Raw genomic sequence first — 57,671 nt, 5'->3', positions numbered from 1 at the left:
TTCCTTTACCTACTACAATTATACGCGCATTTTCTGTCTTGAAATGTTTATTTGCAACACGCATTACATCATCCTTAGTCACCGCATTTATTTTCTCTAAATAAGTGGTGTAGAAATCTTCTGGTAAGTCATTTAATTTAATGTTTAAAGCATAATTAGCAATTGTTTGCGGACGCTCTAATGCCAATACAAAATCACCTACATACTTAGCTTTTGCATTAGCTAGATCTTCAGAATCTACAGGCTCAGTTTTAATACGGTTGATTTCCTTAAGCGTTTCTACAACTGCGCTATCTGTAACTGCGTTTCTTACCGCAGCACCAGCTGTAAAACGAGAAGCGTTCCATCTGCTGGTTCCAATGCTAGAACGTGCACCATAGGTATAGCCGTGTTCTTCACGTAGATTCATGTTTAAATAACTACCGAAACCACCACCTAAAATCTTGTTGGCAATTAAAACTGAATGGTAATCCTCATCATTCATTTTAAAATCAACATTGTTCGTCAAAGAGATGTTAGATTGTACTGCGTTTGGCATATCCACAAAATTAATTTGTGTGTACTGAGCATTGTCTTTTGGCTCTGGAATAGTAATATCTACACCTGCTGATTTTCCCCATTTTCCAAAATGATTTTTAATTTGTCTTTCTACATTACCGATCTCAACATCACCAACAACAACTAAGTAAGCATTGTTAGGGTTAAAATACTTTTCGTAAAAAGCCAATACATCTCCAAACTCAATATTGTTAACAGTTTCTTCTGTAACAAATTCACCTCTTGGATGATTTGCCCCATAAGATAATGCGCCACCAACTCTACCAGCAACAGCATCTACGCTCTTTTCTTGAGACTTTAAGTTTTCAATAAGCTTCTCTTTCTCTTTTTCAAATTCCTCTTTAGTCAATAATGGATTAATTGCCGCATCAGCCATTAATTCAATGATTCTGTCAGAATATTTAGATAATGAACTTGCAAAAGCTCCTTGAGCACCAAAGCCTAAACTCGCTCCCAAGAAGTCAATTTCTTCATTAAATTCATCTTTAGGAATATTAGTTGTTCCATTACCTAACATGGCAGCGAGGATACTAGAGACACCTGCTTTTTCACCTTCCCTAATCGGTTTGTTATCTATGGTTAAAGAGTAAGATACTCTAGGTAATTTATGGTTTTCTACAACAAGGACCTCAATCCCGTTATCTAACTTAAACTCACCTGGCTTCTCTAATGTTATTTTAGGAGCTGGACCTGGCTCAGGTTGCTTAGATCTGTCTATTTGTGCATTTACACCTACTGCCATTAAAAACAATACAATAAATGCTGATATTTTAGTTTTCATGTTACTATTCATTTTTATTTTATTGATCATCTTTCTTAGGTAAATACTCTAGTATTAAACGCTGATTAGGATTTAAATACTTCTTGGCAACGTCTCTCATTTCTTCTCTGGTGATGGAACGATAGATATCAATTTCGTTATTGATTAAATTTACGTCATCATACAACATATAGTAACGTGCCAATGAATTGGCAATTCCTGCTACACTCGAGTTAGAGTTTACAAATTGATTTTCAAATTGATTTTGAAGCTTTTGATAATCGCGCTCAGAAATTAAATCTGTCTGAATCTTAGCGATTTCTTCATCCATTTCTGTAATTAAAGTATCTAATGACACATCACCTAGTGGCAAACCAAACAAAGCGTACATACCGTAATCTTCTTGGCTTATGTTTACTGCTTGTACTTGTAAAGCTTGCTTTTGCTCATCTACCATCTTCTTGTATAAGACTGAGCTTTTACCTCCGCTTAAATATTGAGAAATCATATTTAACACATAAGAATCCCTATCTTTAAAAGAAGGAGTTCTGTATGCTGCAATTACAGCAGGAATTTGAATATTAGGATCGTAAGCCTTATCTCTCATAGATTCAGTGATTGGCTCTTCTTTAGGGAAATTTCTTTCAATATCCTCACCTCTTGGAATTGGGCCAAAATAATCCTGAACCATTTTCTTTACCTCAGCTTTATCAATATCACCAGCAACTACTAAAACAGCGTTGTTTGGTACATAGTATTTTTTATTAAATGCTTGGAATTCTTCTAAGGTAGCAGCATCTAAATGCTCCATCTCACCAATCGTAGTCCCTTTATAAGGATGTACTTTGAACATGCGCTTTTTAATCTCAGCCAATATGTTTCCATAAGGTTGATTGTCTACACGAAGTCTTTTTTCTTCCTTTACTACTTCATTTTGCGTATCTACACCTATCTGATTGATAACTGGGTGTAAAAGACGCTCAGACTCCATCCAAAGACCTAGTTCTACACTATTAGAAGGAAATACTTCATAATAGTAAGTTCTGTCGTCAGTAGTGTTGGCGTTATTGCTTCCTCCATTAGAAGTTACAATGTTAAACCATTCTCCGCGTGGAATATTCTCCGTACCTTCAAATAAAAGATGTTCAAAAAAGTGAGCAAATCCTGTGCGTTCTGGATCTTCGTCTTTTGCACCAACATGGTACATTACAGATACTGTTACTACAGGAGCCGAATTATCTTGGTGCAAGATAACGTGCATACCATTATCTAAATCGTACTCTTCAAATTCTACCTGTTGCGCGTTGGAGTGAAAACCAACTAACAACAAGAGCGCTAGAGTAAAAAAGCTTTTTTTCATTATTAAATGTGTTTAGTGTTTAAATTGTTTTTAGTGTTTGTCTATGTTAAGTTTACATTGTTACACAAAGCCTTACAAAAATAAGGAATGATTCCACTTTTTAACATAATAAAGTATAAAAACTCTATTTAATCCCGTAAAATTCCAATTCATTTTATTGAGATATCAAAATCCTATTCCTAAAAGAGTTCAAAAAGCCTGAAAACGTTTGTAGATTAAGAATTTAGAATTATATTTGCATCCGCTTTCTGAGAAGGAAGCTTATAATTTTAAACAAATTAATAAAAACGTTACGCTATGTACGCAATTGTAGAGATAGCAGGGCAGCAATTTAAAGTTGCAAAAGACCAAAAAGTTTTTGTTAACCGTTTATCTACTGAAGAAGGTAAGAAAGTTTCTTTCGATAACGTTCTTTTAATAGGTGATGGTGACAAAACTACTTTAGGCGCCCCAGCTATAGACGGAGCACAAGTAAGTGCTAAAGTCTTAAAGCACCTTAAAGGTGACAAAGTAATCGTTTTCAAAAAGAAAAGACGTAAAGGTTACCGTGTTAAGAACGGTCATAGACAAGCCTTAACCGAAATCGTAATTGAAGGCATTACTGCTTCTGGAGCTAAGCCAGCTAAGAAAGCTGAAAAAGCTGCACCGAAGAAAGAAACAAAGAAAGCTGAACCTAAAGCTGCTGCTAAGACAGAAGCTAAGAAGGCAGCGCCAAAAGCTAAACCAGCTGCAAAGAAAGCAACAGGTAAAGCTGATGATTTAAAGAAAATTGAAGGTGTTGGACCAAAGGCTGCTGAAGCTATGGTTACTGCTGGATTAGATACTTTTGCGAAAGTAGCAAAAGCTAAGCCAGAAGACATTGAAGCAATTTTGGCTGAAGCAAGTTCTAGATTAGCACACTTAGTAGCTAATACATGGCCACAACAAGCTAAATTGGCTGCTAATGGAAAATGGGACGAGCTTAAAGAATTACAAGATAATTTAGACGGAGGAAGAAAATAAATTTTCATCCTTTAATATTAACAAAATAAAACCTTAAGACAATGGCTCATAAAAAAGGAGTTGGTAGTTCTAAAAACGGTAGAGAATCAGAATCGAAACGCTTAGGTGTTAAGATATTTGGTGGACAAGCTGCTGTTGCTGGAAACATCATCGTAAGACAAAGAGGTAATACACATCACCCAGGTGAAAATGTGTATCAAGGAAAAGACCACACTTTACACGCTAAAGTTGATGGCCTTGTACAATTTACTAAGAAGAAAGACAATAAGTCTTATGTTTCTATAGCACCATTTGAGGCTTAAGAAATAACTTCTTATTAGATATTTTAAAACCCTTTCTGGAAACAGAGAGGGTTTTTTATTACAATAATTTTTAAAGTTTTGTGTTTTTATAAAAACCAACCAATCTTTATGAAACGCTTAGTCCTCTTTTTAAGTCTACTATTTCTAGTACAAAGTTGTAAATCTTCATATGGTAAATCTGAATTACTTAAAGAAAATGAAACCCTAAAAGAGCGTATCAAAAAACTTGAAACTGCTGATACTGTAAATCGAGAAGCCGCCATAGAACTTAAAAAAATGAATGTGGTTTACAGAGGTGTATCAAATCCTATTTATATAACAAAACCAAATGCTATTTCTTTTGAAGCTACTGCACCAGGTTTAAGAAAAATAGATAGTCTAGGAAATTACAATCTAAATGTTGGAACAGGCAGAACCTTAGATATTACAATTAAATCTAAACTTAAAAATGGAGATTCCTTAACCGAAACAAAAACATTCAGAATTAAGGATATTTCTGCACCTATTGGCACTATAAATGGCATTGGTTGTGGTCGTGATTTTGAATTAAAAATGACAAAAAATGAACTGATGAAAGAAAGTTCAATTAGCATTAAAGTCGAAGATTTTATCTTTGACTGGTCTTTTAAGGTTAGACACTTTAAATTAAAAATAAACGATACTGAAATAATTCAAGTTAATGGCTCTATTTTAAATGCAGAAAAACTAAATGTTTTAGAAAAACTTAAAATCAATGACTCTGTTAAAATTTTTGACATTAGATGGTCTATAATTGGATCGAAAAGCACTTATTCTCTTAGAGCTCCTAGTCCTATTTTAATAAGAATTATTGAAGACAACTAAACAATTTCCATCTTCTTCAACAGAAAACTAGCATTCATATTTTGGCAAACACCTTTCTTTAGTTTGTAATCAAAAAAGAGTTCGTCGTTTTTAATTTCGGCATCAAAATAGTAGTTTTTTACGGCTACTAATTCGGCTTCGATTTCAGTAAGGCTTAGATCGTGTGTGGCGATAATTCCCGTGGCATTTTGTTTTACCAACTTTTCTACAAACTTTCTTGAGCCAATGGCTTTGTCTGTACTATTTGTTCCTTTTAAAATTTCATCTAAAATCACAAAATAGTTCTTGTCTTTAGCAATCGTATCTACTATAAATTTTAATCGTGTTAACTCACTAAAGAAGTACGAACTATCATCCGTTAAGGAATCCGTAGTGCGCATGCTCGTAATAAGTTTAATCGGCTTGTATTTACTTTCTTTTGCACAAACAGGCAATCCTACATTTGCCATTACGATATGTAGCGCAACCGTTCTAAGAAAGGTGCTCTTGCCGGCCATATTTGCTCCAGTAACAATGAAAAATTGCTCTTCCTGCAACTCTAAATCACTATCAATACGCTTTTCAGGATTTAACAATGGATGTCCTAAATCTTTAGCGTTAATGGTTATACTTTCTGAACTAATTTCAGGATAGGTGAAGCCTTGATGATTAAAAGCATAGTTTCCTAAAGTATTATAGGCATCAAAAAACGTGACGACATCAAACCAATCTTCTACTTTATCAGCATAGTGACTTATCCATTGCTCTACATGATAGGTTTGCCTTATGTCCCAAAGCAAATAACCATTACCAAAAATGGCAGAAATAAAATTGTTTCTATTATCTAATGCATCTAAAGCTTTTGAAAATTTTGAAAATATCTGAGAGGCTTTCAACCCTTCGGACTGTATTTTTTCTTGTTTTTGCTTTAGTAAATCCGACTGAAATTCTTTTTGTTCAATCTGATTGAGCAATAGTGCATATTGCCTAAACGTGTCTTTGGTGCGTTCGGTGTTTTGGACCACCGTGTTTATTTTCTTTAAAAATCGCCCTGTAATTGCCAAACCTAAAAGCAACCAGTAACCCACATGTTCTATTGGGATAACTTCGGTGATACCTAAGACCAAAATTGCTAAAGAAGCTACACTAAAAGCGATAGTAAACCAGTAAATGGTAGAGTTTAAAAAAGGCTCGTAGTCTTTCAACCATGTAATGATAGATTTTGCTGAATATTCTACCTCTACACCTTGCGCCACACCAGAATAGTATTGTCGCCATTCTGACTCCTCGGCCAATTCCTTTATGGCGTGTTGCCTAGTTTTAATATTGGAAATGTCATTTGCCAATAAACAGCTTACAAGCGATTTAGTTCCTTCTTTTATGGTTGTTCTATCTATAAACTGAAAGAAAGAGCCTCTCCCAAATAAATCGATATCTAAACTATAATAATGCTTGGGATTTTGAAACATTTTGCCGTCTGCCCTAGCGTGAAAATCACCTGCAGAAATTTTAATTTCGTCTTCATTTATAATTGCGAGACGTTTATGTAGTGCTCGCTGTGCTTTTAAATCTGTATATCTAGACAGTAAAAATAAAAAGATGGCTGAGCCCAAAGCTGCAATTACTATAGCTATTTGCCACTTCTGAAACAACATATAAACTCCGAATGCTGTTAATCCGAAAACCAAAAGTCTAAGTGTGCTAAACAAGCCCATCTGTTTATAAATGCGTTTTGATTCTGCTTTGTGCTTCTCTGACTGAGTCTTATAAAATTGGTTTGGATTTTGCATTTAAGATTGGGTTCAAAATAAAATCCCAAGATAAGATTTTACCTTGGGAGTTCATATTTTTTCAAGATCACTAACTTTCGGCAGACAGTTTCGCTTTGGCATTGCTCAGTTTAGTCCGACAGTTCTGAACGATATTATTTTTTCACAGTAGCGGAAAGATACTCTCGGTTCATACGTGCAATATTTTCCAAGGAAATTCCTTTAGGACACTCTACTTCACAAGCTCCGGTATTGGTACAGTTACCAAAACCTTCTTCGTCCATTTGCTTTACCATGTTCAACACACGATCTGTTGCTTCTATACGACCTTGAGGTAACAATGCAAATTGAGAAACCTTAGCGCCAACAAATAGCATTGCCGAAGCATTTTTACAAGCTGCCACACATGCACCACATCCAATGCAGGTTGCAGCACTAAAGGCATCGTCCGCATCGTGTTTGTTAACAGGAATCGCATTGGCATCAATTGTATTACCAGAGGTATTAACAGAAATAAATCCTCCTGCATGCTGTACTTTATCAAAAGAGCTTCTATCTACAATAAGATCCTTTATCACAGGAAATGCCGTAGCTCTAAATGGTTCAATGGTTATCGTGTCACCATCGTTAAAAGACCTCATGTGTAACTGACACGTGGTAATATATCTGTCAGGACCGTGAGGTCGACCATTAATAAATAGTGAGCAGGAGCCACAAATACCTTCTCTACAGTCGTGATCGAATGCAACTGGTGTTTCGCCCTTGGTAATTAGTTCGTTATTTAACACATCTAACATTTCAAGGAAAGACATATCTGGCGATACATCATTGATTTTATAATCAACCATTTTTCCTTTGTCATTAGCGTTATTTTGACGCCATATTTTGAGTGTAAGATTCATATTATCCTCTTATTTATAACTTCTTTCTTTAACCTCTATATTTTCATACTGCAAGTCTTCTTTATGAAGTACTGCATCTTTTGGTTCTCCTTTATATTCCCAAGCTGATACGTATTGAAATTCTTTTCTACGCATCGCTTCTCCTTCTTCAGTTTGGTATTCTTCCCTAAAATGTCCTCCAGCAGACTCTTCGCGTTGCAATGCATCCTTAGCAAATAACTCACCTAATTCTAAGAAATCTGCAACACGACCCGCTTTTGCCAATTCCTCATTAAATTCATCGGCTGTTCCTGGTACAAGAACATCTTTCCAGAATTCTTCTCTTAGTTGAGAAATTTCTGTTATTGCCGATTTTAAATCTTCGGCATTACGTGCCATTCCACATTTATTCCACATAATCTTTCCTAAACGTTTGTGGAAATGATCTACAGAATGTTTACCGTTATTATTTATGAGATGGTTTATATTGTCCTCAACTCTTTTTTGAGCGTCATCAAATTCTTTGGTATCGGTTGGAATTTCACCAGTTCTAATATCATTAGACAGGTAGTCACCAATAGTATAAGGTAATACAAAATAACCGTCTGCCAATCCTTGCATTAACGCTGAAGCACCAAGTCTGTTGGCTCCGTGATCAGAGAAATTAGCTTCACCAATACAATACAATCCTGGTATAGTAGTCTGTAAGTTATAATCTACCCAAAGTCCTCCCATTGTGTAATGTACAGCAGGATAAATCATCATTGGCGTCTCATACGGATTCTGATCTACAATTTTCTCGTACATCTGAAATAAATTTCCATACTTTTTCCTTACAACTTCCTGACCTAACTTCTTTACCAGAGCATCATCATTTTCATCCAAACCTTTAACGTGTGCTTGCTCTTTTCCATAACGCATAAATGCTGAAGCAAAATCTAAATAAACAGCTTCACCAGTTTTATTTACACCATAACCAGCATCACAACGCTCCTTTGCAGCACGCGATGCAACATCACGAGGCACAAGGTTTCCAAAGGCAGGATAACGACGCTCTAAATAGTAATCTCTATCGTCTTCAGCTAATTCGGTAGGTTTTAATTTCCCTTCTCTAATAGCTTCAGCATCTTCTTTCTTTTTTGGTACCCAAATTCGTCCGTCATTACGAAGTGATTCAGACATCAAAGTTAATTTAGACTGATGTTCTCCAGAAACCGGAATACAAGTTGGGTGGATCTGAGTATAACAAGGGTTGGCGAAGTAAGCTCCCCTTTTGTGAGCTTTCCAAGCTGCGGTTACGTTACTTCCCATCGCATTAGTTGAAAGGAAAAATACATTTCCGTAACCTCCTGTTCCCAAAACTACAGCATGAGCCGAATGTCTTTCAATTTTACCAGACACCAAATCGCGGGCAATTATCCCTCTTGCTTTTCCGTCAACCATAACCACATCCAACATTTCGTGGCGATTGTACATTTTAATTTTACCTCGACCAATCTGACGATTCATTGCAGAATAGGCGCCCAACAATAACTGCTGACCAGTTTGTCCTGCCGCATAAAATGTACGCGATACCAGTACACCACCAAACGAACGGTTATCCAATAACCCACCATATTCACGGGCAAAAGGCACACCTTGAGCCACACATTGGTCAATAATATTTGCAGAAACCTCAGCTAAGCGATACACGTTTGCCTCTCTAGAACGATAATCACCACCTTTTACGGTATCGTAAAATAAACGGTAGGTTGAATCTCCATCTCCTTGATAATTCTTTGCTGCGTTAATTCCACCTTGAGCTGCAATTGAGTGCGCACGACGTGGAGAATCTTGAAAGCAAAATGCTTTAACATTGTAACCCAATTCCGCTAACGTTGCAGCAGCAGAGCCACCGGCTAAACCTGTTCCAACTACTATAACATCAATGTTACGTTTGTTTGCAGGATTAACGAGGTTGATGTTGTTTTTATGATTGGTCCACTTTTCTGAAAGTGGGCCTTTTGGTATTTTAGAATCTAAAGCCATATCAGCTATTATTTTAGTGGTTAAAATGATGGTACAATGCAATGAAAATAAAACCTAATGGCAATCCAATTGCATACACCTGAGCTAAGCCTTTCATACTTTTCTTATAGATGCTATTTGCACCAATAGATTGAAAAGCTGAACTAAATCCATGTAATAAATGTAAACTCAATAACACAAAAGCTAATACATAGGCTCCGACACGCAATGGGTTTTCAAATTTGTGTACGAGTTCTTCATAATATCTAAAGCCACTATTTACATTATCTGGATCTAACAGACCGCTCATATCGCCTTTAAAATATTTAATGTTAATTTCTGGAGCCCAAAAATCTATAAAATGCAATACCAAGAACGCTAGTATAACCGCTCCAGAGAGTAGCATGTTTCTACTCATCCAAGTAGAATTAGCATTCCCGTTATTTCTTTTGTAACTCTTTTGTCTGGCTTTATTGTTTTTATACTCTAAAACAAATCCCATAATAAAGTGAAAAATAACACCGAAAATTAAAATAGGTTGTAAAACGAATTGCACAGCCCAAAACGTCCCCATAAAGTGAGAAGCTTCATTAAAAAGATCTTCACTGAAGACAGACAGAATATTAATTGCAAAATGTTGAAGTAAAAAAATCATTAGGAAGAGTGCCGAAAGTGCCATGGCAAACTTTCTTCCAATCGTAGAATTTAGAATTCCGCTCATTATAATTTTAGTTAACTAATTAGAGTTACAAAGATACAGCGCAAACGGGTTATTCCCAACTGCGCTATAGTATAATTAATTATTTAGAATGATTTTAATCTAAAAATTGAATCTTGGGTTAACAATGGAATTGTAAATAGAACCAAACTGATAACTAAATCCAACACTTACAAAATAATTATAACCCGATTGTAGTTGCTGTTGCTGCAATAATAACTCCTCCAAAGATACATCTCCAGCAGGAAGGTTGATTTGGTCTCTGGTAATTCGATAATTACCACTTACATTAAAATTAAAGCCTTTAAAAACTCTAATATTTGCACCTAGAAAAAAACCATAGGACTTTAAACTTGTATCATGCAAAAATTGATTGAAAGACGCTTCAGCATTTATATTTCCCCATTCCTGTCTAAAACTAGTTCCAAGTAATAATGAATGCTGAAAAAGTGTTTCTTCCTCTTCAGCAAATACAGAACGTTCTATATAGTCATTGTAAACTAACCCATTTCGATACGATAAGATCAACTGCTTTTTTGCAGATTCTGAATATTTAAAGAAATTATATTCTATTGCGGGCCTTAATCTCCAAAACAGTTCATAATTACTAAATGTAGACGTCCCTATACTACCAAAAACACCAGCAGACCAATGTTCAGTAATACTTACTACATCACTAACGTTTAAGTTCTTGCTATTGTTAATAGCGACGATATCATCACCATCAAATGTAAATGTAGATTTGTTTTCGCTAAACCCTAGTCTAAAAGAAAACTTGTTCTTTGCTGTAACACGTCTTGCCGAAACACTAAAGTTTAAATTACTGGAATTATTAGTTTCCTGACCATTAAAAAACCCTCTGGCACCAAGCCTGAATACCCAATAATTCCAAGGGTCTTTTTCCTCAACTTTTTCTTCTTCATTTTCTGGCGTTGGTACATTGATTGTGACCTCATCTGTAGTACCTTTTGCAATCCAAAAGCGCACCAAGCCAAGCTTTAGGTTTTCTAAAATCTTTCGTCTTTCATCATCTCGCGTCATATTGGAGTCTGTAGAAAAACTGAGTTTATAATTAATGGCTTCAAATTCTTTTTTTCCAATAAACTCAACATCATAACTTCTTCCACCACTACCATTGCGCTGTGTCACAAAAAATAAGTGCACATCACTAAGTCCTTGATCTCTTACAAACTGAACATTACCTAAGTTCTGCCTTAAATAAGTCTGATCACAAACGTTACAATCTAAAAAAATTTTAAGTTGCTCAGTAGAATCGTTCTGTGCGGTTAGGTTAAAAAATAAAAATAGTGATACTAATAAAGTGGAGGACTTTAGCATTATTTAGCGATGGTTTAGTTTAGTTTCGGCAAATTTACCTCGAACTTTAACGTTACACCCACGCTTTTAGTTCAGTTTAACATTAAGGTTCTCTAATTTGTAATCATTCTAAAGTCTTTAACGTTTAGTCTTTTATTTTATCTCCAACTTGGTTTTCGCATTATCTATTTGTAACGTATATAAGCCTTTTGGTAAATAATATTTCCCATTTCCAGCTTTTGAAATATCTACACTTGTATTTTCTTTCATTAAGGCTTTTTTGCCTTTTTCTGTGAGTTCTAGATTGTAGTCCACATAGTTGAATCCCTTGTCAGCATCAACTGTCATGCTATTGAGCTCTGTTCCTTTTTCAGACAAAATTTGAATGGTTTTTTTACCTGATGCATTGCTATAAAATTGAATGGTTTTCTCTGGCTCGTAAGCATCTGACCATTGGCTAAACGAACTTCCCCAACGTCTTGAAGAACGAACAGGGCTTAATTCAAAAATGGTAATCACCTTCGATTGCATATCTGAATCCAGTTGCTGTAATCCTGAAATATCCGCTTTATAAATACTGCGTCCATGTGTACCCAACAATAAATCCTTGGCTTCAGGTTGAACAACCATATCGTGAACAGCGACATTTGGTAATCCTTTTGAAAACACTTCCCAAGATTGTCCCATATTAAATGACACATAAGCTCCGTTATCTGTTCCTAAGTACAGCATATTTTCATTCTTTGGGTCTTCCTTAATCACATTGACTGGAGAAGCCGGAATGTTTCCACTTATGTCTTTCCAGGTCTGTCCGTAATCATCGCTCATATACGCATATACTTTAAAGTCATCCCATCGGTAACCATTTAAAGTAACGTACACACGTTCCTTTTTGTGTTGTGAAGCAACGACTCTGCTCACCCATAAATCTTTTGGAAAGGAATTAGAAATTTTTGTCCAACTACCTCCTGCATTTTTGGTGACACTTACAACTCCATCGTCACTTCCTGCGTAAATCAACCCAAATTGAAATGGACTTTCAGAAATTGTTGTTAAGGTACCATAAGCCACATTTCCTTTTTTACCTCCGTTGGTTAAATCGTCACTTATGGCTTCCCAATCGTTACCTTGATTCATAGATCGCATCAACTTGTTGCCTCCCAAATACAAAATATCTTGATTGTGAGGTGAGAGCAAAATTGGTGTTTGCCAATTAAAGCGATACGGATTTTCACCTAAGGTATGTTTTGGCTGAATGTATTTACGTTCACCTGTTTCACGATTGATTCTAAAGTAATTTCCGAACTGGTAACCTGTATAGACAATATCCGAATTTCTATTATCTATCTGAATTTGCATACCATCTCCTCCCATGATGCCTTCCCAAGGATATTGACCTCTTTGATGCCAGCTTTTATCCTCTCTTGCGTTATGGGCTCCGACCCAAACACCATTATCTTGCAAACCTCCATAGACATTGTACGGTTGTTCATTGTCAACATTGATGGCATAAAACTGACCCACGGATGGAGAATTCAGCTTTATCCAACTTTCACCATCATCATAACTCATATTCAATCCACCATCATTGCCATTGATAAGATGACCTTGCATTTTAGGGTTGACCCAAAGTGCCTGGTGATCTGCATGCACATTTTCACGACCTATTGATGTAAAACTTTTTCCCGCATCCTTAGATTTCAAAATAGGAACTCCCATAATGTAGATACCGTCCTTATCTTGTGGATCTACTCTAATTTCACCAAAATAATAACCATAACTGTAATAGAGTCCATCGATATAGTCTTCATGTGTTTTTTTCCATGATTTACCACCATCTGTACTTTTATAAACCTCTGCTCCAATCACAGGAGTATCAAACAACATAGCGTTGGCGTCTTCTAAATACTTAGCTAAATCTATAGGCTTCACATTGCCTGAGCGCACCATTTGCTTTACGTTCTCGGCTCTGTATTTTTCCTGAAAACCATTGGTCTTTAAAAAAGCGTTTAATTTTTTGTCCTCTAATGCTAAAAAATCTTCAGTGGACATGGTCTTAAAATCATCTTTTGTTAAGCCTCTTTCGGTTGCTGAGCTTGTCGAAGCATCATCGTCTTCTCTGTGGAATTGACTGTCGTGCAACGCATAAATAGTGTTTTCATCATACACGGCAAGTCCAATTCTACCCACACCTTCACCTGTTGGAAATCCACTATTTTCAGTAGAGATTTTCTCCCAAGTATCACCACCATCTGTACTTTTATAAATGGCTGAATTATTTCCGCTTCCTGTAAAATTCCAAGCTTTACGATCTCTTGTCCAAGAGGCTGCAAACATCACATCAAAATTATCTGGTGCGTGTTGCACGTCAATGATACCGCTCATGTTATCTACAAACAAGGTTTTATTCCAGGTTTGTCCTCCATCAGTCGTTTTGTAAATGCCACGCTCTTCGTTAGGTGAATACAGATGACCCGTGACACCAATAATCACTTCATCTGGATTATTTGGGTTAAGCAGAATTCGACCGATATGATGCGAGTCGTCTAGCCCAAGATGTTCCCAGGTTTTACCGTTATCAGACGATTTCAAAATACCAATACCTGCGTAGCTCGATCGCGAACTGTTGTTTTCACCTGTACCGACCCAAATGGTTCTGTTTTTCCAATCGACGGCAATATCACCTACATTTTGTGTGGCAGCATTATCTAAAATTGGAGTGAACGTTGTACCGTTGTTAGTGGTATGCCAAACTCCACCTGACGCATAACCGACATAAAACTCAGAAGGCCTCTCTGGATTCACATCCACATCTACCACTCGACCGCTCATAATGGTTGGTCCAATATTTTCAAAAGGGACGTTTTTTACCAATGACGATTGGGTCATCTTCTGCTTTTGCTCTAAAGCCTGTTTTACGGTTTCGGCAGACGTTGACGGTTGCTGAGCACTTACAAAAAGTGAGCTCACAAAAAATACAATGGAAAGGAATTTTGTGTTTGACATGTTGGTTAGTTTTAAAGTGTACGAAAATTAACCAATCTTCATTCGTCCTCAAAATTTAATAACAAAGTTTAACAGATTATCACAAGTTGCTTTGGCTTGCGTTTTTGTTTGTTTATTTTTGAAACTCAATAAAACTTTCACGTGTTCGCAAGGATGATTATGCATTTATGTCGCAACGTGAAAAACTCAAAATTTTCTTATTATGAAATACGACCCAATAGACTCACAACTCTTTATAAAAAACCGTAAAAACTTTGCCAAATATATGCAACCAAGCAGTTTGGCGATATTCAATTCCAATGACATTTATCCGACAGGTGCAGACAGTACCTTACCATTTGCACAACATCGCGATATCTTTTATCTCAGTGGTGTGGATCAGGAAGAAAGTGTATTGGTCATTTTTCCAGATTGCCCAAAAGAGAAACATCGTGAGGTGTTATTTCTTAAAGAAACCAACGAGCACATTGCAGTTTGGGAAGGTGAAAAACTCACTAAGGAAAAAGCCTTTGAAACCTCAGGCATTAAAACCGTGTATTGGTTAAAGGATATGGAAAAAGTGTTGTTTGAACTCATGACACAATGCGATACCGTTTATCTCAACACCAACGAACATTATAGAGCAAGCGTAGAAACCGAAACACGTGAAGCGCGTTTTGCGAAGAAATTAAAAGACAAATATCCTGCGCATAGTGTGGCCAAGAGTAATCCTATTTTGCAACGTCTGCGTTCTGTAAAAGACCCGATTGAAATTGACTTAATGCAACAGGCTTGCGATATTACCGAAAAAGCTTTCCGTCGTATTTTAAAATTCACAAAACCTGGCGTTTGGGAATATAATCTTGAGGCCGAATTTATGCACGAGTTCCTCAACAACCGTTCTAAAGGTTTTGCCTATACTCCGATTATCGCATCGGGAAACAATGCCAACGTGTTACATTATATTGAAAACAACCAACAATGTAAAGCAGGCGATTTAATTTTGATTGATGCTGGTGCAGAATACGCTAACTATTCTAGTGATATGAGCCGTACGATTCCCGTTTCAGGGAAATTCACCGACAGACAAAAAGAAGTGTATAACGCAGTCAATCGTGTAAAAGACGAAGCCACTAAAATGCTCGTGCCAGGAACATATTGGGAGCAATACCATGTAGAAGTTGGTAAACTGATGACTTCAGAACTTTTAGGTTTAGGTTTATTGGATAAAGCGGATGTACAAAACGAAAACCCAGACTGGCCAGCGTACAAAAAGTACTTTATGCACGGCACATCTCACCACATTGGTTTAGATACACACGATTATGGTTTACTCCACGAACCCATGCAAGCCAATATGGTCTTTACCGTTGAGCCTGGTATCTATATCCCAGACGAAGGTTTTGGGATTCGTTTAGAAGATGATGTCGTTATCCAAGAAAACGGAGAACCTTTTAACTTGATGCGTAATATTCCTATTGAAGTTGAGGAGATTGAGGAGATTATGAATTCTTAATAGTAAATTATTTAAAAAGTACATAAAATGAGTGAGTCAGAATTATTATCAATTATTACTAATTATTTTGAAAAAAACATCTTTGACAACCATAAAATCAATGCCTTAAAGACTCACTCAAAACTTAAATCATATAAGATAAATCCTATTATCGTAAAATACTTATCTAAAGTCTTAGAAGACAATTTTACAGCGATTGGTATTGCCAAAGCCTTATATTACCCTAGAATTTTAGGGACATCAATTAATACTTCTTTTGGAACAAGAATTCAGAATATGTTTGTCGAACTTGAATTAGCTCAAGGTTCTTTAATCAAAGGAATGGATATCGAATTTATTGATAAAATTGACAATAGAAAAAAATGGTGTCAATTAAAATCTGGCCCAAATACTATAAATTCAGAAGATGTAAAACCATTACTTCGAAAATTTTCAACGGTAACTAACTTAGCTAGAACAAATTCAATGAACCTTAACAACTCTGATTTAATTTTAGGAGTATTATATGGTGAGGAAGACCAATTGAGTCAACATTATAAAAGAATTGACACACAATTCCCTGTTATCATTGGTAAAGAATTTTGGCATAGAATCACAGGATTCTCAAATTTCTACAACTCCCTTGTTTCTAATCTAGATGAAATGATTTTAAGCCTAAATACTGAAGATTTTTTCAAGAAAGGCTACATGGCTTTAGCTAAAGAAATAGAATCCTCAGACTTATTTGATTTGGAATAAAATTTATTCAAAAATTTAACGATTGAATATCCTATTTCTAAACCTAAATTACAAGGTACTGCATTTCCTATTTGTTTGTACTGTTGTGAAACAGAACCCATAAATTTCCATTCATCAGGGAATGTTTGGATTCTTGCATATTCACGAACGGTAAAAGGTCTTGTTTCATCTGGATGACAGCGTTCAGTCTGTTTTTGGGCTGGACTACAAGTTAATGTTAAACTTGGCTCATCCCAACCAATTCTTCTCGCCATACCTGTTTTCCCACCACCTAAATAAAAACTTTTGCCCATAAATTCTTTCTGAACATCTAATGGTAAATCTCTCCAATACCCTTTTGGAGGTACTAAATCTAAAACTTCTTTTTTATGTTGAGGATATTTTGAACCTTCAGATTTTGGAACATCTGAATCATATAAGTCACCTTTCTTTAAAGCATCAACAAGATTATATATTTTGTTATATGGTTTTGGATATTCATAATTGATATCAACATCCTTTCTAACTCCAACTAAAATTAATCGCTCACGTTTTTGTGGAACATTATAATTAATTGCTTTTAAAACTTGGACAGGAACAACATTATAACCTATTTCATCAAGAATAGATATCATCCCTTGGAGTGTTTTCCCTTTTTCATGAGACAACAAGCCTTTTACATTTTCACCAATACAAATAGGAGGTTTAACTTCATTTACAACTCTGGCAAATTCATAAAAAAGTGTACCTCGTGCATCTTCTAAACCCAATTTTTTTCCAGCATAACTAAAGGCCTGACATGGAAAACCACCCGTTACTACATTTACTTCTCCTTTATACTTTTCAAAATTAAAATTCTTTATATCACCTTCTAAAACATTCCAATTTGGTCTATTTTCTCGAAGTGTTTGACAAGCCCATTTATCGATTTCATTCAATGCAACACATTTAATTCCTGCTTTTTCAAGACCAATAGCAAGACCACCTGCTCCTGCAAATAATTCTAATACTTTGTATTGCTTTAAAGGTTCTTCAAAATTATCCGTAGTTTCTTCAATTTCATCATCAAACAATCCAATTAAAGAATCAATTTCAGCTTTCTTATAAATTCTATAATCGCTAATAGGCTCTCTAACTGCAATTAATTTTTCATCTCTATCCCATCTTCTGAGAGTTTCTTTACTTTTTCCAAGTTTTTCTGCAGCTTCTGAAAGCGAATAATAATCATTTATAACCATGTTACACAACCTTATACATTGGTTACAAATTTAAAAGTATTTTTTTAATAAAAAAGGTATGCTTGATAAATTATTTTAATTATAAAATAACCAAAAAAACCGCTCCAAAAAAATCTCAGTATATAAATTCTCAACCTGCCAAGAAAATATAGTACAATTTTAACTATACCACCTCAACCTCACCCTCAAAAACATAACGCTGTAACTTCTGCAAGGTTTCCAATCGATCACTAGTGTTTACCAAAAGCGAAATGTTATTGTTACTACCACCATAAGCAATCATACGCACATTAACATCTTGTAGCACTTGGAACAATTCTGGTGTATCAGGATGGTAAATAATGTGGTGACCAACCAGGCAAACGATACTCATATAATCGTCAATTTCTACCGTGGCGAATTTTTCGAGTTCTTCAATAATGGCATCCAAATGTGTGGTGTCGTCTATGGTCAGCGAGACTGCGATTTCCGACGTTGTAATCATGTCTATGGACGTTTCGTATTTTTCAAAAACTTCAAACACCTTCTTTAAAAAACCATGCGCCAATAGCATGCGTACCGACTTTATTTTTATGGCTGTAATACCATCTTTAGCGGCAATGGCCTTAATGCCTTCGCCATGCACTTGGTTAGTGATTAACGTGCCGTGTGCATTTGGAGCCATCGTGTTTTTTAGTCGTAATGGAATATCTACACTTCGCACTGGCATTACGGTCTGTGGGTGCAAAATCTTAGCACCAAAATAGGCCAACTCCGCAGCTTCATCATACGATAAATGTGATAGCGCTGTGGTGTCGTTAACGTAACGTGGATCGTTATTGTGAAAACCGTCAATGTCTGTCCAGATTTGAACTTCCTCGGCCTCAATCGCTGCTCCGATAATGGTAGCTGTATAATCGCTTCCGCCACGTTGCAAGTTGGTGATTTGTCCTTCGGCATCTAAACAGATAAAACCTTGCGTGATATAAATATCGGTTTCCGGTCTTTGGGCAATGAGACGTTCTAAATTTTGCTTTATGTAGAAATTGTCGGGTTCGTTGGTTCTATCGATACGCATAAATTCCAAAGCAGGCAATAAACTCGCTTTTAGACCCTCTTGCTGCAACAGTCTGCTGAACATGAATGTGGAAAGCAATTCGCCATTGGCCACAATCCTATTGTACAATTGGATGGAATAGTTTTGATTAACAAAACCCAATAACGATTCAAAAATTGAATTGACATAAGCAGTAACTTCGTTGTGCAAGTTCTTATCTGAAATTAAATCGTTTAAGGTAGATTTATAATTCTGATGCAACTGGTTAATATGCTTTGTGGCTTGTGAAAATTCCTTAGCTTTAATTAATTCTGAAATCTCTACCAAAGCATTCGTTGTCCCAGACATCGCAGAAAGTACCACAATCTTTTTACCTTCTGAATTTATAATGTCTTTTACGTGGTTCATGTTTATAACTGTACCAACCGAAGTGCCTCCAAATTTATAAACTAACATAGTGTTTCAATTTTAGGCTGCAAAGGTAAAAGCGCAACACGCTATCACATAAAAAATATAAAAATTAGTTGAATTTTTTACAGAATGTTAATTATATAACAAATCATTTACGGTGGACGAAGAGCCGCTCAACACTTTCCTTAGTAGAAATTTCCTCCGCATGCCAAGAAAACGTAGTCTTGGAGCCTTTTTCCCAGATGCATTCAAAATCCTTTGGTGCGTTGTACTCGCTGATAAAAACTTGATGTCCAGCTTCACTTTGTTTTCGGCACCAATCCCAAAATAAATCATGGTTAAATTTGTCGCGATACTTGGTTGTAGCGGCATAAGGCGGATCGCAATAAACGATGCTGTTTTCAGGAATGTCTAAATTTAGATAAGACTGATTCGAAAGAATCACACCATCCAATTTTGGGACTTGTTTGGTAATATTTCGGTAATGCTCAGACCAATAATCGCGCTTACCTTGTTTATCACGACGGTAACCTGCAAACCATTTACCACCAAACGAATTAAATCCTACATAGCCCACTAAATGTTTTGGGTATTGATCTTGGTTGTATTTAATGTGTTTGTATTCGGCTTCACTGACCGATTTTGGTGGATCCCAATGGTCATAAATCAAGGCTTGCCACATGGCCATGAGTTCTTCATGCTGGTCATTGGCAATACGAATCCCATCAACCTTGTCTATCATATTCATGCCACCAGCAAAAGGTTCGAGATATGGTTGGTTGGGTTGTCTATCTTTGAGAATAATAGGTAGTAAATGTTTGGCAAAACGTGCCTTGCTTCCCATGTACTTCATTTACGACTGCTTTTTGGTGTTTTTGAATACATTAGCCACCAAAAATACCAATAGTGCTGGCAATACCCAACCTAAGCTATATTTAGCAAACGGAATATAACTTGTAAGTTCTGCTAAACCTTCCGACGGACTTAAAAAACCAATCACATCTGGAATACTGAACAAAAAGGTTACTAAAACTACAGCTCTAAATACCAAACTCGTCGCGATTTTTTCTGGCAATACATTCAATAAAATCAACACAATAGTAATCGGATAAATAAATAACAATACAGGGACGGCGACCACGATAATAGAATTAAAATCCAGTTGACCGATAGCTACTCCGAGAATACAACCAATCAGCGCTGTAACGACAAAAACCGTATTTGAGTTGTTAAACAAACCTCTAAAATAATCGGCTGTACCTGCAATGATACCAACCGCTGTTGTAAAGCACGCTAATGAGATAAGGATGCTCAACACCGTATTCCCAAATTCTCCCAAGGATTTTATGCTGATATCGCGTAGTAAATTAGCGCGTTGCATGTCGCTGCTTAATTCCGCATTGACATCAATGGCGGAACTGTAATAAGCACCAACTGAAATCAATCCTGCGTAAATGATAAAGAGTCCAAAACCAGCAATAAAACCCGATTTTCGGATTAAGGTACGTTTAGAGCTGTATTGCTCCACTTCCATATTCTTAAAGTTAAGCGATACAATAATCACTGCTCCAACCACAACGGCTCCAATGGCATCAAAGGTTTGGTAACCTTCGAGAATTCCTGAAACCAGTGGTGCTTCAAATTGTGCAATTCCTGTTGTAAATTCTGAAGAAAACAAACCAATGCTAATGACTGCCAAAAGCATCAATACGATAAATGGTGTCAAAAATTTTCCGATAAGATTTAATATTTTTGAACGGTTCAATACAAAGACTAAAACGAGTGCAAAATAAATGGCACTAGTTAATAAAGGACTTGTACCAAATGCAGGATGAATAGCAATTTCGTGTGTGGCAGCCGCAGTTCTTGGCGACGGAATGGCAACCGAAACGATATAAATTAAGATGCAATAAATAAGGCTAAACGTTGGTGAGACTTTTTTTCCGAAGTCGTACAAGGTGCCTTGCAATCTTGCATGAGCGAGAATGCCAATAATCGGAATCACAACAGCTGTAATCATAAATCCGATGGCGACCCAAAACCAATCGTCTCCAGCTTTATAGCCCAATAATGGTGGCAATAGTAAATTTCCCGCTCCAAAGAATAATGAGAATAGGGCAAAGCTGGTAACTAAAAGTTCTTTCCGTTGAATATTCACCTAGTTGGTCTTTACAAGTTCTAAATCGTGAAAATCGAAACTGAAATCCGTAATAGGAGCAATGTATTTCATCGTTACTGAAACGGCTTCTCCTTTTTCATTGAATGTGAACATCACAAACACATCGGCATCATAACTTCTATCGTTCCACTTGGCAACGTAGGTTGTTGCATTGTAAGGTAGCAATTCACCAAACAATCTTGAAGAACGTACGGATTTAATTTTATAACCATTTCCATCATGTGATATGATGATGTCTCCAAACCAATCATCGGAATAGGTGCCAACAATTTGTTCTGGTTTTGGCAATTTTGGACTGCCTTTTATTTTTTCGACTTGTGCAAAAACCTCAGCTTTTATACTGTCGTTATATTTTAAGTAATCTGAATTTCTTTCATCATAAGATTGTATCCAGTTTCGGTCTTCGTAACCCAAATAAGTATCTTTAATAGTATTGGTAATCGTATTGAAAGCATTGCCATTCATTTGATTGGTTAACACCACAATGGCCAAATCCAAATCAGGAATCATAGTAAATTGTGTTACGGTTCCGATGAGTCCACCTGTATGATAAACTTGTTTGTGCCCACCTTTTACATCGGTTAAAAACCAGCCTAAACCGTAACCTTTAAAATTGGAATCGTAAGGATCATTTGCACGAACTCGCAACGGTGTTTGCAATTGCCAAAGCTCGTGGAATTGATCTTCGCTCAATAGGCGCTCTCCACTTTCCGTCACGGCATCGTTCATTAAAAATTTTGCCCAGGTTAACATATCTGGTACGTTGCTCACAATACCACCAGCAGCATTTGCCGTTGGACTCCAGTCATGCGGAATTTGAATAACTTTTCCTTCTGCTCGTGTATGTGCATCAATAATATTCGATTTATCGGTTACTCTGTTGTAGGATGCTTTGGAGTTTGTCATCCCAACAGGTTTCATAATTTTAGTTTCTATGAATTCTTCCCACGATAATCCACTGACACGTTTTAGAACCTCACCGGCAATAATGAACATATTGTTGTTGTAGGCAAATTGACTTCGGAATGAACTTTCAGGTTCTAAATATCTGACTCCTTTAATAACATCATCCACATTAAAATCATTGCCTTCAGGAAAGAACATTAAATCACCTGCTCCGAGTCCCATGCCACTTCTGTGTGTTACCAAATCTCGAATTGTGAAATGTTCGGTCACCCAAGGATCGTAGAGTTGAAATTCGGGAATGTGTTTTCTAACAGGGTCATCCCAGTTGAGTTTTCCTTCGTCAATCATCATGGCTAATGCAAAGCAAGTAAATCCTTTACTATTAGATGCTACACCAACTAGAGTTTCATCGGTCATGTCTTTTTTAGTGGTTAACGAACGGACTCCCTGACCTTTTGAATACACCACTTCGCCATCTTTTAATATGCCGACTGAAATACCAGGCACTTCAAACGTCGTTAAGGTTTCTTGGATGAGTTTGTCGAGTTGTTTTTCTTCGATTTGAGCATTGAGGTTGAATGCTGAAATGAATAAGACAATAGTCAGAAGTCGTTTTAATATCATAGCAAATATGTTAGTTTGTCAGCTCGCGTGATTCCGAATATATTCGGAATTGTATCGAGAACTATTTAATAAGTGTTCTCGATACTAATTTCAATCATTATCTTGATTGAAATTCACTCGAACTGACGTATCGGATTCAAAATAATGAACGGTAAATATAACAAATATGAAAGCGATTCTGTTGCGAACCAATTTCAAAAATTATCTTTGCAACTATGACGTTGATGTACAAAAACATTTCGATAAATTATTCGGTGGAAGGTGAAGGTGACACCGTAGTTCTACTGCATGGCTTTCTTGAAAATTTGGAGATGTGGAATGATTTAATTCCTGAGCTGTGCAAGAATCACAAGATTATTAGCATCGATTTATTAGGCCACGGAAAAACGGAATGTTTAGGCTACGTGCATACTATGGAAGATATGGCAGACGTTGTCCACGCTGTTTTGTTTCAGCTTAAAATAGGAAAAGCAAAATTTGTTGGTCACTCCATGGGAGGTTATGTGGCTTTAGCTTTGGCTGAAAAAGAACCTCAACTGTTTAATGGGTTGTGTTTAATGAATTCCACTTTTGAAGCTGACGATAAAGAGCGCCGACTTTTAAGAACAAGAGCCATAAAAATGGCAACTACCAATTATAACAATTTGGTGCGCATGTCTTTTTCCAATCTCTTTGCTCCCGAAAGTAAGTTAAGATTTAAGCAAGCGTATGATATCGCTCTGCAATCAGCACTTCAAACACCAGTGCAAGGTTATATCGCAGCACAAGAAGGCATGAAACGGCGACCGAATCGTTTTAAAACTTTTAAAGCAATAAAAGGTGAAAAGCTTATCATAACAGGTAAGAAAGACACCTTAATCCATCCTGAAACAATATCCGAAAAAATTAGTAATACTTCAATCGTACAAGAAGAACTTTCCGAAGGCCATATGAGCCACATTGAAAATAAATCAGAATTGACTTACATTATTAAACATTTCATCGAAAAATAAATCCCTTTAACGTTTTTTGTGTCTTTTTTTTTCTAAGTTTATGCACCTAAAGAAAAAGCTCAATTAATAAATCTAATATTATGCCTACTAAACTTTACTGCGACTTTTTTGGCCATAATTATCAAATGACGAAAAAAGTTACCAACCACGTTAAAGAATACACTTGTAAGTGTTGCAAAAAACAATTGACCACAAATAGTAATGGTAAACTCACAGAATTAACACCAAAATTTCAAGAGATTAACTCAGCCTTAGAACGTATATATAATAATAGGATGATGCGTTTAAAGCAAAAAACAATCAGTTCATCGATTTGTTGATTGTTAATAACCTGTGAATAAGTAGTTTTCTTATCTTTAAGTCTCCTAACCGACCTTAATCTCTATAAGACTACTAAGCTAAAATGAAAAATGTTTACTGCTCATTATTTGGACATGATTACAAAGTTTCAAAAGTCGTAACCTATCATGTTAAAGAGTACAAATGCAAACACTGCAAATCCGAAATGACTATTAATGGTAGCGGAAAGTTTATTCCGTTAACGCCAAAGTTCAAAGAAATCAACTCGGTATTAAATCGAATTCACACCAAACGATTAGAAAAAAGTCAAAGACTTTTAATGTCTAATTAATCATTAAGTGCGTTCCACCCTTTCGCAATAATCGGGATTTTTTCTTCTGCTCTTGTTACCAAGTGCATACCTCTTTCTTCCTCGGTCATATAACCAATTACGGTTAAATTAGGATTCCCTTTAATTTTTGGAAAATCCTCTTGGGAAATCGTCATTAACAATTCGTAATCTTCCCCACCATTTAAGGCTACCGTTGTGCTATCTATATTGAATTCCTCACAGGTTGAAATTACCTGAGGATCTAGTGGGATTTTATTTTCATACACATCAACACCAACCTTACTTTGTTTACAAAGATGAATTACTTCAGATGATAAGCCGTCGCTGATGTCTATCATACTCGTTGGTTTTACATCAAGCTGCTTCAAAAGCTCAACAATATCCTTTCGAGCTTCAGGTTTTAATTGACGCTCTACTATATAGGTGTACATGGATAGATCGGGTTGCGAATTAGGATTGACTTTAAACACCTCTTTTTCACGTTCTAAAACCTGTAAGCCCATATATGCTCCACCAATATCACCAGTTACCACTAGGAGATCATTTGGTTTGGCTCCAGATCTCAACACTTCTTTACCTTTTTCCACTTCACCAATTGCAGTAATGGAGATTATTAGACCAGAGGTAGATGACGTAGTATCACCACCAACAACATCAACATTGTATAATTTCGCAGCAGTCGAAATACCAGCATACAATTCTTCTAATGCTTCTAAAGGAAAGCGGTTAGATACTGCTATAGAAACAGTAATCTGTGTAGCCTTGGCATTCATAGCATAAACATCAGATAGGTTTACCATTACAGCCTTGTACCCTAAATGCTTTAGTGGCACATAACTCAAATCAAAATGTACTCCTTCTACCAACAAATCTGTTGTAACCACGATTTGTTTTTTTCCATAACTTAAAACAGCTGCATCATCACCAATCCCTTTTATGGTTGATTTTTGTTCAACTTTAAAATGTTCTGTCAAATGCTCAATGAGTTTAAACTCACCTAATTCACTCAATGGTGTTCGCTTTGGGTTTTTGTCTTCTATCATAGTGCAAAAATATTATGCTTTTTTAAATAAACAGGTGCTTATTGACGTTAATTCATTAGCATTTTTATTGAAGTGCAAAAATTACTGTAAATTGCTAAAAAAAAGAATATGAAATTTACTGCCCTTTGTAAATCGCTTTGCCTTACTATTTTCTGTAGTTTAATAATGATATTTTACGGTTGCTCTAGTGATGAGCCTAGTAGTACCAATACAGATATAGATAGTGATGGTATTGCCAATACTGTAGATAATTGTATGTCTATTGCTAACGCTGATCAATTGGATACAGATAATGATGGTATGGGTAATGTTTGTGATGACGATGACGATGATGACGGAATTTTAGATGATGATGATAATTGTCCTTTATTTCCAAATCCAAACCAAGAAGATGCTGATAATGATGGTATAGGTGATGCTTGTGATGACAGTACAATTGTTCCACAATTTCCCTGTATTAATGGGTTTGCAAATGGTCATCCATGCGATGGATTTGATTTAATGAGTCAAATTCCCATTGATGTGCTAGGAGGCGCTGGTGCAGAGGGCAATGATTCTTGGGGATGGACAGATCCAGAAACAGGAAATGAATATGCATTGATAGGCACTTCTACAAATGCTGCGTTTGTTGATATAACCGACCCCTCTAATCCGATACTTTTAGGAGTATTGCCAACTGCTACCTCTAACAGTCCTTGGAGAGATATTAAAACGTACAACAACCATGCTTTTATAGTAAGTGAAGCAGGAGGACACGGTATGCAGGTTTTTGATTTAACACGACTAAGAAATGTAGCCAATCCGCCAGAAACCTTTACCGCAGATGCTACTTATACAGGATTTGGAAGCGCACATAATATTGTAATTAATGAAGATAGTGGCTTTGCTTATGCTGTTGGTTCTGATACATTTGGTGGAGGACCTCATTTTGTAAATATTCAAAATCCTACTTCGCCAACTGCAGCCGGAGGTTATGCCGATGATTCATATTCTCACGATGCCCAAGTGGTAACTTATAACGGTCCTGATTCAGATCATACAGGAAGAGAAATATTGATTGGAAGTAATGAAAATGAGGTTGTTATTGTAGATGTTACGGATAAAAGCAATCCCACCCAAATCTCAACAATAGGTTATGATAATATTGGTTATACACATCAAGGTTGGTTCACTGATAATATGGAATACTTTTTATTAGGTGATGAAGTTGATGAGATTAACTTTGGCATCAATTCAAGAACTGTTGTTTTTGATTTTAATGACCTTGACAATCCTGTTTTCCATATGGAATATTTAGGCCCAACTGCTGCTATAGACCATAATGGCTATGTGGTAGGCAACACTTTTTATGTTGCTAACTATACTGCTGGCGTAAGAGCTATTGACATATCAAATTTAGCCTCAGGTATCATGACTGAAACAGCTTTTATTGACACTTACATTCCTAATGATAACACAGCTTTTAATGGTGCCTGGAATATCTATCCTTTCTTTGAAAGTGGTAATATTGTGGTAAGTGATATTGACGGAGGTTTGTACATCGTCAGACCAAGTAGCCAATAGAATGAAGCTAAAAAAATCAATACACATACTCAGGTTTTTTTCTTTGTTTTTGGTATTGGGTTGCAGCAAAGATGATTCTTCAAACACATCTACAGAAGGGCAAATTACTTTTGTTAAAACCTACGGAGGTACAAAAAATGATAGTGGACAATCTGTTGTTGCCACCAATGATGGTGGTTATGCAATTTTGGGTTATACTCAAAGTAACGACGGAGACATTAACGATAAACAAGATGACAGTTTTGATTATTGGGTCTTAAAGTTTGATGCCCAAGATCAACTCCAATGGCAAAAAACATATGGCGGGAGTGCTGATGATAGAGGCAATGCTATCATCCAGACCCAAGATGGTGGTTATGCTATTTTAGGCTACAGTTTCAGCAATAATGGTGATGTTACTGTAAATGCTGGGCTTCAAGATTTTTGGTTAGCAAAATTAGATGCTAATGGATCTGTGAGTTGGCAAAAGTCTTTTGGTTATCAAGGAGCTGATTCTGGTGTTTCAGTAATTCAAACTAATGATCAAGGTTACTTAATTACAGGAGTTCTTGACGTCACTGCTTCAGGAGGTCAAGGGAATACTTCTAGAAATTCCAATAGACATGCTGGTGGTGATTATTGGGCTTTAAAAATTAATAGTTCAGGAGATATAGAATGGAGTCGATTTTTTGGCGGGAATTTTACGGACACACCTCAAGGCGTAGTTCAAACTAATGATAATGGGTTCGTTATAGTAGGAAGCTCAGATAGTAATGATACAGATATCTCAAATAATAAAGGTGCTTATGATTTTTGGGTGATTAGAATTTCTTCATCAGGAGATTTAATTTGGGAAAGATCTTTTGGAGGCAACCAAATTGATGAAGCTCGAGCAATAGCGGAAACTAATGATGGTAATTATCTAATTGCTGGTGATACTAGAAGTAGTGATAATGACGTTTCAATAAATAAAGGTGCAGCTGATTTATGGCTTATTAAAATTTCACCCAACGGAGATCTCATTTGGGAAAAAACTATTGGAGGTTCAAGTTTTGATGTGGCTAGAGCTATTGTTAAATCTCAAAATAATGGTTTCTTAATCTCAGGAAGTTCTCGCAGTAACGATTTTGACGTTAATGAAAATAAGGGTCAAAATGACGCATGGATTCTAAAAGTAGATGACAACGGAAATTTAGAATGGCAGACTACAGTAGGTGGTTCTAATATTGACTTTTCCTATGGGATTGCAGAATTAAGCAACGGCTCAATTATTGCTGTTGGTGATACTGCAAGTAGTGATGGCGATATTTTAGAAAATAAAGGTTTCGCAGATGTACTTATTGTAAAAATTGATTAAAATGAATAGACTATTTGTGCTATTATGTTCAATAATGCTCTTAACATCTTGTAGCAGTAATGACGATGGAGATCCACCTACGGTTTCTACCACATTTAAATTTACACATCACTGGGACGGAGCTTTAATAAGGGATTATAATTTTGGCCCTATTCAGTACACAAACGCCAATGGTGATGTTATAGGTTTTGAAAGGTTTCGGTATTTAATATCTGATATTGTGTTCACAAAAGCTAATGGCGAACAAATAGGATTAGACGTGTATAACTTGGTTGACCTCACAAATGAAGTTAATATGGAGTATACTCCAGAGACTCAAATTCCACCTGGCAACTATACTAATGTGTCATTTACATTTGGGTTGGATAATGAAGATAACTCTGAGAATCATTTAGACCTAAACTCGGCATCATTTAATGTGCCTGAGAATCTTGGAGGCGGATACCACTATATGCAGTTCGATGGAAAGTTTATCAATTCAAATATGCAAGAGCAAGGGTTTAACTATCATGCTATAAGAGCAGTGGATAATCCTGGCGCAAATCCGACTTTTCCACAGGATACTTTTTTTACAGTTAACCTTGGTGCAATTAATATCACCAATGATGTGGAAATTGAAGTGCAGATGAACATTGCAGAATGGTTCAAAAATCCAAACCTATGGGATTTAAATATGTATAACCAAATGCTAATGCCAAATTCCACTGCCCAAATAATGATGTATGAAAACGGCCAAGATGCGTTTAGCTTAGGCGAGGTTTTTCAATAAAAACTATGATAAATGAAAAAAGGTGTGTTTTTGGTTTTTATAACTTTACTTTGTTTGAATTGCTCAGACGAAGACACAGGTTATGAGCCTACTCCAAAACCTTTAGACATTCCACAGATTTTCTCAGACAACATCATAGCTCCAGTAATTCCTACTGATAATCCCCAAACCACGGAAGGGGTCGCTTTGGGGAAACAGCTTTTTTTTGACAGAATTCTATCCGCTGATGGCACACACTCTTGTGCTTCTTGCCATGGTCCGCAAAGTGCCTTTACGGACAACACACCAACAAGTGCTGGTATCGATGGTGTTTTTGGCACTAGAAATTCTATGCCACTATTCAATTTGGCCTGGAATTATGGCGAACGATTTACTTGGGACGGGAAAGAATTGAGTTTAGAACGGCAAGCAGAAGAACCAGTACAAAACCCAATTGAGCTACACAGTAACTGGGATGATGTTGTGGATCGCTTGCAGAATCACCCTGAATATCCCGAGTTATTTCAACGTGCTTTTAATACCTCAACCATTACCAAAGAACTTACCACTAAAGCCATAGCGCAATTTGAACGGACTTTAATTTCAGCCAATTCAAAATTTGATAGATATTCTTTAGGGCAAGCTTCATTAACAGCACAAGAACTGAATGGTCTGGATATTTTTCTAAGAGAAGACAAAGGGGACTGTTTTCATTGTCATGGTAATCCTAACAATCCGCTTTGGACAGATAACGACTTTCACAATAATGGGCTCGATACAACTTTTGAGGATTTAGGTCTCGGTGCTGTATCCGGAGATCCTAACGATAATGGCAAATTCCGTACACCATCTTTGCGCAATTTAGCATTTACAGCACCTTATATGCATGATGGTAGATTTGCCACATTAGACGAAGTCATAAATCATTATAGTGAAGGTTTACAAGACTCACCAACAATTGATCCTTTAATGAAACAACTAGACCAAGGAGGTGTGCAACTCACTACTCAGGAAAAAGCAGATCTAAAAGCCTTTTTGCTATCGCTTTCTGATCCATCATTTATTAATAATCCAGAGTTTCAGAATTAATATATCAATTAAAAACCTCGACGAAAAGCACAAAATGAAGGTTTTTTCCTTCATTATTCTTCATGTCGTCTAAAAATATTTCATATAAACGTCAAATATTAGTGTTTTGTTTATATTGGATTTCCCTAATGTACTGATATATGAAACCTACTTCAAACAAAGCATTGCCCTGTGCTGTGTTTGGTCATAATTATGTGAAATCAAAAACTAATTCTGATCACACGGCAGAACTTACATGTTGTCATTGTAACCACATAGCAACAACAGATATTGAAGGCAATTTCAGGGATGAAACTCTGACCAATACACATCTCCAAACTACGTTAAGAAAATTATACCATTTAAAACTTCGTGCTTACAAACCGTCTTTCGGTTAATTCACCTATAAAAATATACTATAAAACCATATCCTAATATAATGTTAGGTTCTATGGTTAAAAGAGACTTATATCGTATCTTTGCCCTCAATTTAGATTTAATCTATATTAGAATATGATAAAAGTTTCTGAATCAGCTAAAAAGAAAGTCGTAGAACTTATGACTGAAGACGGCTTTAGCCCAACTACTGATTATGTTAGAGTTGGTGTTAAAAGTGGCGGCTGCTCTGGCCTGTCGTATGATTTAAAATTTGATAACTCACATGCAGAAGAGGACAAAATTTTTGAAGACAATGGTGTAAAAATCATCGTGGACAAAAAGAGTTTCCTATATCTTATCGGTACAACCCTAGAATATTCTGGCGGATTAAATGGAACTGGGTTTGTGTTCAATAACCCAAATGCAAACCGTACTTGTGGTTGTGGAGAGAGTTTTTCACTATAAGCCATCTAAATCTTCTCAAAGGGAAGACTTAAAAAATTAAACACAGAATTATAAAATGTCAAAATATACTGAAGACGATTTAAGGGAAGAATTAAAAACCAAAGAATATGAATATGGTTTTTACACAGACATAGAGTCTGAAACATTTCCTGTTGGTCTAAATGAAGATATCGTTAGAGCAATTTCAAAGAAAAAAGAAGAGCCAGAGTGGATGACGGAATGGAGGCTTGAGGCTTTTAAAGCTTGGAAAGAGATGGCTGAGCCAGATTGGGCGAATGTAAAATATAAGAAGCCAGATTTTCAGGCCATTTCTTATTATTCGGCACCAAACAGCAAACCAAAATATGATAGTATCGATGAGGTAGATCCAGAACTTTTGGCAACTTTTGAAAAGCTTGGTATTTCCTTAGACGAACAAAAGAAGTTGGCTGGTGTAGCTATGGACGTGGTTGTAGATTCTGTTTCAGTAGCAACTACCTTTAAAAAAACATTAGCTGAAAAAGGTATCATCTTTATGAGTATTTCTGAAGCGATTAAGGAGTATCCTGAGTTAGTGAAGAAATATATCGGAACTGTTGTACCACAAAAAGACAACTTTTATGCGGCTTTAAATTCGGCAGTATTTAGTGATGGTTCTTTCTGTTACATTCCAAAAGGTGTACGTTGCCCAATGGAATTATCAACTTATTTTAGAATCAACCAAGCAGGTACAGGTCAGTTTGAAAGAACTCTCGTAATTGCAGATGAAGGCAGTTACGTAAGTTATCTTGAAGGCTGTACGGCTCCGAGTAGAGACGAAAATCAATTGCATGCAGCCGTTGTGGAGCTCATTGCACTTGATGATGCTGAGATCAAATACTCTACGGTACAAAACTGGTATCCAGGAAACGCCGAAGGTAAAGGTGGTGTTTACAACTTTGTAACTAAAAGAGGACTTTGCGAGACCAATGCAAAAATTTCTTGGACACAAGTAGAAACGGGTTCTGCAGTAACCTGGAAATACCCTTCTTGTGTGTTAAAAGGTGATAATTCAGTAGGTGAATTTTATTCTATCGCTGTTACCAATAATTACCAACAGGCAGATACGGGAACAAAAATGATTCACTTAGGAAAAAACACCAAGTCAACCATAATTTCCAAAGGTATATCTGCTGGCAAATCCCAAAATTCATATAGAGGTTTGGTACAGATTAGCTCTCGTGCTGATAATGCTCGTAATTTTTCGCAATGTGATAGTTTACTTATGGGCAATGAATGCGGTGCACACACGTTTCCATACATAGAAGCTAAAAATAAATCTGCAATGATAGAGCACGAAGCCACTACAAGCAAGATTGGTGAGGATCAAATTTTCTATTGTAATCAACGTGGTATTGATACTGAAAAAGCCATTGCGTTAATCGTAAACGGTTTTAGTAAAGAGGTACTCAATAAATTACCAATGGAATTTGCCGTTGAGGCCCAAAAATTATTGGAAATCAGTTTAGAAGGATCTGTAGGATAAATTTTCAAATGATGAAAAAACTTGTAATTATTTTATTGGCTGTTATTAGTTTTTATAGTTGTAAAAATGAAACAAAGTCAGAAGTTAACTTAGAGGAAAATCGTGCAAAGTCGTATGATGCTAATGATGGGTTTATTACCATGATGGGTGACTTTGTATATGACGCAGATAAAAAAGCTGCAGTTTTGCAAACATCTAACGAAATCTATGGTGTAATTATAGATGAAAATTTACATCAGCTAAACGAAAAAGTAGAACCCTTTAAAACAGACCAATACACGTCTGTGCCTGTCACCATACGGGTAAAAAGGGTAGAAAACGGAAATGAAAATTCCCTCTGGAAATATAATCTAGAAGTAAAAGAAATTTTAAAGGTGGAAGCACCTGACCCAAATAAAGAAGACGTTATAAAATTATCAAATCAATAACATGTTAAAGATAAATAACTTACACGCAAGTGTAGAAGGTAAAGCAATTTTAAAAGGAATAAACCTAGAAGTAAAAGCTGGTGAAGTGCACGCTATTATGGGACCTAATGGTTCTGGTAAAAGTACCTTGGCGGCTGTTATTGCAGGTAAGGAAGAATATGAAGTAGAAGAAGGTGAAATTCTTTTAGAAGAAGAAAATATTGATGAGCTTGGCCCAGACGAACGTGCTCACAAAGGTGTGTTTTTATCTTTTCAATATCCTGTAGAAATTCCTGGAGTTAGTGTCACTAACTTTATGAAGACAGCCATAAACGAAACACGAAAGGCAAAAGGCTTGGAAGATATGCCAGCTAATGAAATGCTTAAGATGATTCGTGAAAAATCTGAACTGTTGGAGATTGACCGTAAGTTTCTTTCACGTTCAATTAACGAAGGTTTTTCTGGTGGTGAGAAAAAACGTAACGAGATTTTCCAAATGGCAATGTTAGAGCCAAAGCTTGCTATTTTAGATGAAACAGATTCTGGTTTAGATATTGATGCGCTCCGTATTGTAGCCAATGGTGTCAACAAACTAAAATCTAAAGATAATGCTGTGATTGTTATTACGCATTACCAAAGATTGTTGGACCATATCATTCCGGATTTTGTTCATGTTTTACATGATGGTAAAATTGTAAAGTCTGGTGATAAAGAATTAGCTCACGAGTTAGAAGCTAAAGGTTACGATTGGATTAAGGAAGAAGTGAACGCATAATTAGTAGGCAGTGATTAGTCCACAGTTAGCAGTATGCTAATGTCGACTAACAACTAACGACTAACAACTGATTAAAATGGAATTAAAAGAAAAATTAGTATCATCATTTATGGCTTTTGAGGACACAGTAGATGTGCACTCACCAATACATGATATACGAACCGAAGCAATAAAGACATTTGAAACTGAAGGTTTTCCAAACAAAAAGCTAGAGGCCTGGAAGTACACCTCGTTAAATTCAGTTTTAAAGCACGATTACAGTGTGTTTCCTAAGCAAGAAAATGAGATAGAATTCAAGGATGTAAAAAAATACTTCATCCATGATATTGATGCCTATAAAATCATTTTTATCGATGGTAAATACGCATCACATTTATCGCAAACCACACATGATGGTATCGATGTCTGCTTAATGTCTTCGGCACTTAGCAAACCTAAATACCGCTTGATTATTGAAAACTACTTCAATAAAATTGCGTCAAAAGACGGTTTGTCGTCTTTAAATACAGCATTTTCTGCAGAAGGTGCCTATATCCACATTCCGAAGAACAAATTGGTTCAGAAACCTATACAAATTATTCATTTTTCAACAGGCAATGAAGCGGCTTTAATGCTTCAACCTAGAAATTTGGTGGTTGTTGACGAAAATTCCCATGTTCAGATTATAGAACGTCATCAGAGTTTAACGGACAATCCTGTTTTAACAAACAGTGTTACTGAAATATTCACTAACAAACGCGCTATAGTAGATTATTACAAAATTCAGAATGACAGGGAATCTGCATCTTTAATTGACAATACGTTTGTAAATCAAAAACAAGAAAGTTTAGCTAAGGTACACACCTTTTCTTTTGGTGGAAAACTTATAAGAAACAACCTAAATTTCTATCAAAACGGAGAACGTATCGATTCTACCATGAAAGGCATTACCATAATAGGTAACAAACAACATGTAGATCATAATACCCTAGTACACCATATAGAACCTAACTGCGAAAGTCACCAAGACTATAAAGGTATCTTTGATGGTAGTTCTACTGGTGTGTTTAATGGTAAAGTTGTTGTTGAGAAAGAAGCCCAGAAAACCAATGCGTTTCAGGCCAACAATAATATTTTAATTAGCGATAAAGCGAGCATAAACACCAAACCTCAACTAGAGATTTTTGCGGATGACGTAAAGTGTTCTCACGGTTGTACTATTGGTCAGCTTGATGAAAGTGCTATGTTTTACTTACGCTCTCGTGGTATCCCAGAAAAAGAAGCAAGAGCTTTATTGATGTTTGCCTTTAGTAATAACGTACTGGATTCCGTTAAAATTCCTGAGGTAAAAAACCGCATTACAAAGATTATCGCAAATAAATTAGGTGTTAATATTGGGTTTGATTTGTAAATGGGTAATGCTACGGAACATATTGTTTTTGATGTTGAAACTATAAGAAAAGACTTCCCAATCCTCAATCGTGAGGTTAACGGAAAACCTTTGATTTATTTTGACAACGCAGCCACCTCACAAACACCTCAACAGGTCATTGATGTTATTGTAGATTACTACTCAAACTATAATGCCAATATCCATAGAGGAGTGCACAGCTTAAGCCAAGAAGCAACCGATGCATATGAGCAAGCGCGACTTAAAATTCAAAAACATTTTAATGCTAAGCATCCGTATGAAGTTATTTTAACCTCGGGTACAACACATGGTATTAATTTGGTTGCCAATGGTTTTTCCTCATTGCTTAAAACAGGTGATGAAGTCATCGTTTCAGCTTTAGAGCATCATAGTAATATTGTGCCTTGGCAAATGCTTTGCGAAAGGACTGGTGCAATACTTAAGGTGATTCCGATGAATGAAAATGGAGAATTAATTCTTTCGGAATTTAATTCACTTTTAAACGAAAACACAAAACTCGTTTTTGTTAATCATATATCGAATGCTTTAGGCACCATTAATCCTATTAAGGACATTATTGAAAAAGCACATTCTGTTGGTGCAGCTGTTTTGGTTGACGGAGCACAATCTTGTCCGCATATAAAACCAGATGTTCAAGAGCTAGATGTAGATTTCTATGTTTGTTCTGCACACAAAATGTGTGGCCCAACTGGTGTTGGTATGCTTTACGGTAAAGAGAAATGGCTGAAGAAATTACCACCATATCAAGGTGGTGGCGAAATGATTGCCGAAGTTACGTTTGAAAAAACAACCTACGCTGATTTACCTCACAAGTTTGAAGCCGGTACACCAAACATCTGTGGAGGCATTGCTTTTGGTGCTGCTATAGATTATATGAACCAAATAGGTTTTGACAGCATATCCCAATACGAACATGAGCTTTTAGAATACGCCACTGAAAAATTACTTCAAATTGAAGGCTTAAAAATATATGGCACCTCTAAAAATAAAACTTCTGTTATTTCCTTTAATGTAGGTAACATTCATCCTTATGACATTGGTACCATTTTAGATAAAATGGGCATTGCCGTTCGTACAGGACATCATTGTGCACAACCTATTATGGACTTTTATAAAATTCCTGGTACTATTAGAGCCTCTTTTATGTTCTATAATACTAAAGAAGAAATCGACACCTTTATTGCTTCTCTTAAAAAGGCAGTAATGATGTTGTCCTAGTTTTTAAGTGCTTCAAGAATTTTAATAATTTCAGAAACTAACATCGCTATTAAACTTTGGCTTCTTTTTTGTATTATTACTAATAACAACTAAAAAGCAAAATATTATGAAATTAATTATATGCTTATTATTTATGCTGATTTCAGCAAAAGAATGTAATGAAAGTAAATCAAAAAATACAAGTGAAATATCATCTGAAGCTACAACTGAACTTTCTGAAATGAGAACTGCGCAAGATGATGTAGAAGTATCATATAGAGCTTCGACCAGAGGTTTTTTCGAACTTATAACCATAAAAGGCGATTCTATTTCGTTTACTAATGATTATAACCTTAAAAGGATAAACACTTTTGCGATTCCAGCAGAAGAAAAAGAGGAATTTAATAGATTGTTAAGTGAATTGGACATTACCACACTTTCAGAATTAAAAGCCCCTTCAAAAACGCATCAGTACGATGCCGCACCAGCAGCGTTTTTAAAGGTGACAAAAGGTGATGAAGAATTTATGAGTCCAAGTTTTGATCACGGTAAGCCACCTAAAACTATTAGTGCAATCATTGAAAAAATATTATCAATTAAGTCAATGTTTGAGAAACAATAGGGAAGCCGTATCTTTGACAAATAAATGCAAAAGAAAAATACTGATGACAATTGAAGAGATTCAAAACGAAATTGTAGATGAGTTTTCAATGTTCGAGGATTGGGAAGAACGTTATCAATACATGATTGATTTAGGAAAAACACTCCCACTCATAAACGAACAATACAAAACCGAAGACCATATTATAAAAGGCTGTCAAAGCAAGGTATGGGTTCATGCAGAAATGAATGATGAAAAGGTGCAGTTTACTGCAGATAGTGATGCTATTATCACTAAAGGTATCATTGCAATCTTAATAAGAGTGTTTTCTAATCAACATCCGGACGATATCATTAAAGCCAATACTGATTTTATTGATGAAATTGGCTTGAAAGAGCATTTATCACCTACCAGAGCTAATGGTTTGGTAAGTATGATTAAACAATTAAAGATGTATGCCATTGCATACCAAACACAACTTAATTAAGTTGAGTCGTTTGTTGTGGAGTCGTTAAATCTAAATACAACTAAACGACAAACAACTTAACATCTAAACAGCATATTATGAGCGAAACAACTATAGATACAAATGTACTTGGAGATAAAATTGTAAGAGTTTTAAAAACGATTTACGATCCTGAAATCCCAGTTGACATATACGAATTAGGACTTATTTACGATGTTTTTGTGAACGAAGATTATGATGTAAAAATCTTAATGACATTGACAACGCCAAACTGCCCTGTGGCAGAAACCTTACCACTAGAAGTTGAAGAGAAAGTAAAATCCATTAACGAAGTTAAAGATGCTGAAGTGGAAATTACTTTTGATCCACCTTGGTCCCAAGATTTAATGAGCGAAGAAGCCAAGTTAGAATTAGGTATGCTATAATATGGCACAAGAAATTATTAATAGAGTTGCTAACAGCAAACTAAAAGTCATTGATTTAGAAGACTACTACCCTGAAGGGAAACGTGTTCTATTTGATATTAAGGATTGGTTGCTTGAAGGCTTGGTGCTTAGGGAAAAAGATTTTAGACAACATGTTTCTGAGCATGATTGGTCGCAATATAAAGATTGCTATGTGGCTTTGCATTGCTCAACAGATGCTATCGTGCCAGATTGGGCTTATATGCTTATTTCTTTACAACTTCAGGAATTTTCAAAACTAACAGTGATTGGACCCTTAGACCAACTAGAGTCTATTATCTATACTTCCATCATCTCAGATTTAGATCTTAACATCTATAAAGATATGCCTGTTATTATAAAAGGGTGTTCTCACAAACCTGTGCCTGCAAATGCTCTCATATTACTTTCTCAAAAGCTGAAACCTATCGCAAAATCTATAATGTTTGGTGAAGCTTGCTCTTCAGTGCCACTTTATAAAAGAAAATAATCTTTAAAAAATGTGACTTTTATATTATTTCTAGGTCTTAAGAGTAATTATAGCACACATTTGAATATCTCAACAAAATCAACAAAAACTTATATTTACAAATTAATAACAACTATTATTTACTAAATTTTAATTCATTATGAACAAAAAATTACTTTTATCTGTATTCTTAATGCTTGCAATTACCGTTGGTTTTTCTCAAACAAAAGAAGAGCTACAAGCACAAAAGGCAGAAAAACAAGCCGAAGCAGACAAGTTTCAAAGTGAAGCTGATGCTATACAAGCACAAATAGATGCATTGCCAGGTTGGCGTACTGGCGCGTTTGGCACTATTGGAGGTAGCTTATCTAACTTTAATAATTGGTATGCGCAAGGAGCACCTAACAACTCATCAGGTAATATTGGTATTACTGTTAACGGTTTTGCCAATCTAATTGAAGATAAATTCTTTTGGAGAAATTCTTTAACAACTAACTTAAATTGGGTAAAATTAGACAACAAGGACACTGATACGGACAGTGATGAATTCAACCCAACTACAGATGTATTTAATATTTCATCTCTTTATGGTCGCAATATAAGCGATAAATGGGCCATCTCTGGTTTGGCAGAATATAGAACCACATTATTGGACAACTTTAATGATCCAGGATTTTTAGATGTTGGTGTTGGTGCTACATGGACACCGTTAGACAATTTAATCGTTGTGATTCACCCACTAAACTACAACTTTGTATTTGCTGAAAATGATGCTGCTTTTGAGTCTTCTGCTGGTGCAAAAATTGTTGCAGACTACACAAGACAAATTGGTAAAATCTCATTTAAATCTAACTTTTCTACCTTCCAGAGTTATAAGTCTAGCGACTTGTCTAACTGGACGTGGACTAACTCTTTTAGCTACACATTATGGAAGATGATTGGTGTTGGTTTTGATTTTGCTTTAAGAAGCAACCAACAAGAAGCCGCTAATTTTCAAGGAGTTGATTTAGCTGATGCTGATAATAAATTACAATCTTATTATACAATTGGTTTAAGCTACAGCTTCTAATTGTAGATAGAATTTGATTTAAAAAAAGACCTGACATTTTAAAATGTCAGGTCTTTTTTATTAGAATTTCTTTTTCTTGTTCTTTCGTTTAAAAATTCTTTTAAATAACCCATCACGCTTTTCTGGTTCGCAATCTAAATCATTGATAACTTCTCTTGAGGGATTTTCAAACTGTGCATTGGTAATGGTTTTATATTCGATATCTGAATTCAGCTTCTTATAAAAATTAGCAAAAATTGGTAATGCTGAATTCGCTCCTTGTCCTAAAGCAGTAGTCTTAAAACCTATACTGTGGTTGTCGTTCCCGACCCAAATTACTGTGACTAATTTTGGCGTAATTCCAACAAACCAACCATCCTTATTATCTTGGGTAGTGCCCGTTTTACCGGCTATTGCATTTCTAAGTCCGTAAGTACTTCGCAATCTTGATGCGGTTCCATTATTTACTGTAGCCTTCATAAATTGTAGCATCACCTGTCTTGTGTAATCAGAATAGGCCTTTTTAATTTTATTTTCTGGGTTAAACTCATAAATAAGATTACCATCTTTGTCTTCAATCCTGGTAATGTAATAAGGTTCTACAGGCACACTATTATTTACATAGCTTGCATAAGCTCCTGTTAAATCCATTAAGTTTATTTCTGCAACTCCCAAGGCAAGCGAAGGCTCTTCCGGAAGTTCTTCTGAAATATTTAATTTCTTTACTTGATCGATTACTTTAGGTATCCCGACTTTATCAAAAACCTTTACAGCTATAGTGTTTACAGAATTACTTAGCGCTTTTTCTAAATTATAATTAATGTAAGGGTCTTCCTCTTTATCACCAGAATTACTAGGAGACCAATCATCATAATTGGTATAAGTCACTTTTGATAGTGAAAAATACTCACAAGGTTTCATACCATCTTCAATGGCTGCCGTATAGACAAAAGGCTTAAATGTAGAACCAACCTGACGTTTACTTTGCGAAACATGATCGTATTTGTAATAACGATAATCTATGCCACCAATATAGGCTCTAACCGCTCCGTCGTTTGGATCTATGGACAACATGCCTGTATTTAGAAACTTCAAAAAGTGCTTAAGGCTATCAATTGCTGAAACATTTCTAATCGTATCCCCTTTCCAGTCGAATAATTCTACGTTTCTTTTAACGCTCAGTGAATCTTCAATTTGTTTTTCACTTAGCCCTTTCTTTTGTAATGATTTATATTGAATGGTGTTTTTAATTGCCGCTTTTAACAGTTTATTATCCGTTTCCCAAGGTGCATTTTTCCCATAAGAATTTTCAAAAGCTACTTGTAATTTAGCCATGTGCTCTTCCATTGCAGCTTCTGCATACTCCTGCATTTTATAATCTAAGGTGGTATAAACTTTTAAACCATCTTTGTAGAGATTGTATTTTTCTCCATTGGGATTTTTGATGGAATCCAGAATTTCTGCCAACTGCTTCTTAACCGTTTCACGAAAATATGGCGCTATACCTAAATCATGATTAAAGGAGCGATAGTCTAATTCAACCTCAGAATTCTTAAATATATCCAATGAATCTTTTTCTAAGTAACCGTATTTTACCATTTGATCCAATACTACATTACGTCTATCCTTGCTTCTTTCTAAATGCAACCTTGGATTATAATAATTATTTGCCTTTAGTGTACCAACAAGTGTAGCGGCTTGAAGCTGAGAAAGTTCATTTACAGATTTATTGAAAAATTTTCTTGAAGCACTTTCAATACCATAGGTATTATCAGAAAATGGTACCGTATTTAAATAGAGCGCTAAAATTTCTTCCTTTGAATACACGGTTTCGATGCGTTTAGCAATAATGGATTCCTTAAACTTATTGATGAGCATGCTGAACATAGCATAATCTTTTCTACCATAAAGATTTTTAGCTAGTTGTAAAGTTATTGTGCTTCCACCACCTGCAGATGCATCACCCATTAAAAGGTTTTTTATAAATACGCGCATTAAGCTCATGTTGTCCACACCATCATGCTCGTAAAATCTAATATCTTCCGTTGCGACGAGCGCATCGATTAAATGCTTAGGGAAGTCATCAAAAGCTACAGGTTGTCTATCATAGATATAATATTTACCGATGAGTTTTTCATTTCTATCCAATAATTGTGTAGCTTCTTCCTGTTTTATGGAACTGAGATCTTCTTTTGTGGGAATTTTTCCAAACAGTCCGAAATAGATGCTGATGTATAGTCCTATGAGAAAAATAAAAACGGCTGAAAGTGAAATGATCGCAGTTTTCACCCATTTGTTCTGCCACCTCTTGGCAGACCAAGTTTTAAAATGTTCCCAATACGTTTTCATTAAATAGAAAGGTTCGGGTCTTCAACGTCTGGATACAGAAAATTGTTGTACGGAAAACGTGTGACATGAATTTCTCTTACTTCTTTATAGACGCGTTTTCTGAATTCATCCATATTCTCCTTATTAATAGCGGAAATAAACAAGGCGTTATCTCCGAGTTTTGCCATCCAGGTTTTTTTCCAGTCCTTTAGGGTATAGTGAGCTTTAGTGAGTTCTATCATTAAATCATCTTCATCGTAAGGCACGGCTTTATAAGCATCAATTTTGTTGAACACCATAATAGTTGGTTTATCCTTACTTTCAATTTCATCTAAAATCTGATTTACGGACTCAATATGTTCTTCAAAATTAGAATGCGAAATATCGACAACATGAAGCAACAAATCTGCTTCCCTAACCTCATCTAAAGTACTTTTAAAAGATTCTACAAGTTGAGTAGGTAATTTTCTAATAAACCCAACAGTATCACTAACCAAAAATGGCAGATTACCAATCACTACTTTTCTAACCGTAGTGTCTAAAGTGGCAAAGAGTTTGTTTTCTGCAAAGACCTCGCTTTTACTAATGACATTCATCAGAGTGGATTTACCCACATTGGTATAACCTACAAGTGCTACACGGACTAGTTTCCCTCTGTTGCCACGTTGCACAGCCATTTGCTTATCAATGGTTTTTATTTTTGACTTTAACAATGCTATTTTATCACGTACTATACGTCTATCGGTCTCAATCTCGGTTTCACCAGGTCCACGCATACCAATACCACCCTTTTGTCTTTCGAGGTGCGTCCACATACCTTTTAATCTTGGCAGTAAATATTCACATTGTGCCAGTTCTACCTGAGTTCTTGCATAACTAGTTTGAGCGCGTTGTGCGAAGATATCTAGGATAAGGTTAGTTCTATCCAATATCTTGCAATTAAGTATTTTACTGATATTTCGTTCTTGGGCTGGCGAAAGCTCGTCATCAAAAATTACCGTACCTATGTCGTTCTCAGTCACAAATTCCCTTACCTCTTCCATTTTACCAGTACCAATAAAGGTTTTGGGATTGGGCATAGTCATCTTTTGGGTATACCGTTTAACAACATCACCACCTGCCGTGTAGGTTAAAAATTCGAGCTCGTCCAAGTATTCCTTCGACATTTCCTCATCTTGGTCTTGCGTAATTATCCCTATTAAAACAACGCTCTCTAAATTGATATCTTTTTTCTCTATCATATATACTATTAAAGTACAAAGTTAAGCAAATGGATTTTTCTTAATAATGTTTTAAAAACCTATATTTATTGCCATGAGCAACAATTCTAAAACTTACACTTTAGCTTTCTATAATATTGAAAATCTATTTGATATTAAAAATGATCCTTTAACCAATGATGATGACTTTTTACCAACTTCAAGAAAAAGATGGACATCCAAACGTTACAAAAACAAATTGCGAAAGTTAGGTTCTGTAATTTCAAAAATAGGTGAAGAAAATACAGATGCTGCACCTGTAGTTGTTGGGCTAGCAGAGGTAGAAAATAAAACCGTACTGTCTGACTTAGTAAGAAGTAAAAATCTTATTGAAGAAAACTATAGCTATGTTCACTACGACTCTTCTGATGAAAGAGGAATAGATGTCGCATTACTCTATAAAAGTGATGTCTTTAAAGTTGAAAATTCAGAGACCTTTTCAGTTTATTTACAAAATGAATTTGGAGTACAAGATTATACAAGAGATATTCTTTTGGTACAAGGTAAATTAGAGAATGAGAAAATAAGCATTATAGTAAATCATTGGTCTTCTAGAAGAGAAGGTGAAAAAGAAACGGAGTACAAACGTATTACCGCAGCTAACGTTGTAAACTCTGTTGTTAAAATGCTAAAAAAGGAAGATGCAAATGCAAGGATTATTGTTATGGGTGATTTTAATGACAACCCTAACAGTAAGAGTCTTTCTTTGCTCGAAAAGGAAAGCAATTTGTACAATCCCTTTAAAACAGTTTGGTCTCGAGATAAAGGAAGTTTGAATCATAATTTTGGCTGGAACCTGTTTGATCAAATTTTAATTTCAACAAACTTTTTCGAATCCTCAAAATCTTCATTGTCTTTTAATGGTGCAAATGTCTTCAACAATAAGAATTTAACTCAGTATCATGGTAAGTATAAAGGACAGCCATTTAGGACCTATGTGGGCAAAAAATATAAAGGCGGTTATAGTGATCATTTCCCAGTTTATATACAACTCAAAAACCCATAAACCATTTGTCGATTAATAATGTAGTTAGTCTATTATAACAATGTTAACATCATGTTAATAGGCATTTTTTATATATTCGAATAGGCATAAAAAAAACGACCAACCAACGTAATTAATGCTCGCAATAGCCTCATTTTATTTAAAACAAAATAAATCCTTTGTAATCAACGTGTTACAAAGGGTTAAATAATTTCTAACAAACCGATTAATAATGAAAAAGATTACTCTATTTTTATTTCTTTTGTGCTTAACTCTTTCCTTAAGTGCTCAAGTTTTAAATCAGTCTGCAGCATGGCCAAATACCAATTGGACGGTTACAGGAACTTACAACACGGATCCTACTGCTTTTGAAGCAGATCCTACGGTCACTAGCAACTTTGCCTTTGATGACGACGACGCCGGATTTGGTAGTGATGATGACATCGCTGCAGAGTCAACAATAATAGATCTTTCAGCTGCTTTTGCCGCTGGTGAGACATGGTTATTTGTTGATGCTGACTATACTTATAATGATTTGGCCGATGTACTTAACTTAGAGTATTGGGATGCTGATTCAAGTACTTGGGAGGTATGGCAACAATTTACGGCCAGTACAGATCAACCTACTGATAACTTTTGTAGCGGTACTAGAGATAGTTTTACAAGTAACCAACTAAATATAGCTGGTTTTACGCCTACACAGCTTTCTGGTTTTCAGTATAGAATTGCTTTTTATGATGATGGCCCAGGTGGTGCTGAAGGTTATGAATGGGGTTTTTGTTTTGATTCTCCTACCATTACATCGCAATCTCCACCTACATGCCCAGATCCTGATATGTTGACTGTTGCTAATGTTACAGAGAACAGTGCAGATTTGCAATGGAATGAAACTGGATCTGCAACTATGTGGAATTTAGAATGGGGAATAGCTGGATTTACTCCAGGCTCAGGTACTTTAGAATCTGGTCTAACGTCTACTACATTTAATTTAACAGGGCTAACTGAAGGTACATCATATGATTTTTACGTCCAGTCGGATTGTGGAGGTTCAGGAACATCAAATTTCGTTGGCCCAACAACTTTCAATACTGTTGTACCAGGTGGAAGTTGTGTTGCGGCATTTCCTATGACTGTAGAGACAGACTGTAGTGCAGCAACACCTGTTACTCTAGATTTTTCAATAGCTGAAGATTTAGATGCTGCTGACGAGAATCCATCTTGTGATGCATTCGGAAATTGGGGTTATTGGGTAAGTTTTACAGCACCTGCAATAGGATCTGTAGTCTTTAACTTCAGCGGTGGTGCAGATAGCATTGGACTAGAGGTATTAGACATGTGCGGAGGAACTACAATAGGAAACTGCGATAATAATATTTATGATGCTGGAGATAGTTCTGATATTATAAGTGGATTAACTCCTGGCAACACATATGTCGCAGTTATATGGAGAGATGGACAAGACGGAACCGCAGACGTATGTATAGAGGAAGGCCCTACTTGTTTATTCCCTACAGATTTAGCCGCAGATAACTTTACAATAGATGGAGCTGATTTAAGTTGGACAGAGAATGGATCCGCCACTATGTGGAATGTTGAAATAGTGCCATCTGGTGATACGCCTACCGGAACACCAACAGCTACAGGAGTTTCTAATCCTTATACGGCGACTGGTCTTATGGCCAATACAGATTACGATTTTTATGTTCAAGCAGATTGTGGAGGTGGAGATACTAGTGATTTCAATGGTCCTTTTACTTTCACCACAGCTTGTGATGTCTTTGTGCCAGATTATTTAGAAGATTTTACTACCATCATTCCTAACTGTTGGGATGAAGCAGATAGTGGCGATGCTACTACAGGGCCAGGAGATTTAGGAGCTGGATCTTGGACAGCCGATGGTTTTCTCAATAATGGATTTACTGGTGCTTATAAAATAAATTTATGGGTAGCCTCTAAAAGTGACTGGATTCTTTCACCAGAATTTGATTTAACTGGTGGTCCTTTCCAAGTTGAGTTCGATTTTGGAATAATGCAATTTGGTAGTTCTACAACAGCTGGTACTTTAGGTTCAGATGATACTGTTCAACTTTTAATTACCAATGATGGTGGTACTACATGGATACCTCTTTTGGTTTATGACAGCACATCTGTAGTTTCTCCTACAGGTGAACATCCTGTTGTTACGCTAGAAGCCTATGCTGGTCAAACCGTACAGTTTGGTATTTTAGGTTCTGAAGGTACTGTTGATGATCCTGAGGACAATGATATATTTGTAGATAATTTTCAGGTAAGAAATATTCCTACTTGTCCTGAACCTACAGATTTAACATCTACTAACTTAAGTTTAACCTCTACAGAGATTGGATGGACAGAAACAGGTACAGCTACAACATGGAATATTGAATATGGAGTTGCTGGCTTCGTGCAAGGTACAGGAACAGTTGTATCAGATGTAACAACAAATCCTTATGTGATTACAGGATTAACATCAGATACTAATTATGAGTTTTATGTTCAGGCTGTTTGTGACCCTCTAAACTTAAGTTCATGGACTGGACCTGGTACATTCTACACGGGTTATTGTGCTTCTGAACCAACTAGTAATGATGGTGATGGTGTAACGAACGTAACTATTGGAGTCACTGATTTTCCTAGTTTTGGAGATGTTACTTATGAAAACCATACAGGCACCGTAGTAAACGTATTCCAAGGTATAAATACAAATGTAGCCGTTACTTTTGCGACCGGTTTTACATATGGTACTAATATATGGATTGACTTTAATGACGATCTGGTTTTTGACAATGCAACTGAATTAGTTTTTCAAGGGGAATCTACCAATGCAAACCCAACAACTTTAGATGCCTCTTTTGTTATGCCAGCAACAGCGCCTTTAGGTCAACATAGAATGCGAATTGGTACAGCAGATTCAGGACAAGCGACACCTAACCCTTGTTATAATGGTACTTGGGGTGTAACATTAGACTTTACAGTAAATGTTGAGGAATTAACCTGTACGTTGCCTGAAGCCAATTATTCTGTTACTACTGACTGTAATAGCGATCAATTCTTTATAGATGTCGATGTTACCAGTTTAGGTGATGCTACTTCACTAGAAATATCTAATGATTTTGATGCCTCTACAGTACAAGCTACTGCAGTTGGAGTTTATCAAGCTGGACCTTTCCCTTTTGGCAATTCAGTAAAAGTATTTGTAACCAATGAACAAGATAATAATTGTGTTATCAGTAGTGAGTTCTTTGAAGTATTAGCTTGTCCACCAGCAAATGATGAGTGTGATATGGCAACCGTTGCTGTAGTTAATGCAGACGAATCATGTGATAGTGTAAATTCAGGTACTATTTTAGCTGCAACACCGTCTGGTGTACCAAACGGTAGTTGTTCTGGTTCACCAGATGATGACGTTTGGTTTCAATTTACGGCACTAGGAGAACAGCAAATTATAGATATTCAGAATATAACTGGTGGGACCACAAATTTAGACCATGCAGTATATGAAGGTACATGTGGTAGTCTTACAGAACTATATTGCTCTGATGATACTTTTAGCCTAACACCTTCTCTAGTAGTTGGCAACACATATTACGTGAGAATATTCTCGGCTGGTTCAACGAGTGAAACAAGTAGCTTTGATTTATGTATCAGCACTTTAGGAACACCAACCTATTGTTTAGATGCCTTACCAATTTGTGCTGATCCAAGTATCCAATACGAAAGTATAGTTGGTGATCAAGTAGCACCTCCTTATTTGGATTATGACTGCCTGTTCTCACAACCAGATCCTCAGTGGAACACAATACAATTTGATGACGCGGGAGATTATGAGTTTAGTTTAGATCAAACCAGTACAGGTGGAGCACCATTGGATATTGACTTTATAGTTTGGGGTCCTTTTGTAGATCAACAAGAAGGTTGTTATGAATTACTCACTGAAAATATTGCAGATTGTAGTTATTCAGCAACCGCAAGTGAGACTATAACATTAACCAATGTACCGGCGAATTCAACTTATATTATCCTTATCACAAACTTCTCACAACAACCAGGATTTTACACCTTTACGCAAGATTCTGGACCTGCAGATGGTACCAATTGTGAAGTTGTTTGCGACGTTACTTTAAACCTTGAAGGTGGTCCTGTTGAAGACACTGTTGAAGATCCTGGAACACCAGATGGCACTTTTAATTACTGTGGTTTCCCTAGCGTTCAGTTAGAGGCAACAACATTTTACGATGTAGATGAGTATGTGTGGTATAAAGACGGTTTCGTTATTCCTGATTATAATGACCCTATGTTAACTGCAACTGAATCTGGAACCTATCAAGTTCAAGTCTTAGGAGGTATTTGTGACCAAAGTGAGCAATATTTTTCAGCATTAGTTCAAATAAACTTTTACGACGATGCAGGTACGGTTGACCCACAGAACATAACAGTCTGTGATGGCCCTGAAGCTGATGGTTCTGAAGCATTTGACTTAGATGCATTAACTGCCTCTCTAGGTTTTGGCGCTGATTTTACTGTGTCATACTATACAAATACAGCAGATGCAAATCAAGCAATGAATGCAGTATCTTCTCCATATACCTCATCTGGTGAAACACTGATAATTAGAGTAGAAGATGCAGACGCGGCTAATGATGGTTTCTTAGGGTGTCGTCAATTATCTGAAGTAGAATTGGTTGTTAATACCAGACCAGATGTAAATCAACCAGCAGATTTTGTTGTCTGCGATGATATGGATGGAGCTGTTGACGGTATGACAGATTTTGATTTAACTTCAATAGATGCTGAAGTAAGCACAGATCCAGATGTTACAATTACTTATCATTCATCTCAGGCAGATGCCGAGAGTGGTACAGCTGCATTGTCGAGCCCTCACAACAGTGGTGGAGAGACCATATATGTAAGAGCTGAAGACAATGCAACAGGATGTTATCAGACCACATCATTCAATCTTGTGGTTAATCTTATTCCTCTAGCGACATTTGATCAAAGCATAGATTATGAAGTTTGTCCAAACGCAACGGTTCCTATTACAATTGCAATAATTCCTGATAACTTCTCAGCAGCTGACGTATCAGTTAATTGGTACTTAGATGGAACTCTAATATCTGGTGCTAGTGGTTTAATGTTAGATACCGTTTTGGTTTCGGGAGACTATTCAGCTGAAATTACTTTTAGTGCTACGGGTTGTAGCAATACAGTTACAACTACTGTAATAGAACTCGATAATTGTATTTTCCCAGAGGGAATTTCGCCAGGAGTTAGTCCAGGACAAAATGACCGTTTTGATTTAAGCAGCTTTGATGTTGTTAAACTAGAAATTTTCAACAGAAATGGAACACTTGTATATTCTAAGAGTAACTATACAGATGAATGGGAAGGTCAAACTAATGATGGTGAAGAACTTCCGGTAGGTACTTATTTTTATACAGTGATCTATGAAGGCGGTGCTAAACAAAAGAGCGCTTGGGTATATATTAACAGATAATCAACTAACAGAATCAACTTATTATAATGAAAAAACTCTCGATAATAGCGGTTTTGCTTTTAGCATTTCAAATGCATGGGCAACAAGACCCTCAGTACACACAGTACATGTACAATATGAATATTATGAACCCAGCTTATGCAGGTTCTAGGGAAAATCTATCTTTTGGATTATTGTACAGAAATCAATGGGCTAAAATAGATGGCGGACCTGAAACTGGTACATTTTTTGGTCACGCGCCAATTGGCAATAACCTTGGCCTTGGTGTATCATTAATTGCAGATCAAATAGGTCCGGTAAAAGAAACCAACGCATATGTTGACCTATCTTATACACTTAGGTTAGGTGGTGAGCACCGTTTGGCATTTGGTGTTAAAGCTGGAGCTACATTTCATGATATAAATTTAACCAGCGGAAATGTAGATGTAATAGATATGAATGACCCTTTCTTCGGTATCGGCATCAATGAGACGACACCTAATATTGGTGCAGGTTTCTTTTATTATACTGATAAATATTATTTATCCTTATCCGTTCCGAATCTTTTGTCATCTGTTCATTTAGACTCAAACGGAAATAAAATTGGATCAGAAACTCAACATTATTTCGTAACAGGTGGTTATGTTTTTGATTTATCGCCTAACACAGAATTGAAGCCTTCGTTTATGGTTAAGTCTGCTTTTGACGCACCAACATCTTTTGATGTTAACCTTAATGCAAGATTCTTTAAGAAATTTGAAATTGGTGCTTCATACAGATTAGATGACTCATTTTCTGGATTGGTTAACTTTGCATTGTCGCCATCATTAAGGGTTGGCTATGCGTATGATGCTGTATCATCTGACATTAAGGCTTTTGCGCCAGCATCGCATGAAGTCATGCTGTTATTTGACCTTAATTTCCCGAAACGTGTTTCTCGTTCACCTAGATACTTTTAATCCGTTAAGCTAAACAAATTATGAAAAACTTAAAAATACTATTATTTATCACGTTGATGAGTGGTTTATGCTTAACTGCTCAGAACAAAGACACCAAGAAAGCTGACAAGGAATTTGCCAGATTTGAATATGTTGATGCTGCTGAAAGCTATAAAAAACTCGTAGACAACGGTAAGGGCTCTCCTTATGTTTATGCTCAATTGGCAGAAAGCAATTATAACATTTTCAATACTGTTGAGGCTGAGAAATGGTATGCAAAAGCTTTAGAATCTATGAATGATCCAGAAATGATCTTCAAATATTCCGAAATGCTAAAGGCTAATGGAAAATATGAAGAATCTAACCAGCAAATGGAAAAATTTGCTTCTATGCGTCCATCCGATGATAGAGCAACAGCCTTTAGAAAAAACCCTAATTACCTTCCTAAAATTTTAGAACAAGGTAAAAAGTTTAATGTACAAGATGGTGGTTTTAATTCGGCTCAATCAGATTTTGGAGGAACCATGCATGATGGTAAACTTTATATTACTTCTGCCAGAAATGATAACCGAAAAACTTATGGTTGGAACGAACAACCATTTTTAGATATTTACACTCTGACCAAAAATTCTGACGGGTCATATTCTGAGGCGACCTTAATGAACGATCAGATTAATACTAGACATCACGAAGGTTTAGTTTCAATCACACCAGATGGTAACACCATGTACTTCTCTAGAGAAAGTTATTTTGAGAAGGATTTTGAAAAAGATTCCATAAGTAAAGTGCGATACAGCCAGTTATATCTTTATAAGGCTACTAAATTGGGTGATGATTTTGATAATGTGGAAAGCTTATCCATAAACAGCGAAAATTACTCTGTAAAGAACCCTTCGGTTAGTCCTGATGGTTCTACTTTATATTTCGCATCTAATATGCCTGGTGGTTTTGGAAAATATGATATTTATAAAGCGCCAATTAATGATGATGGGACTATTGGAGAGCCTCAAAACCTAGGTCAAAAAGTAAATACTGAAGGTCAAGAAATGTTTCCTTTTATAAGTAGCAACAATACGCTTTACTTCTCTTCTACAGGTCATTTAGGCCTCGGAGGAATGGATGTGTTCTACACTAGGGAAATAGATGGGAAAATGGCACCAATAAGAAATGTAGGAATTCCTATTAACAGTAATGGTGACGATTTTGCATTTACCATTGATGAAGAAGCTGAAGAAGGTTTTGTCTCTTCAAACAGAGATGGTGGACAAGGAAGTGATGATATTTATGCATTCAAAAAACTACAACCGCTTTGCGATGTTTTAATTACTGCAATAGTATTGGATGACGAAACAAGAAATCCTTTAAATGGCGCTTCTGTTTCATTGTACGATGCGGAAGGTAACAAAATGGCAACTAAAACTACTAATGCTGAGGGTATTGCTGAATTTATAATAGAGTGTGAGCAAGATACCGAGCTTGAAGTAGTGATGGAAGATTTTGAAAGCAAAAAAGTCACTGTTAACGGAACAAGTGAGGAAGAGTTAGAGGTTCAAATTTCGTTAGACCCAATAGAAAAAATTATTGCACCAGAGGAAATAGTATTAAACCCTATTTACTTTGATTTCGATAAGTCCAATATCACAGCACAAGCTGCTTTTGAATTGGATAAATTGGTACAGATAATGAACAAATATCCAGATCTAGTAATTAATGCTACATCACACACAGATAGTAGAGGATCTGTGACATACAACCAAAAGCTTTCTCAACGTAGAGCAAAGAGCACACAACAATATGTTATTTCCAAAGGTATAGACGAATCTCGAATCTCTGCGGAAGGTAAAGGAGAAAGTAACCTTAAGGTAAAATGTGGTCAAAACTGTACTGAAGAAGAGCACCAACAAAACAGACGCTCAGAGTTTTTAATAGTGAGTGGCTCTCCTGAGACTCAGAAGTAAGTCTTATTGAGTTTAAGATTATAATAAAAAGCGCTCTGATTCTTATCAGAGCGTTTTTGTTTTATCGTAATGGAAATCCCTTAGCTGCCCACCAAGGATGCAGTTCTATAACTAATCGTCCAGCTTTAACCATTGGGTCGGCATTTGCTAAACTGTCTGCCATTTCTAAAGTTGGCACGTTGTAAATTGTGATACCTCTAATATCACCGTCATCACCAAAAGGTCCAGAGATATCCGCATAACCTAATTCGTACATTTTACCTAAGTGCGCTAAATGCTCTTTTTGAAGTCTCGCTGATTCCTCTTCATTTTGATTTCTAATTGGTCCGCGTTTTAAAAAAGCTATAAAGTATTGCTGCATTAATGTAGTATCCTTTGTCTTCTCATCAACATAATCAAAGACCTCATAACCCTCGTCTACAAGTTTAGCTTTTATTTCAGCAACAGATTGCTCTTTAATAGTTTCAATACTTTCTTCTTGGGACTCTGAAGTTTTCTCATTGGATTTTGTTTCGTTTTTACATGATAGTAAACTAAATACACATAGAATTATTAGTATATTTTTCATTCTTTCCAGTTTTTAAATGGTTGTTTGCTTAATTGCGAATTATAATATTTTATATCACCAGTAACTTCTTTACCCAACCAGTTAGGTCTTTCAAAAGTTTCATTCTTAGATTGTAGTTCAACTTCAGCAATAATTAAACCATCATTATTACCATAAAACTCATCAACTTCAAACGTGTGGCTGCCATATTTGACTTCGTAGCGTTTCTTATCTATAATGGATTCTTCACATAGGTCTAAAAGATTTTCAGCTTCTACCCTAGTAATTTCTTTTTCCCATTCAAATCGAGATAAACCATCGTTAGAAGATTTTCCTTTTATAGTTAAATAGCCTTTATCCTCCTTCAATCTCACACGTACAGTTCGCTCTTTATGACTGTTTAAAAAACCTTGTTGAATGATATAGCTCGTTGAAGCTTCTTTTTTAAAGCCATCAGATGTCACTAAAAACTTACGCTCAATTTCTACGGCCATTATCGATACTACTTAAACTATATTTAATCCCTAAATTTACTGCATGCTAAACGATTTACCAATAAGAAAGATAATTCATGTGGATATGGATGCGTTTTATGCTTCCATAGCCCAAATGGACAACCCTGAACTTAAAGGTAAACCAATAGCTGTTGGAGGTGGCGGAAAACGAGGCGTGATAAGTGCGGCAAGTTATGAAGCTCGCAAATATGGAGTAAGAAGTGCTATGTCTGGTCGTTTGGCAGAAAAGCTTTGTCAAGAACTAATTTTTGTTAGAACAGATTTTGAACGTTATAAGGACATCTCCAATCGTATTCGGAAAATTTTTTTCGAGTACACAGATTTAGTAGAGCCTTTATCGCTAGATGAAGCCTATCTTGACGTAACGGAAAACAAAATAGGCTTGCCTAGTGCGACATTAATTGCTCAAAAGATACGGCAACGCATTTTTGACGAAGTTGGTTTAACGGCTTCCGCAGGCATTTCAATCAACAAGTTTATTGCTAAGGTTGCGAGCGATTACAATAAGCCCAATGGTCAAAAAACGGTAAATCCTGAGGACGTGCTTCAATTTTTAGAAGATTTGGACATTAGAAAATTCTATGGTGTTGGTAAAGTCACCGCAGAAAAGATGTATCAAAAAGGCATTTTTACCGGTAAGGATTTAAAAGCCAAGAGTCTTGAATATTTAGACGAAAACTTCGGAAAGTCAGGTCGGTATTATTACTATGTAGTGCGAGGCATTCACAATAGTGAAGTAAAACCTAATCGCATACGCAAGTCTCTAGCTGCCGAGCGCACATTCAGTGAAAATTTGTCTTCTGAAATTTTTATGCTAGAAAAGCTTGACCATATTGCAGAAGAAGTCGCCAAGCGACTTGAAAAAAGTAACGTTGCAGGAAAAACCATAACATTAAAAATAAAATACTCTGACTTTACATTACAGACCCGAAGTAAGACGCTTCCTTATTTTGTAAGTGATAAGGCTGTTATTTTAGAGACTGCAAAAGATTTGTTATATCAAGACAAACTAAAAAATTCGGTGAGACTTTTAGGAATTTCTCTCTCTAACTTAAATACAGATAAGTCAGTCAAAGCAAAGCCTTCGGAAGACAAAAAGAAATCTGTTAGCGTTCAGTTAAAGTTCGAATTTTAATCTGTTGAATTTCTTAAGTTTATGTCAACTACTAAACCAACCACGTATGAAATTCTTAAATGTACTAATCGCTGTAGTCATATTACTCTCAATTTCTTCATGTAAAGATAATGAAGCTTCAAAAGAAGTAACTTCTGAACCAGAAAAGGAAAACCAAGAAAAAGGCGGTGTACAACCCTTTGCAGAACATATCTTTTCACAGTTTACTAATGTTAGGGATTTTACAATGGATAATGACGAAACCGAGGCTTATTTTTCATTGCAAAGTCCAGCAAGAGAGCTTTCTGTAATCATGAAAATTGAAAAGAAAAATAATGAATGGCAAGACCCTGAAATTAGTAGTTTTTCAGGCCAATATACAGATCTTGAACCTTTTTTATCTCCCGATAATTTAAAGCTCTATTTTGTATCTAACAGACCTGTTTCAAAAGATAGCACCAATACAAAAGATATGGATATTTGGTATGTGGAGCGTTCCACTAAAGCTGAGGCATGGTCAAAACCAAAAAATATTGGTGCACCAATAAATACAGATGGTGATGAGTTTTATCCTGCTGTGGCTGCAAATGGCAATCTATATTTTACTCTTATTAAAGAAGAACTAGAATCTGCAGACGATATCTATGTAAGCAAATGGGAAAACAACGCTTATGCAGAGCCAACAATTTTAGGAGAGGGAGTGAACACCAAAGGTGCTGAGTATAATGCTTTTATTGCACCAGATGAATCTTATATCATTTTCGGAGGTTGGCGACGACCAGATGCATTGGGATCTGGTGATATGTATATCAGCAGAAACGTAAACAGTGAATGGACAACTGCTGAAAATCTTGGAGAGCCCATTAATTCCAAGTATATGGAATTTTGTCCTTTTGTAAACAACGGAACACTTTATTTTACAAGCCGCAGAAGTAGCGTAGAGTCAAAAGAAAATGGTTTTACCAACACAGAGGAGTTAATCTCTGAAATTAATAAATATGATAATGGTTCTAGCCGGATTTATCGGGTGGAAATTAAAAGTTAAATTGATTTAAGTCTCTAATCATTAGTAATCTCCCTGACTCGTAAGGTATTCACCATCCCCTTTTCCGTAATTGGCATGGAAGCTAAGCTAATGGCCATATCGCCTTTTTTTAGATAACCTCGCTCTTTAGCAATTTTATTAATGTCACCAACCGTTTCATCAGTACTTACAAACTTATCATAGAAAAAAGCTTCTACTCCCCAAAGCAAACTCAATTGGGTTAAAATACGCTTGTTAGATGTAAACACTAAAATATGGGCTTGTGGTCTCCATGCAGAAATCTGAAAAGCCGTGTAACCACTATTGGTCAACGTAGAAATGGTTTTGGCATTGATCTCATTTGCCATATTAGCAGCGTGATAACAAATAGATTTAGTTATATACCGTTTGGTACGTATATGAGGAGGAGATTGTGGCACTTCAATTAAGGGAGAATCTTCTACACTACGTATAATATTTGCCATTTGGCGTATCACTTGTACAGGATATTGCCCAACAGAGGTTTCTCCTGAAAGCATTACCGCATCAGCACCATCCATTACCGAATTGGCAACATCGTTGACCTCAGCTCGTGTTGGTGTTAAGCTTGTAATCATGGTTTCCATCATTTGCGTAGCTATGATTACAGGAATTCTTGCGCGTTTGGCTCTTAGTACTAATTTCTTTTGAATTAATGGCACTTCCTCAGCTGGTATTTCAACACCTAAATCACCACGAGCTACCATTAAACCATCACAGTAAGCAACAATTTTATCAATGTTTTCAACAGCTTCTGGCTTTTCTATCTTAGCAATAATCGGAATTTTATGATCACTATGCTCTTTAATTAATTCTTCCAATTGCATTAAATCCTCAGCATGCCTAACAAAGGATAAAGCGATCCAATCCACCTTTTGTCCTATAGCAAAAATGGCATCCTCTATATCCTTTTTTGTCAAAGCAGGTTGAGAGATATCTGTATTTGGAAGGTTTACCCCTTTTTTAGATTTTAAAGGACCGCCTTGTATAACTTCTGCCTTTACTTCAGACTTTCCGTCTGTGGAAACGACTTCAAAAATTAATTTTCCATCATCCAATAGAATTCTTTCACCTCTTTTAGCGTCTTGTGGAAAGTTGTCGTAAGTCATATAGACACGTTCTTTAGTGCCTTCAAATCGTTTGCCAGTTGCGAAAATAATTTCGTCCCCTTCATTAACAACAACTTCGCCTTTCATGGTGCCAACACGTAGTTTGGGACCTTGTAAATCTGCTAAGATCGAAGCATTGTATCCAAACTCGTCATTGAGCTCTCTTATCATTTTTATGCGCTCCTCAACATCCTTATAATTCGCGTGCGAAAAGTTTATTCTAAAAACATTGGCGCCTTCATCGAGCATGGCTTTTAAAACGTCCTTGCTACTTGTTGCTGGGCCTAATGTGGCTACTATTTTGGTTTTTTTGTTTAGCATCAATTCAAAAAATTAAATGGTCTTTTGATTTTAATTGTATCGGATTAACAGAATAACTTGTTACAATCTGCGGAATATTCTGCAGTTTATCCAAGATTAATTTTTCGTTTACATTCTGTATCTCATCAGAAATCTTTATAAAGTAATCTACCCTTTTGTACTCTGGGACTAAATTAAAAGTCTTTAATACTTTTTCATTAGTTTGAAATAAGCCTGTACTATATAGACTCTCTTCCTCTTTTTTGCATACGTTAGAAACCAAGTTCCAGGTCACAAATTGTGAAACGTTATTCCACTCAAAAATACTGTACGAAGATTTTAAATATTCAAAATCAAGATCTTTGGATTTACGCTTTAAGTTCAGCTCTAAACTTTGGTTAAGCAAATAAG

Annotated in this window: 48 protein-coding genes (2 of these 48 cut by a window edge); 28 read left to right on the top strand and 20 right to left on the bottom strand. The window is 36.1% G+C overall.

What is annotated here, in order from left to right:
• A protein-coding gene (locus ACQ65V_RS05895; protein WP_430467235.1) for a M16 family metallopeptidase crosses the window boundary here: on the bottom strand, positions 1-1,339 show its 5' portion. Its footprint begins 740 nt before the window's first position; the window shows 1,339 of its 2,079 coding nt (coding positions 1-1,339); the start codon lies at positions 1,337-1,339; its stop codon lies off the left edge, out of view.
• Positions 1,340-1,358: 19 nt separating this feature from the next.
• On the bottom strand, positions 1,359-2,678 hold the full coding sequence (locus ACQ65V_RS05890; RefSeq protein WP_273289300.1) for a M16 family metallopeptidase: 1,320 nt from the start codon (positions 2,676-2,678) through the stop codon (positions 1,359-1,361).
• Between the two features lie 297 nt (positions 2,679-2,975).
• On the opposite strand from ACQ65V_RS05890, the gene rplU reads away from it, so the two are divergent.
• From rplU to ACQ65V_RS05875, 3 genes are all read left to right on the top strand, one after another.
• A complete protein-coding gene (rplU, locus tag ACQ65V_RS05885) occupies positions 2,976-3,680 on the top strand; it encodes a 50S ribosomal protein L21 (RefSeq protein WP_430467234.1) in 705 nt (234 codons plus the stop codon).
• Between the two features lie 41 nt (positions 3,681-3,721).
• A complete protein-coding gene (gene rpmA / locus ACQ65V_RS05880; protein ID WP_155088992.1) occupies positions 3,722-3,982 on the top strand; it encodes a 50S ribosomal protein L27 in 261 nt (86 codons plus the stop codon).
• Positions 3,983-4,090: 108 nt separating this feature from the next.
• Positions 4,091-4,825 (top strand): GldM family protein, encoded by a 735-nt coding sequence (locus ACQ65V_RS05875; protein WP_430467233.1) that lies wholly within the window; start codon positions 4,091-4,093, stop codon positions 4,823-4,825.
• On the opposite strand, the gene ACQ65V_RS05870 is transcribed toward ACQ65V_RS05875, so the two are convergent.
• The 6 genes from ACQ65V_RS05870 to ACQ65V_RS05845 form a co-directional block, all read right to left on the bottom strand.
• Positions 4,822-6,594 (bottom strand): MutS-related protein, encoded by a 1,773-nt coding sequence (locus tag ACQ65V_RS05870; protein ID WP_430467232.1) that lies wholly within the window; start codon positions 6,592-6,594, stop codon positions 4,822-4,824. The genes ACQ65V_RS05875 and ACQ65V_RS05870 overlap by 4 nt on opposite strands.
• 134 nt (positions 6,595-6,728) lie before the next feature.
• Positions 6,729-7,475, bottom strand: coding sequence for a succinate dehydrogenase/fumarate reductase iron-sulfur subunit (locus ACQ65V_RS05865; protein WP_273289304.1), 747 nt, complete (start codon positions 7,473-7,475; stop codon positions 6,729-6,731).
• A gap of 9 nt (positions 7,476-7,484) precedes the next feature.
• Entirely contained in the window at positions 7,485-9,482 is a 1,998-nt protein-coding gene (locus ACQ65V_RS05860; protein ID WP_155088998.1) for a fumarate reductase/succinate dehydrogenase flavoprotein subunit, read from the bottom strand.
• A 13-nt stretch (positions 9,483-9,495) separates the two neighbouring features.
• Complete coding sequence (locus ACQ65V_RS05855; RefSeq protein WP_273289306.1) at positions 9,496-10,182, bottom strand: succinate dehydrogenase cytochrome b subunit; 687 nt, start codon at positions 10,180-10,182, stop codon at positions 9,496-9,498.
• A 99-nt stretch (positions 10,183-10,281) separates the two neighbouring features.
• Entirely contained in the window at positions 10,282-11,517 is a 1,236-nt protein-coding gene (locus ACQ65V_RS05850; protein WP_430467231.1) for a hypothetical protein, read from the bottom strand.
• A 132-nt stretch (positions 11,518-11,649) separates the two neighbouring features.
• Complete coding sequence (locus tag ACQ65V_RS05845) at positions 11,650-14,502, bottom strand: WD40/YVTN/BNR-like repeat-containing protein (RefSeq protein ID WP_430467230.1); 2,853 nt, start codon at positions 14,500-14,502, stop codon at positions 11,650-11,652.
• A gap of 202 nt (positions 14,503-14,704) precedes the next feature.
• On the opposite strand from ACQ65V_RS05845, the gene ACQ65V_RS05840 reads away from it, so the two are divergent.
• Both ACQ65V_RS05840 and ACQ65V_RS05835 read left to right on the top strand, forming a co-directional pair.
• Complete coding sequence (locus ACQ65V_RS05840; protein ID WP_430467229.1) at positions 14,705-15,997, top strand: aminopeptidase P family protein; 1,293 nt, start codon at positions 14,705-14,707, stop codon at positions 15,995-15,997.
• A 27-nt stretch (positions 15,998-16,024) separates the two neighbouring features.
• On the top strand, positions 16,025-16,735 hold the full coding sequence (locus ACQ65V_RS05835) for a PmeII family type II restriction endonuclease (RefSeq protein ID WP_430467228.1): 711 nt from the start codon (positions 16,025-16,027) through the stop codon (positions 16,733-16,735).
• Here ACQ65V_RS05835 and dcm read toward each other — a convergent pair.
• The 5 genes from dcm to ACQ65V_RS05810 all read right to left on the bottom strand — a co-directional run bounded on the left by dcm (position 16,681) and on the right by ACQ65V_RS05810 (position 23,108).
• Positions 16,681-17,952, bottom strand: coding sequence for a DNA (cytosine-5-)-methyltransferase (gene dcm / locus ACQ65V_RS05830; RefSeq protein WP_430467227.1), 1,272 nt, complete (start codon positions 17,950-17,952; stop codon positions 16,681-16,683). The genes ACQ65V_RS05835 and dcm overlap by 55 nt on opposite strands.
• Before the next feature lie 163 nt (positions 17,953-18,115).
• Positions 18,116-19,444: an aspartate kinase gene (locus tag ACQ65V_RS05825; RefSeq protein WP_430467226.1), complete on the bottom strand. Its 1,329-nt coding sequence runs from the start codon at positions 19,442-19,444 to the stop codon at positions 18,116-18,118.
• Positions 19,445-19,547: 103 nt separating this feature from the next.
• Positions 19,548-20,252, bottom strand: coding sequence for a DNA adenine methylase (locus ACQ65V_RS05820; protein WP_430467225.1), 705 nt, complete (start codon positions 20,250-20,252; stop codon positions 19,548-19,550).
• The gene (brnQ, locus tag ACQ65V_RS05815; protein ID WP_430467224.1) at positions 20,253-21,557 is read right to left on the bottom strand and encodes a branched-chain amino acid transport system II carrier protein; all 1,305 of its coding nucleotides are present in this window, start codon (positions 21,555-21,557) and stop codon (positions 20,253-20,255) included.
• Positions 21,558-23,108, bottom strand: a complete 1,551-nt coding sequence (locus ACQ65V_RS05810) for a serine hydrolase (protein ID WP_430467223.1) — start codon at positions 23,106-23,108, stop codon at positions 21,558-21,560. It abuts the gene before it with no gap.
• 224 nt (positions 23,109-23,332) lie between these two features.
• Between ACQ65V_RS05810 and ACQ65V_RS05805 the strand changes: the two genes are divergently transcribed.
• Complete coding sequence (locus ACQ65V_RS05805) at positions 23,333-24,100, top strand: alpha/beta fold hydrolase (RefSeq protein WP_430467222.1); 768 nt, start codon at positions 23,333-23,335, stop codon at positions 24,098-24,100.
• A gap of 627 nt (positions 24,101-24,727) precedes the next feature.
• Here the strand turns inward: ACQ65V_RS05805 and thiL are convergent.
• Positions 24,728-25,774 (bottom strand): thiamine-phosphate kinase, encoded by a 1,047-nt coding sequence (thiL, locus tag ACQ65V_RS05800; RefSeq protein WP_430467221.1) that lies wholly within the window; start codon positions 25,772-25,774, stop codon positions 24,728-24,730.
• A 108-nt stretch (positions 25,775-25,882) separates the two neighbouring features.
• On the opposite strand from thiL, the gene ACQ65V_RS05795 reads away from it, so the two are divergent.
• The 16 genes from ACQ65V_RS05795 (at position 25,883) to ACQ65V_RS05720 (ending at position 39,674) form a co-directional block, all read left to right on the top strand.
• Entirely contained in the window at positions 25,883-27,337 is a 1,455-nt protein-coding gene (locus ACQ65V_RS05795) for a choice-of-anchor B family protein (RefSeq protein WP_430467220.1), read from the top strand.
• 1 nt (position 27,338) lies between these two features.
• A complete protein-coding gene (locus ACQ65V_RS05790; protein WP_430467219.1) occupies positions 27,339-28,673 on the top strand; it encodes a hypothetical protein in 1,335 nt (444 codons plus the stop codon).
• A gap of 1 nt (position 28,674) precedes the next feature.
• The gene (locus ACQ65V_RS05785; RefSeq protein ID WP_430467218.1) at positions 28,675-29,442 is read left to right on the top strand and encodes an MbnP family protein; all 768 of its coding nucleotides are present in this window, start codon (positions 28,675-28,677) and stop codon (positions 29,440-29,442) included.
• A 12-nt stretch (positions 29,443-29,454) separates the two neighbouring features.
• Entirely contained in the window at positions 29,455-30,510 is a 1,056-nt protein-coding gene (locus tag ACQ65V_RS05780) for a cytochrome-c peroxidase (protein ID WP_430467217.1), read from the top strand.
• A 140-nt stretch (positions 30,511-30,650) separates the two neighbouring features.
• On the top strand, positions 30,651-30,887 hold the full coding sequence (locus tag ACQ65V_RS05775) for a hypothetical protein (RefSeq protein ID WP_430467216.1): 237 nt from the start codon (positions 30,651-30,653) through the stop codon (positions 30,885-30,887).
• A gap of 115 nt (positions 30,888-31,002) precedes the next feature.
• On the top strand, positions 31,003-31,332 hold the full coding sequence (locus tag ACQ65V_RS05770) for a HesB/IscA family protein (RefSeq protein WP_155089039.1): 330 nt from the start codon (positions 31,003-31,005) through the stop codon (positions 31,330-31,332).
• 55 nt (positions 31,333-31,387) lie between these two features.
• Positions 31,388-32,836, top strand: coding sequence for a Fe-S cluster assembly protein SufB (sufB, locus tag ACQ65V_RS05765; protein WP_155089040.1), 1,449 nt, complete (start codon positions 31,388-31,390; stop codon positions 32,834-32,836).
• Between the two features lie 8 nt (positions 32,837-32,844).
• Positions 32,845-33,264: a hypothetical protein gene (locus ACQ65V_RS05760; RefSeq protein WP_235898306.1), complete on the top strand. Its 420-nt coding sequence runs from the start codon at positions 32,845-32,847 to the stop codon at positions 33,262-33,264.
• Between the two features lies 1 nt (position 33,265).
• Positions 33,266-34,018 carry a Fe-S cluster assembly ATPase SufC gene (sufC, locus tag ACQ65V_RS05755; RefSeq protein ID WP_155089042.1) on the top strand — a complete coding sequence of 251 codons (753 nt, stop codon included), beginning with the start codon at positions 33,266-33,268 and terminating at the stop codon, positions 34,016-34,018.
• A 76-nt stretch (positions 34,019-34,094) separates the two neighbouring features.
• Entirely contained in the window at positions 34,095-35,408 is a 1,314-nt protein-coding gene (gene sufD, locus ACQ65V_RS05750; RefSeq protein ID WP_430467215.1) for a Fe-S cluster assembly protein SufD, read from the top strand.
• The gene (locus ACQ65V_RS05745) at positions 35,409-36,647 is read left to right on the top strand and encodes an aminotransferase class V-fold PLP-dependent enzyme (protein WP_430467214.1); all 1,239 of its coding nucleotides are present in this window, start codon (positions 35,409-35,411) and stop codon (positions 36,645-36,647) included.
• 106 nt (positions 36,648-36,753) lie between these two features.
• Positions 36,754-37,248, top strand: coding sequence for a hypothetical protein (locus tag ACQ65V_RS05740; RefSeq protein WP_430467213.1), 495 nt, complete (start codon positions 36,754-36,756; stop codon positions 37,246-37,248).
• A gap of 43 nt (positions 37,249-37,291) precedes the next feature.
• The gene (locus ACQ65V_RS05735) at positions 37,292-37,714 is read left to right on the top strand and encodes a SufE family protein (RefSeq protein ID WP_273289187.1); all 423 of its coding nucleotides are present in this window, start codon (positions 37,292-37,294) and stop codon (positions 37,712-37,714) included.
• Positions 37,715-37,791: 77 nt separating this feature from the next.
• Positions 37,792-38,118 carry a DUF59 domain-containing protein gene (locus ACQ65V_RS05730; protein WP_155089054.1) on the top strand — a complete coding sequence of 109 codons (327 nt, stop codon included), beginning with the start codon at positions 37,792-37,794 and terminating at the stop codon, positions 38,116-38,118.
• Between the two features lies 1 nt (position 38,119).
• Entirely contained in the window at positions 38,120-38,626 is a 507-nt protein-coding gene (locus ACQ65V_RS05725) for a DUF2480 family protein (protein WP_430467212.1), read from the top strand.
• 139 nt (positions 38,627-38,765) lie between these two features.
• Positions 38,766-39,674, top strand: a complete 909-nt coding sequence (locus tag ACQ65V_RS05720) for a DUF3078 domain-containing protein (RefSeq protein ID WP_430467211.1) — start codon at positions 38,766-38,768, stop codon at positions 39,672-39,674.
• 60 nt (positions 39,675-39,734) lie between these two features.
• Here the strand turns inward: ACQ65V_RS05720 and ACQ65V_RS05715 are convergent, their stop codons facing one another.
• Both ACQ65V_RS05715 and hflX read right to left on the bottom strand, forming a co-directional pair.
• Positions 39,735-42,002 (bottom strand): penicillin-binding protein 1A, encoded by a 2,268-nt coding sequence (locus tag ACQ65V_RS05715; protein WP_430467210.1) that lies wholly within the window; start codon positions 42,000-42,002, stop codon positions 39,735-39,737.
• A complete protein-coding gene (hflX, locus tag ACQ65V_RS05710; RefSeq protein WP_155089062.1) occupies positions 42,002-43,222 on the bottom strand; it encodes a GTPase HflX in 1,221 nt (406 codons plus the stop codon). The genes ACQ65V_RS05715 and hflX overlap by 1 nt, the downstream gene beginning before the upstream one ends.
• A gap of 73 nt (positions 43,223-43,295) precedes the next feature.
• Between hflX and ACQ65V_RS05705 the strand changes: the two genes are divergently transcribed.
• The 4 genes from ACQ65V_RS05705 (at position 43,296) to ACQ65V_RS05690 (ending at position 52,612) form a co-directional block, all read left to right on the top strand.
• The gene (locus tag ACQ65V_RS05705; protein WP_430467209.1) at positions 43,296-44,246 is read left to right on the top strand and encodes an endonuclease/exonuclease/phosphatase family protein; all 951 of its coding nucleotides are present in this window, start codon (positions 43,296-43,298) and stop codon (positions 44,244-44,246) included.
• A 211-nt stretch (positions 44,247-44,457) separates the two neighbouring features.
• Positions 44,458-49,737: a fibronectin type III domain-containing protein gene (locus tag ACQ65V_RS05700; protein ID WP_430467208.1), complete on the top strand. Its 5,280-nt coding sequence runs from the start codon at positions 44,458-44,460 to the stop codon at positions 49,735-49,737.
• A gap of 26 nt (positions 49,738-49,763) precedes the next feature.
• Complete coding sequence (locus tag ACQ65V_RS05695) at positions 49,764-50,675, top strand: PorP/SprF family type IX secretion system membrane protein (RefSeq protein WP_155089067.1); 912 nt, start codon at positions 49,764-49,766, stop codon at positions 50,673-50,675.
• A gap of 20 nt (positions 50,676-50,695) precedes the next feature.
• Positions 50,696-52,612, top strand: a complete 1,917-nt coding sequence (locus tag ACQ65V_RS05690) for an OmpA family protein (RefSeq protein WP_430467207.1) — start codon at positions 50,696-50,698, stop codon at positions 52,610-52,612.
• A 61-nt stretch (positions 52,613-52,673) separates the two neighbouring features.
• On the opposite strand, the gene ACQ65V_RS05685 is transcribed toward ACQ65V_RS05690, so the two are convergent.
• A complete protein-coding gene (locus ACQ65V_RS05685) occupies positions 52,674-53,180 on the bottom strand; it encodes a YciI family protein (protein WP_412559497.1) in 507 nt (168 codons plus the stop codon).
• Entirely contained in the window at positions 53,177-53,653 is a 477-nt protein-coding gene (locus tag ACQ65V_RS05680) for a CYTH domain-containing protein (RefSeq protein WP_430467206.1), read from the bottom strand. The genes ACQ65V_RS05685 and ACQ65V_RS05680 overlap by 4 nt, the downstream gene beginning before the upstream one ends.
• A gap of 43 nt (positions 53,654-53,696) precedes the next feature.
• On the opposite strand from ACQ65V_RS05680, the gene dinB reads away from it, so the two are divergent.
• Positions 53,697-54,809: a DNA polymerase IV gene (gene dinB / locus ACQ65V_RS05675; protein ID WP_430467205.1), complete on the top strand. Its 1,113-nt coding sequence runs from the start codon at positions 53,697-53,699 to the stop codon at positions 54,807-54,809.
• Positions 54,810-54,855: 46 nt separating this feature from the next.
• A complete protein-coding gene (locus tag ACQ65V_RS05670) occupies positions 54,856-55,833 on the top strand; it encodes a TolB family protein (protein WP_430467204.1) in 978 nt (325 codons plus the stop codon).
• Between the two features lie 14 nt (positions 55,834-55,847).
• On the opposite strand, the gene pyk is transcribed toward ACQ65V_RS05670, so the two are convergent.
• Both pyk and ACQ65V_RS05660 read right to left on the bottom strand, forming a co-directional pair.
• Positions 55,848-57,281 carry a pyruvate kinase gene (gene pyk / locus ACQ65V_RS05665; RefSeq protein WP_412559501.1) on the bottom strand — a complete coding sequence of 478 codons (1,434 nt, stop codon included), beginning with the start codon at positions 57,279-57,281 and terminating at the stop codon, positions 55,848-55,850.
• Between the two features lie 4 nt (positions 57,282-57,285).
• Positions 57,286-57,671: the 3' portion of an IPExxxVDY family protein gene (locus tag ACQ65V_RS05660; RefSeq protein ID WP_273289172.1), read on the bottom strand. It continues 91 nt past the right edge of the window; 386 of the gene's 477 nt are visible here — the last part of the coding sequence; the start codon falls outside the window, past its right edge; its stop codon occupies positions 57,286-57,288.

This window comes from Winogradskyella ouciana, assembly GCF_965284585.1.
GTDB classification, from domain to species: Bacteria; Bacteroidota; Bacteroidia; order Flavobacteriales; family Flavobacteriaceae; genus Winogradskyella; species Winogradskyella ouciana.
The sequence above is the reverse complement of the archived record's forward strand: the minus strand, read 5'-3'. Positions and strand labels throughout refer to the sequence as shown.

Excerpts from the sequence above, each read along its gene's own strand:
- ACQ65V_RS05835 (WP_430467228.1), top strand. The coding sequence starts at position 16,025 with ATGAGTGAGTCAGAATTATTATCAATTATTACTAATTATTTTGAAAAA.
- ACQ65V_RS05715 (WP_430467210.1), bottom strand. The coding sequence starts at position 42,002 with ATGAAAACGTATTGGGAACATTTTAAAACTTGGTCTGCCAAGAGGTGG.
- ACQ65V_RS05855 (WP_273289306.1), bottom strand. The coding sequence starts at position 10,182 with ATGAGCGGAATTCTAAATTCTACGATTGGAAGAAAGTTTGCCATGGCA.
- thiL (WP_430467221.1), bottom strand. The coding sequence starts at position 25,774 with ATGATAGAAGACAAAAACCCAAAGCGAACACCATTGAGTGAATTAGGT.
- ACQ65V_RS05725 (WP_430467212.1), top strand. The coding sequence starts at position 38,120 with ATGGCACAAGAAATTATTAATAGAGTTGCTAACAGCAAACTAAAAGTC.
- ACQ65V_RS05850 (WP_430467231.1), bottom strand. The coding sequence starts at position 11,517 with ATGCTAAAGTCCTCCACTTTATTAGTATCACTATTTTTATTTTTTAAC.
- rpmA (WP_155088992.1), top strand. The coding sequence starts at position 3,722 with ATGGCTCATAAAAAAGGAGTTGGTAGTTCTAAAAACGGTAGAGAATCA.
- ACQ65V_RS05740 (WP_430467213.1), top strand. The coding sequence starts at position 36,754 with ATGAAATTAATTATATGCTTATTATTTATGCTGATTTCAGCAAAAGAA.
- sufD (WP_430467215.1), top strand. The coding sequence starts at position 34,095 with ATGGAATTAAAAGAAAAATTAGTATCATCATTTATGGCTTTTGAGGAC.
- ACQ65V_RS05670 (WP_430467204.1), top strand. The coding sequence starts at position 54,856 with ATGAAATTCTTAAATGTACTAATCGCTGTAGTCATATTACTCTCAATT.
- ACQ65V_RS05845 (WP_430467230.1), bottom strand. The coding sequence starts at position 14,502 with ATGTCAAACACAAAATTCCTTTCCATTGTATTTTTTGTGAGCTCACTT.
- ACQ65V_RS05780 (WP_430467217.1), top strand. The coding sequence starts at position 29,455 with ATGAAAAAAGGTGTGTTTTTGGTTTTTATAACTTTACTTTGTTTGAAT.
- ACQ65V_RS05840 (WP_430467229.1), top strand. The coding sequence starts at position 14,705 with ATGAAATACGACCCAATAGACTCACAACTCTTTATAAAAAACCGTAAA.
- ACQ65V_RS05795 (WP_430467220.1), top strand. The coding sequence starts at position 25,883 with ATGAAATTTACTGCCCTTTGTAAATCGCTTTGCCTTACTATTTTCTGT.
- ACQ65V_RS05865 (WP_273289304.1), bottom strand. The coding sequence starts at position 7,475 with ATGAATCTTACACTCAAAATATGGCGTCAAAATAACGCTAATGACAAA.
- ACQ65V_RS05705 (WP_430467209.1), top strand. The coding sequence starts at position 43,296 with ATGAGCAACAATTCTAAAACTTACACTTTAGCTTTCTATAATATTGAA.
- ACQ65V_RS05685 (WP_412559497.1), bottom strand. The coding sequence starts at position 53,180 with ATGAAAAATATACTAATAATTCTATGTGTATTTAGTTTACTATCATGT.
- ACQ65V_RS05785 (WP_430467218.1), top strand. The coding sequence starts at position 28,675 with ATGAATAGACTATTTGTGCTATTATGTTCAATAATGCTCTTAACATCT.
- ACQ65V_RS05825 (WP_430467226.1), bottom strand. The coding sequence starts at position 19,444 with ATGTTAGTTTATAAATTTGGAGGCACTTCGGTTGGTACAGTTATAAAC.
- ACQ65V_RS05810 (WP_430467223.1), bottom strand. The coding sequence starts at position 23,108 with ATGATATTAAAACGACTTCTGACTATTGTCTTATTCATTTCAGCATTC.
- ACQ65V_RS05875 (WP_430467233.1), top strand. The coding sequence starts at position 4,091 with ATGAAACGCTTAGTCCTCTTTTTAAGTCTACTATTTCTAGTACAAAGT.
- pyk (WP_412559501.1), bottom strand. The coding sequence starts at position 57,281 with ATGCTAAACAAAAAAACCAAAATAGTAGCCACATTAGGCCCAGCAACA.
- dcm (WP_430467227.1), bottom strand. The coding sequence starts at position 17,952 with ATGGTTATAAATGATTATTATTCGCTTTCAGAAGCTGCAGAAAAACTT.
- ACQ65V_RS05870 (WP_430467232.1), bottom strand. The coding sequence starts at position 6,594 with ATGCAAAATCCAAACCAATTTTATAAGACTCAGTCAGAGAAGCACAAA.
- ACQ65V_RS05775 (WP_430467216.1), top strand. The coding sequence starts at position 30,651 with ATGAAACCTACTTCAAACAAAGCATTGCCCTGTGCTGTGTTTGGTCAT.
- ACQ65V_RS05820 (WP_430467225.1), bottom strand. The coding sequence starts at position 20,252 with ATGAAGTACATGGGAAGCAAGGCACGTTTTGCCAAACATTTACTACCT.
- ACQ65V_RS05690 (WP_430467207.1), top strand. The coding sequence starts at position 50,696 with ATGAAAAACTTAAAAATACTATTATTTATCACGTTGATGAGTGGTTTA.
- ACQ65V_RS05700 (WP_430467208.1), top strand. The coding sequence starts at position 44,458 with ATGAAAAAGATTACTCTATTTTTATTTCTTTTGTGCTTAACTCTTTCC.
- ACQ65V_RS05680 (WP_430467206.1), bottom strand. The coding sequence starts at position 53,653 with ATGGCCGTAGAAATTGAGCGTAAGTTTTTAGTGACATCTGATGGCTTT.
- ACQ65V_RS05760 (WP_235898306.1), top strand. The coding sequence starts at position 32,845 with ATGATGAAAAAACTTGTAATTATTTTATTGGCTGTTATTAGTTTTTAT.
- rplU (WP_430467234.1), top strand. The coding sequence starts at position 2,976 with ATGTACGCAATTGTAGAGATAGCAGGGCAGCAATTTAAAGTTGCAAAA.
- ACQ65V_RS05860 (WP_155088998.1), bottom strand. The coding sequence starts at position 9,482 with ATGGCTTTAGATTCTAAAATACCAAAAGGCCCACTTTCAGAAAAGTGG.
- hflX (WP_155089062.1), bottom strand. The coding sequence starts at position 43,222 with ATGATAGAGAAAAAAGATATCAATTTAGAGAGCGTTGTTTTAATAGGG.
- ACQ65V_RS05790 (WP_430467219.1), top strand. The coding sequence starts at position 27,339 with ATGAAGCTAAAAAAATCAATACACATACTCAGGTTTTTTTCTTTGTTT.
- ACQ65V_RS05720 (WP_430467211.1), top strand. The coding sequence starts at position 38,766 with ATGAACAAAAAATTACTTTTATCTGTATTCTTAATGCTTGCAATTACC.
- sufC (WP_155089042.1), top strand. The coding sequence starts at position 33,266 with ATGTTAAAGATAAATAACTTACACGCAAGTGTAGAAGGTAAAGCAATT.
- ACQ65V_RS05890 (WP_273289300.1), bottom strand. The coding sequence starts at position 2,678 with ATGAAAAAAAGCTTTTTTACTCTAGCGCTCTTGTTGTTAGTTGGTTTT.
- ACQ65V_RS05770 (WP_155089039.1), top strand. The coding sequence starts at position 31,003 with ATGATAAAAGTTTCTGAATCAGCTAAAAAGAAAGTCGTAGAACTTATG.
- ACQ65V_RS05695 (WP_155089067.1), top strand. The coding sequence starts at position 49,764 with ATGAAAAAACTCTCGATAATAGCGGTTTTGCTTTTAGCATTTCAAATG.
- sufB (WP_155089040.1), top strand. The coding sequence starts at position 31,388 with ATGTCAAAATATACTGAAGACGATTTAAGGGAAGAATTAAAAACCAAA.
- ACQ65V_RS05805 (WP_430467222.1), top strand. The coding sequence starts at position 23,333 with ATGTACAAAAACATTTCGATAAATTATTCGGTGGAAGGTGAAGGTGAC.
- dinB (WP_430467205.1), top strand. The coding sequence starts at position 53,697 with ATGCTAAACGATTTACCAATAAGAAAGATAATTCATGTGGATATGGAT.
- ACQ65V_RS05745 (WP_430467214.1), top strand. The coding sequence starts at position 35,409 with ATGGGTAATGCTACGGAACATATTGTTTTTGATGTTGAAACTATAAGA.
- ACQ65V_RS05735 (WP_273289187.1), top strand. The coding sequence starts at position 37,292 with ATGACAATTGAAGAGATTCAAAACGAAATTGTAGATGAGTTTTCAATG.
- ACQ65V_RS05730 (WP_155089054.1), top strand. The coding sequence starts at position 37,792 with ATGAGCGAAACAACTATAGATACAAATGTACTTGGAGATAAAATTGTA.